At 68.9% G+C, this 57,671-nt stretch carries 44 protein-coding genes, 3 tRNA genes and 1 pseudogene (1 of these 48 running past the window's edge); 27 read left to right on the top strand and 21 right to left on the bottom strand.

Features of this window, described 5'->3' with window-relative positions; translation table 11 throughout:
- Positions 1-799 (top strand): NlpC/P60 family protein (locus K9U41_RS03245; protein WP_282639429.1); only part of this gene is annotated, 799 nt, incomplete at its 5' end.
- 99 nt (positions 800-898) lie between these two features.
- On the opposite strand, the gene K9U41_RS03250 is transcribed toward K9U41_RS03245, so the two are convergent.
- A complete protein-coding gene (locus K9U41_RS03250; protein ID WP_282639430.1) occupies positions 899-2,563 on the bottom strand; it encodes a sensor domain-containing diguanylate cyclase in 1,665 nt (554 codons plus the stop codon).
- 214 nt (positions 2,564-2,777) lie between these two features.
- On the opposite strand from K9U41_RS03250, the gene K9U41_RS03255 reads away from it, so the two are divergent.
- Entirely contained in the window at positions 2,778-3,476 is a 699-nt protein-coding gene (locus tag K9U41_RS03255; protein ID WP_282639431.1) for a YggS family pyridoxal phosphate-dependent enzyme, read from the top strand.
- A 43-nt stretch (positions 3,477-3,519) separates the two neighbouring features.
- Positions 3,520-3,595 (top strand) — tRNA-Glu (locus K9U41_RS03260).
- A 7-nt stretch (positions 3,596-3,602) separates the two neighbouring features.
- Here K9U41_RS03260 and K9U41_RS03265 read toward each other — a convergent pair.
- The 3 genes from K9U41_RS03265 to K9U41_RS03275 all read right to left on the bottom strand — a co-directional run bounded on the left by K9U41_RS03265 (position 3,603) and on the right by K9U41_RS03275 (position 7,114).
- On the bottom strand, positions 3,603-3,824 hold the full coding sequence (locus K9U41_RS03265) for a hypothetical protein (RefSeq protein WP_282639432.1): 222 nt from the start codon (positions 3,822-3,824) through the stop codon (positions 3,603-3,605).
- Between the two features lie 211 nt (positions 3,825-4,035).
- Positions 4,036-4,719: a Fe2+-dependent dioxygenase gene (locus K9U41_RS03270; protein WP_282639433.1), complete on the bottom strand. Its 684-nt coding sequence runs from the start codon at positions 4,717-4,719 to the stop codon at positions 4,036-4,038.
- Between the two features lie 82 nt (positions 4,720-4,801).
- Positions 4,802-7,114, bottom strand: a complete 2,313-nt coding sequence (locus tag K9U41_RS03275; RefSeq protein ID WP_282639434.1) for a TonB-dependent receptor — start codon at positions 7,112-7,114, stop codon at positions 4,802-4,804.
- Positions 7,115-7,715: 601 nt separating this feature from the next.
- On the opposite strand from K9U41_RS03275, the gene K9U41_RS03280 reads away from it, so the two are divergent.
- Positions 7,716-8,669, top strand: coding sequence for a tetratricopeptide repeat protein (locus K9U41_RS03280; protein ID WP_282639435.1), 954 nt, complete (start codon positions 7,716-7,718; stop codon positions 8,667-8,669).
- A gap of 246 nt (positions 8,670-8,915) precedes the next feature.
- Here K9U41_RS03280 and K9U41_RS03285 read toward each other — a convergent pair whose 3' ends face one another.
- The 4 genes from K9U41_RS03285 to K9U41_RS03300 all read right to left on the bottom strand — a co-directional run bounded on the left by K9U41_RS03285 (position 8,916) and on the right by K9U41_RS03300 (position 16,069).
- Positions 8,916-10,880 carry a MacB family efflux pump subunit gene (locus K9U41_RS03285; RefSeq protein WP_282639436.1) on the bottom strand — a complete coding sequence of 655 codons (1,965 nt, stop codon included), beginning with the start codon at positions 10,878-10,880 and terminating at the stop codon, positions 8,916-8,918.
- Positions 10,881-10,882: 2 nt separating this feature from the next.
- A complete protein-coding gene (locus K9U41_RS03290; RefSeq protein WP_282639437.1) occupies positions 10,883-12,193 on the bottom strand; it encodes an efflux RND transporter periplasmic adaptor subunit in 1,311 nt (436 codons plus the stop codon).
- A 16-nt stretch (positions 12,194-12,209) separates the two neighbouring features.
- Positions 12,210-13,769: an efflux transporter outer membrane subunit gene (locus tag K9U41_RS03295; protein WP_282639438.1), complete on the bottom strand. Its 1,560-nt coding sequence runs from the start codon at positions 13,767-13,769 to the stop codon at positions 12,210-12,212.
- 83 nt (positions 13,770-13,852) lie between these two features.
- On the bottom strand, positions 13,853-16,069 hold the full coding sequence (locus K9U41_RS03300; RefSeq protein WP_282639439.1) for a PepSY domain-containing protein: 2,217 nt from the start codon (positions 16,067-16,069) through the stop codon (positions 13,853-13,855).
- Between the two features lie 304 nt (positions 16,070-16,373).
- On the opposite strand from K9U41_RS03300, the gene K9U41_RS03305 reads away from it, so the two are divergent.
- Positions 16,374-17,093, top strand: coding sequence for a response regulator (locus K9U41_RS03305; protein WP_282639440.1), 720 nt, complete (start codon positions 16,374-16,376; stop codon positions 17,091-17,093).
- A gap of 509 nt (positions 17,094-17,602) precedes the next feature.
- Positions 17,603-18,556: pseudogene (locus K9U41_RS03310) on the top strand (ATP-binding protein); the annotation flags it as partial.
- Positions 18,557-18,715: 159 nt separating this feature from the next.
- Here the strand turns inward: K9U41_RS03310 and treS are convergent.
- The gene (treS, locus tag K9U41_RS03315) at positions 18,716-22,027 is read right to left on the bottom strand and encodes a maltose alpha-D-glucosyltransferase (RefSeq protein ID WP_282639442.1); all 3,312 of its coding nucleotides are present in this window, start codon (positions 22,025-22,027) and stop codon (positions 18,716-18,718) included.
- 544 nt (positions 22,028-22,571) lie between these two features.
- Between treS and K9U41_RS03320 the strand changes: the two genes are divergently transcribed.
- Together K9U41_RS03320 and K9U41_RS03325 are read left to right on the top strand one after the other, a co-directional pair.
- Positions 22,572-22,814: a hypothetical protein gene (locus K9U41_RS03320; RefSeq protein WP_282639443.1), complete on the top strand. Its 243-nt coding sequence runs from the start codon at positions 22,572-22,574 to the stop codon at positions 22,812-22,814.
- Between the two features lie 335 nt (positions 22,815-23,149).
- On the top strand, positions 23,150-24,388 hold the full coding sequence (locus tag K9U41_RS03325) for an MFS transporter (RefSeq protein ID WP_282639444.1): 1,239 nt from the start codon (positions 23,150-23,152) through the stop codon (positions 24,386-24,388).
- Positions 24,389-24,408: 20 nt separating this feature from the next.
- Here the strand turns inward: K9U41_RS03325 and ppk2 are convergent, their stop codons facing one another.
- The 3 genes from ppk2 to K9U41_RS03340 all read right to left on the bottom strand — a co-directional run bounded on the left by ppk2 (position 24,409) and on the right by K9U41_RS03340 (position 26,236).
- Positions 24,409-25,221: a polyphosphate kinase 2 gene (ppk2, locus tag K9U41_RS03330; protein WP_282639445.1), complete on the bottom strand. Its 813-nt coding sequence runs from the start codon at positions 25,219-25,221 to the stop codon at positions 24,409-24,411.
- Between the two features lie 49 nt (positions 25,222-25,270).
- A complete protein-coding gene (locus K9U41_RS03335; protein WP_282639446.1) occupies positions 25,271-25,762 on the bottom strand; it encodes a hypothetical protein in 492 nt (163 codons plus the stop codon).
- A 225-nt stretch (positions 25,763-25,987) separates the two neighbouring features.
- Positions 25,988-26,236: a hypothetical protein gene (locus K9U41_RS03340; RefSeq protein ID WP_282639447.1), complete on the bottom strand. Its 249-nt coding sequence runs from the start codon at positions 26,234-26,236 to the stop codon at positions 25,988-25,990.
- Between the two features lie 425 nt (positions 26,237-26,661).
- Here K9U41_RS03340 and K9U41_RS03345 point away from each other — a divergent pair, with 425 nt between their 5' ends.
- The 3 genes from K9U41_RS03345 to K9U41_RS03355 all read left to right on the top strand — a co-directional run bounded on the left by K9U41_RS03345 (position 26,662) and on the right by K9U41_RS03355 (position 32,044).
- Positions 26,662-27,927: a D-amino acid dehydrogenase gene (locus K9U41_RS03345; RefSeq protein ID WP_282639448.1), complete on the top strand. Its 1,266-nt coding sequence runs from the start codon at positions 26,662-26,664 to the stop codon at positions 27,925-27,927.
- Positions 27,928-28,280: 353 nt separating this feature from the next.
- On the top strand, positions 28,281-29,402 hold the full coding sequence (locus tag K9U41_RS03350; RefSeq protein WP_282639449.1) for a metallophosphoesterase family protein: 1,122 nt from the start codon (positions 28,281-28,283) through the stop codon (positions 29,400-29,402).
- Complete coding sequence (locus K9U41_RS03355; protein WP_282639450.1) at positions 29,402-32,044, top strand: AAA family ATPase; 2,643 nt, start codon at positions 29,402-29,404, stop codon at positions 32,042-32,044. Before K9U41_RS03350 ends, K9U41_RS03355 begins: the two co-directional genes overlap by 1 nt.
- Before the next feature lie 28 nt (positions 32,045-32,072).
- On the opposite strand, the gene K9U41_RS03360 is transcribed toward K9U41_RS03355, so the two are convergent.
- Positions 32,073-32,147 (bottom strand) — tRNA-Gly (locus tag K9U41_RS03360).
- A gap of 284 nt (positions 32,148-32,431) precedes the next feature.
- Between K9U41_RS03360 and K9U41_RS03365 the strand changes: the two genes are divergently transcribed.
- Together K9U41_RS03365 and K9U41_RS03370 are read left to right on the top strand one after the other, a co-directional pair.
- Positions 32,432-34,279, top strand: a complete 1,848-nt coding sequence (locus K9U41_RS03365) for an aminopeptidase P family protein (protein ID WP_282639451.1) — start codon at positions 32,432-32,434, stop codon at positions 34,277-34,279.
- 91 nt (positions 34,280-34,370) lie between these two features.
- Positions 34,371-34,523 (top strand): DUF3309 family protein, encoded by a 153-nt coding sequence (locus K9U41_RS03370; protein ID WP_282639452.1) that lies wholly within the window; start codon positions 34,371-34,373, stop codon positions 34,521-34,523.
- A 116-nt stretch (positions 34,524-34,639) separates the two neighbouring features.
- Here K9U41_RS03370 and K9U41_RS03375 read toward each other — a convergent pair whose 3' ends face one another.
- The gene (locus K9U41_RS03375; protein ID WP_282639453.1) at positions 34,640-36,001 is read right to left on the bottom strand and encodes an aspartate aminotransferase family protein; all 1,362 of its coding nucleotides are present in this window, start codon (positions 35,999-36,001) and stop codon (positions 34,640-34,642) included.
- A 372-nt stretch (positions 36,002-36,373) separates the two neighbouring features.
- Between K9U41_RS03375 and K9U41_RS03380 the strand changes: the two genes are divergently transcribed.
- Together K9U41_RS03380 and K9U41_RS03385 are read left to right on the top strand one after the other, a co-directional pair.
- On the top strand, positions 36,374-38,176 hold the full coding sequence (locus tag K9U41_RS03380; protein ID WP_282639454.1) for a tetratricopeptide repeat protein: 1,803 nt from the start codon (positions 36,374-36,376) through the stop codon (positions 38,174-38,176).
- 440 nt (positions 38,177-38,616) lie between these two features.
- Positions 38,617-40,005: a sigma-54-dependent transcriptional regulator gene (locus K9U41_RS03385; protein WP_282639455.1), complete on the top strand. Its 1,389-nt coding sequence runs from the start codon at positions 38,617-38,619 to the stop codon at positions 40,003-40,005.
- Positions 40,006-40,027: 22 nt separating this feature from the next.
- On the opposite strand, the gene hslU is transcribed toward K9U41_RS03385, so the two are convergent.
- From hslU to K9U41_RS03400, 3 genes are all read right to left on the bottom strand, one after another.
- On the bottom strand, positions 40,028-41,335 hold the full coding sequence (gene hslU / locus K9U41_RS03390) for an ATP-dependent protease ATPase subunit HslU (protein WP_282639456.1): 1,308 nt from the start codon (positions 41,333-41,335) through the stop codon (positions 40,028-40,030).
- 174 nt (positions 41,336-41,509) lie between these two features.
- The gene (gene hslV, locus K9U41_RS03395; RefSeq protein WP_282639457.1) at positions 41,510-42,058 is read right to left on the bottom strand and encodes an ATP-dependent protease subunit HslV; all 549 of its coding nucleotides are present in this window, start codon (positions 42,056-42,058) and stop codon (positions 41,510-41,512) included.
- Between the two features lie 87 nt (positions 42,059-42,145).
- Entirely contained in the window at positions 42,146-42,937 is a 792-nt protein-coding gene (locus tag K9U41_RS03400) for an alpha/beta fold hydrolase (protein WP_282639458.1), read from the bottom strand.
- Positions 42,938-43,079: 142 nt separating this feature from the next.
- Here K9U41_RS03400 and hisB point away from each other — a divergent pair, with 142 nt between their 5' ends.
- From hisB to coaA, 7 genes are read left to right on the top strand one after another with little or no spacing between them, the layout of a single operon-like run.
- A complete protein-coding gene (hisB, locus tag K9U41_RS03405; RefSeq protein WP_282639459.1) occupies positions 43,080-43,673 on the top strand; it encodes an imidazoleglycerol-phosphate dehydratase HisB in 594 nt (197 codons plus the stop codon).
- 12 nt (positions 43,674-43,685) lie between these two features.
- On the top strand, positions 43,686-44,180 hold the full coding sequence (locus tag K9U41_RS03410) for a DUF2628 domain-containing protein (RefSeq protein WP_282639460.1): 495 nt from the start codon (positions 43,686-43,688) through the stop codon (positions 44,178-44,180).
- A 2-nt stretch (positions 44,181-44,182) separates the two neighbouring features.
- Positions 44,183-44,830 carry an imidazole glycerol phosphate synthase subunit HisH gene (hisH, locus tag K9U41_RS03415; RefSeq protein WP_282639461.1) on the top strand — a complete coding sequence of 216 codons (648 nt, stop codon included), beginning with the start codon at positions 44,183-44,185 and terminating at the stop codon, positions 44,828-44,830.
- On the top strand, positions 44,818-45,555 hold the full coding sequence (hisA, locus tag K9U41_RS03420) for a 1-(5-phosphoribosyl)-5-[(5-phosphoribosylamino)methylideneamino]imidazole-4-carboxamide isomerase (RefSeq protein ID WP_282639462.1): 738 nt from the start codon (positions 44,818-44,820) through the stop codon (positions 45,553-45,555). The genes hisH and hisA overlap by 13 nt, the downstream gene beginning before the upstream one ends.
- 7 nt (positions 45,556-45,562) lie before the next feature.
- Positions 45,563-46,339 carry an imidazole glycerol phosphate synthase subunit HisF gene (hisF, locus tag K9U41_RS03425; protein ID WP_282639463.1) on the top strand — a complete coding sequence of 259 codons (777 nt, stop codon included), beginning with the start codon at positions 45,563-45,565 and terminating at the stop codon, positions 46,337-46,339.
- 51 nt (positions 46,340-46,390) lie between these two features.
- Complete coding sequence (locus K9U41_RS03430) at positions 46,391-46,717, top strand: phosphoribosyl-ATP diphosphatase (protein WP_282639464.1); 327 nt, start codon at positions 46,391-46,393, stop codon at positions 46,715-46,717.
- A 19-nt stretch (positions 46,718-46,736) separates the two neighbouring features.
- Positions 46,737-47,708 carry a type I pantothenate kinase gene (gene coaA / locus K9U41_RS03435; protein ID WP_282639465.1) on the top strand — a complete coding sequence of 324 codons (972 nt, stop codon included), beginning with the start codon at positions 46,737-46,739 and terminating at the stop codon, positions 47,706-47,708.
- 91 nt (positions 47,709-47,799) lie between these two features.
- Here the strand turns inward: coaA and K9U41_RS03440 are convergent, their stop codons facing one another.
- Positions 47,800-49,275, bottom strand: coding sequence for a porin (locus K9U41_RS03440; protein WP_282639466.1), 1,476 nt, complete (start codon positions 49,273-49,275; stop codon positions 47,800-47,802).
- Positions 49,276-49,695: 420 nt separating this feature from the next.
- Complete coding sequence (locus tag K9U41_RS03445) at positions 49,696-50,172, bottom strand: J domain-containing protein (RefSeq protein WP_282639467.1); 477 nt, start codon at positions 50,170-50,172, stop codon at positions 49,696-49,698.
- A 591-nt stretch (positions 50,173-50,763) separates the two neighbouring features.
- Between K9U41_RS03445 and K9U41_RS03450 the strand changes: the two genes are divergently transcribed.
- Positions 50,764-52,299 carry an ATP-binding protein gene (locus tag K9U41_RS03450; protein WP_282639468.1) on the top strand — a complete coding sequence of 512 codons (1,536 nt, stop codon included), beginning with the start codon at positions 50,764-50,766 and terminating at the stop codon, positions 52,297-52,299.
- Positions 52,300-52,490: 191 nt separating this feature from the next.
- On the opposite strand, the gene K9U41_RS03455 is transcribed toward K9U41_RS03450, so the two are convergent.
- The gene (locus K9U41_RS03455; RefSeq protein ID WP_282639469.1) at positions 52,491-52,976 is read right to left on the bottom strand and encodes a DUF1269 domain-containing protein; all 486 of its coding nucleotides are present in this window, start codon (positions 52,974-52,976) and stop codon (positions 52,491-52,493) included.
- A 305-nt stretch (positions 52,977-53,281) separates the two neighbouring features.
- Positions 53,282-53,358 (bottom strand) — tRNA-Arg (locus K9U41_RS03460).
- A 140-nt stretch (positions 53,359-53,498) separates the two neighbouring features.
- Here K9U41_RS03460 and K9U41_RS03465 point away from each other — a divergent pair.
- The 4 genes from K9U41_RS03465 to rpsA all read left to right on the top strand — a co-directional run.
- The gene (locus K9U41_RS03465; protein ID WP_282639470.1) at positions 53,499-54,500 is read left to right on the top strand and encodes a hypothetical protein; all 1,002 of its coding nucleotides are present in this window, start codon (positions 53,499-53,501) and stop codon (positions 54,498-54,500) included.
- Between the two features lie 107 nt (positions 54,501-54,607).
- On the top strand, positions 54,608-56,083 hold the full coding sequence (locus K9U41_RS03470; RefSeq protein WP_282639471.1) for a M48 family metalloprotease: 1,476 nt from the start codon (positions 54,608-54,610) through the stop codon (positions 56,081-56,083).
- A 116-nt stretch (positions 56,084-56,199) separates the two neighbouring features.
- On the top strand, positions 56,200-56,712 hold the full coding sequence (locus tag K9U41_RS03475; RefSeq protein ID WP_282639472.1) for a universal stress protein: 513 nt from the start codon (positions 56,200-56,202) through the stop codon (positions 56,710-56,712).
- A gap of 377 nt (positions 56,713-57,089) precedes the next feature.
- Positions 57,090-57,671, top strand: partial view of a 30S ribosomal protein S1 gene (rpsA, locus tag K9U41_RS03480; RefSeq protein WP_282639473.1) — the beginning only. 1,146 nt of this gene lie beyond the right edge of the window; only the first 582 of its 1,728 coding nucleotides appear in the window; its start codon is at positions 57,090-57,092; the stop codon falls past the right edge of the window.

The raw sequence follows: 57,671 nt of genomic DNA on the forward strand, positions 1-57,671 counted from the left end.
CGCCTCCGCCGCCCTGAAGGGACAGGTGGACGCCGCCCGCTACGTGGAGGGCGACGTGCGCCGCGTGGCGGTGCCGGTGGCGCCGCTGCGGCGTCGCCCCGCCAGCGACGCCCCGCTCGAAACCCAGGCCCTGTTCGGCGAGACCGTCCGCGTGTTCGAGGATGATCCCGAGGGCTGGTCCTGGGTCCAGCTCGAAGCCGACCGCTACGTGGGCTACATGCCCACGGAAGCCCTCGCCCCGCCGGGCGCCGAACCCACCCACACGGTGCGCGCGCTGCGCACCTTCCTGTTCCCCGGCCCCGACATCAAGCTGCCGCCGCGCGAGGCGCTGGTGCTGGGCAGCAAGGTGGCGGTGCGGGAGGTTCGCGGCGGCTTCGCGGTGACGCCCGACGGCTTCCTGCCCGCCGTGCATCTTGCCGAGCGCGCGGAGCGGGAGGGCGATTTCGTGACCGTCGCGGCCCGCTTCCTGGGCGTGCCCTACCTGTGGGGCGGCCGCTCCAGCCTCGGCCTCGACTGCTCCGGCCTGGTGCAGACGGCGCTCGCCGCCACCGGCGTTGCCGCCCCGCGCGACAGCGACATGCAGGAAGCGGCCCTCGGCGCTCCCCTCGCGCTCGACGCGGAACTCCGGCGCGGCGACCTCCTGTTCTGGCCGGGCCATGTGGGCATCGCCGAGGCGGCGGACACCCTGCTGCATGCCAATGCCTTCCACATGGCGGTGGCGCGCGAGCCCGTGGGCGAGGCGCTGACGCGCATCGCGGCGGCGGGACTGGCCTTGCGCAGCATCCGCCGGCTCGCCTGAGGCTACGGCGCGGCACGTCTGAACGCAGACCCGCGACCACAGGCCGGCAAAGGCCGACCCGCGGCGGCACGCCCGATCGGGCCGGACGGGCTGGGGGAACTATCTGAAGGTGCCGTTCGCCCCGGTGGCGTAGCGCTCGGCGTTGGCAACCACCCGGTCCCGCCCGGAGCGCTTGGCCTCGTAGAGGGCGGCATCGGCGGCGGCCACCAGCGTGTCGGGGCTGCCCTCCAGCGTGGGCGTGGTGCTGGCCACGCCGAAGCTGGCCGTCAGGCGGCGGCGGGGCGAGGCCGGATGGGCGATGGCCACCTCGCCCAAAAGCCGGCGGACGTCCTCCGCGAACGCCAGGCCCGCCGCCAGATCCGCCCCGGACATCAGGACGATGAATTCCTCGCCCCCGTAGCGGGCGACAAGATGGCTCGTCCCCGTCGCCGCGGCCGACAGAATGCGCGCCACGGCGCGCAGGGCCTCGTCGCCGGACAGGTGCCCGCGCGCATCGTTGAACGCCTTGAAGTGGTCCACGTCCAGCATCACCAGGGTCAAGGGGGCACCATCGCTGCGGGCGCGCACCCAGTCCTGGGAGAATTGCACGTCGAAGGTGCGGCGGTTGGCAAGGCCGGTGAGCCCATCGGTGCGGGCGAGGGAGGCGAGGCGCCCGTTCATGGTGCGCAGCTCGCTGTTGCGCTGGGACAGGCGGCGGGCCATCTCGTTGAACGCCCGCACCAGCGGGGCGAATTCGGTGACGTCGTTGTCCTTCACATGGTCGGCTTCGCCGCGGCCCACGGCGGCGACCGAGCGCGTCAGCCGCGCGATGGGCGTGATGACGATGCGCTCGGCGGCAAACCACGACACCAGCAGGAAGCAGGCCAGCGCCGCGAAATGCGCCAGCGCTGTGGTCTGGATCTTGCGGTCGATGGGCGTGAGGACCTTGGCGGCATCCATGCCCACCACCACGCGCAGGTCCAGCCCCTCGAAGCGGTTGAAGGCGAAGATCCGCTCCTTTCCATCATAGCCGACGGTGGTGACGACGCCTTCCTTGACGGCCATGATCTTGCGCGTCAGCGGATGGTCGGGGAAGCGGTGCTCCACGACATCGGCCAGGGTCGGATAGCGCACCAGCACGGCCCCGCCTTCGCCCACCACATCCACGACCGCGCCCGCCTCCACCGCACTGCCGGCGGCAATCCGCGAGAGCCACTGCAGGTCGAGGATAATGCCGGCGACCGCAAGCGGCTTCCCGCTCGGCGCGCGCTCTGTCCGCAGCAGGAAAACCGAGTTCTGGCCGCTGAAGCGCGAAAAGAACAGTTCGGTCATGAACATGTCTTCGGCGGTGAGGGCTTCCTGAAAAAACGGCTGGTCTGCGATGTTGACGCCCATGGCGAACGGCGCATGGGCACATTTCACGTCGCCGTCGGGGGTGGCGACGAAAACGCCCTGGATCCCGGCCACCTCGTTGGCGAGCCGGGTCACGAAGGGGATGCAGGCGTCCGCATCCTCCAGCAGGTCTTCCGACTGCCGTGACACCACATCGAGCACGGTGCGGGCCCGCGTCAGCCCTTCGAGCTGGGCGAGCGTGGCGCGGCGGACCAGATCGCGGACATCGTCCTCAAGGGACTGGATCTGGTCCTGACGATCCGCGAAGAGGGCCATGATGCGCTCGACGGAGAGCGGCACGGCAACGAGGCAGATCAGAAAAAGAATGCGCAGGCGCAGGCTGGAAAGCCGTCTCGAAGCGACTGGCGCCTCTTCGCCGCTACGCTCGACCATGCTCGGCCATGCCCCCTGAGGACGGAAACGCGAAACAGCCGCCCAGTGAGTTGTAAACGCTTCTTGATCGGATGGGGAGATCAGTCCATCTGCTGGCGGATGGACCGGTCTCGCGGGGGGCAGCGAGGCCCTGACTCCCGTGTTTATCGCATTTTTCTTCAAGCGTAGCGGTATCCCCGCATCAAGAATGCTCCGGTCAAGAGGTCGAGGTATCATGAACAGGCAAGCCCAGGCGCAGGACGCCGCGTCGGGTCTTCAGGCGGTGCGCACGCAGATCCTGTCCGCCTGCCATGACAGCGGGCGCGATCCAGCCGCCGTGACGCTGGTGGCCGTCTCCAAGACCTTCCCGGCCCCCGAGATCGTACCGGTCATCGCGGCTGGCCAGCGGGTGTTCGGCGAGAACCGGGTGCAGGAGGCACAAGGCAAGTGGCCCGCATTGTGCGCCGCGCATCCGGGCATCGAGCTGCATCTCATCGGGCCGCTCCAGTCCAACAAGGCGCGCGAGGCGGTGGCGCTGTTCGATGTGATCCATACGGTGGACCGGCCGAAGATCGCCATCGCGCTGGCCGAGGAGATGGCGCGCCAGGGCCGGCGCCCGCGCCTGTTCGTGCAGGTGAACACCGGGGCCGAGCCACAGAAGGCCGGCGTTCTGCCGGAAGCTGCGGACGCCTTCATCGCCGAGTGCCGGGAGCGGCACGCCCTGGAGATTTTCGGCCTGATGTGCATTCCACCGGCGACGGATGTGGTCGACCCGCATTTCGCGCTGCTGGCCAAGATCGCGGCGCGCAACGGTCTTTCCGGGCTTTCCATGGGCATGAGCGCCGACTTTCCGGCCGCCATCCGCCAGGGCGCGACGCACGTGCGTGTGGGCAGCGCCATCTTTGGCCACAGATCCTTGCCCCGGGAGGCTTGAAGTCCCCGCCGAACGCCGCTATAGAGCACCCCTCTCGCGAGATGCTCCCATCGTCTAGCGGTCTAGGACGTCGCCCTCTCACGGCGAAAACAGGGGTTCGATTCCCCTTGGGAGCGCCATTTGCGTTCAAAGCCGCCCCCCCGCCGGATGGGTGGCATGTTCAGCGAGTACGGCCTGTTCCAGCACCGTCCTTGATCCGTGGATGCGGATGACGTGGTCGTCGACCTCCACGGCGTCGATCAGGGATCGCAGATAGGCCTTGCGGAACGGCAGCGCACCTTCGGTGATGTTGGTGCGCATGAGCTGGCCGAACCGGGTGATCCGGTCCGGACCAGCGCTCCGCGGCATTGGGGCAACGGTCCGAAGCCGGAGCAATATTCGGGTCTGACGCAGGTTTGGTGGAGACGATTTAAGGGGCACCTATGAGGCGCGCCGGAAGGAGATCGAGCTTTCCCCTCCCGTACATCCGGTGCTTGAGGAGTTTAAGCTTGGCGATCTGCCCTTCGGCCCGTTTTTTCCACCAATTGCCACCTTGAATGTCATGTCCGCCCGTACGGCGTCACATGTCCGCCCATTGCCGGAGCAGGTTGTGATAGACGTTGGTGAGGGCGAGAACCGCGGGATCGTCGTCCGGCAGCTTCGTGCGGATCGCGATGATGGCGAGGTCGAGATCGTAGAGCAGCCCGCGCCGCTCGCTTTCCTTGATCATCGACTGGGACCAGAAAAACGCCCCCCAGCGGCTGCCGCGGGTAATCTCGTTGACACGGTGCAGGCTGCTCGAGGGATAGACCACGGCGTGGCCCGCCGGCAGCTTCACCTCCTGCGTGCCGTAGGTGTCCTCGATCACCAGTTCGCCGCCGTCATAGTCGGCGGGGTCGCTCAGGAAGAGCGTGGTGGAGACATCGGTGCGCAGCCGTCGGCCGGCGCCGGGAATGGCGCGGATGGCGCCGTCCACGTGCGCGCCGAACTTCATACCCACGTCGTAGCGGTTGAACATGGGCGGAAGCACGTGGAGCGGCATGGCCGCCGAGTTGAAGACGGGGTTGCGGCCGAGCGCGCGGAGAATGATGTCGCCGAGTTCCAGCGCCTGCGGCGACTCCACCGGGATCTGGAGGTTGAATTTCGATTTCGCGGCCTGCTGGCCCGCCGTCACCCGCCCATCGACCCAAGGGGACGATTCCAGCACGCGGCGGCAATGAACGACTTCCGCTTCGGTCAGCAGATTCGGGATTTCGACGAGCATGCGGGATCCGTTGACAAGCAAAGACCGGGGCGGCGCGGGCGGAGAAGCCTCCGTCCGCGCCGCCCGCCTGGACACGCGAGGTTCAGAAGGTGGCGCCGACCGTCAGCGTGAAGGTGCGGCCGGACGCGGGGATGGCACGGTTGCCGAAGCCGCTGGAATAGTTCAGCTCGTTCGTCAGGTTGTATCCGTTGAGCGCGACGCGGTACTTGTCGTGCCTGTAGGACACCAGAGCATCGAGCGAGAATGTTTCCGGAATGATCGCCGTGTTGGCGCTGTTGGTGAAATAGTCATCCGCATAGGTGATGCCGCCACCGACGAGGAGCTGTCCGGGCAGAGTCTTGATCAAGCCGCCCTTGATCAGATCATAGGTGGTCCAGAGCGTGAAGTTGTTCGGCGAGACGAAAGGGACCTCGTTGCCGACATTTGCGGCCGTGGCCACGGGCGAGGTGAGGATCGAGCTGTCGTAATAGGCATAGCCCGCCTGGATGCTCCAGGCGTCCGTGATGTTGCCCGTCACACCAAGCTCGATGCCCTGCACGCGCTGGGTCTCGCCGCTCTCCACCGAATCCCCGGTCACCGGATCGGTGTAGAAGACGTTGCTTTTGTTGACGCGGAAGATCGCCGCCGTGAGGCCGAGCTTGCCGTCCAGCACCGAGATCTTGGCGCCGGCCTCCCAGGTTTCATTGTCTTCCGGCGCAAGGTCCCGCTGCGTGGGATTGACCACCGTGGCATCATTGGTGGGGAAGGCGCCCTGGGGCGTGAAGGACTTGGCGTAGGAGACATAATAGGTCTGGGTCTTGGTCGGCTCCCAGATCAGCGAGACCTTGGGGCTCCAGAACTGCGTGTCGGAGTCCGCGTTCACCCAGGTGCCGGGGCTGGCCGGACAGGTGACCGCCGTGTCGACGCACCAATAGCTGTAGTCGGTCGAATAACTGTCCCAGCGGGTTCCTGCCAGGATGGAGATCTGATCGGTGAACCAGATGCGGTCGCTGGCGAAGACGCCGAAATCGGAGGTGTCGCTGATCTTCTGTCCGTTGTTGCCCAGCGGGTTGGAGTAAAGGTAATAGCCCGTTATATTCTGGTAGATCGGGTTCCAGATGGTCGAGGTACCCTTGCTGCCGTTGACGGAGATCAGGGTGCGCTCGTCATTCACCGTGTAGTAGTCGATGCCGGTTACCAGCTCATGGCGCAGCCATCCGGTCTTGAACTTGGCGTTCAAGGTGGCGACGTTCTGCGCCGCCCAGCTCGTCTGGTCGAAGCCCGGATTGCCGCCGCCGAACGTGACGGCGGGATCCTTGCCGTCGAAGAACTGACCAGTACAGCTCGCCTCGTATTTCGCCTCCGTGATCGGCGACGTCCCCTGGCTGCAGCCCGGCACCGTCGTAGCGAAGTTGCGGGTATAGTATCCGATGCGACTGTCGTTGGTGAAGGTCAGCCAGTCGTTGATCTCGTTCTTGTAATTGGAGGTGAACATGTTGGTGTCGGTGATGTCGCGGTCGGTCACCTTGCCGTAGAAGGTGTTGCGCGGCACGCCCCATTCGGTCACCGGCTGGCCGAGCGCACCGAATTTCTGGACGTCACTGTACAGGGGCGTAACGATCGGAACGCCATAGTCGGGCGTGCGGTCGCCGTGCTGATAGAGATAGTTGAGATACAGCGTCTGGTTGGTGCCGAGGCCGAAGCCCAGCGATCCCATCAGGCCCCAGCGGTCGGCCTCGACGTGGTCGCGATCGACGATGTCCTGCTGATTGACCATGCCGACGATGCGCACGGCCGTGGTGTCGTTCAGCTGCTGGTTGACGTCGAAGACACCGCGATAGAGCGGGCCCGAGCCGAACTGGCCCTCGATGTCATACACGTTGCCGCGATGGGCCTGCTTGAGTTCCGAGTTGATGGCGCCGCCGGTGGTTCCGGAACCGAAGCTCTCGGAGCTTGGCCCCTTGAAGACCTCCACGTTCTGATAGGCGAAGCTGTCGCGCACATAGACGCCGAAGTCCCGCAGGCCGTTGATGTAGATGTCGCCCTTGGCCTGGAAGCCACGGATGCGGAACTGGTCGCCGTTCATGCCGCCGCCGCCCTCGCCGATGGCGACGGTGACGCCGGGCACGTTGCGCAGCGCCTGTTCGAGCGTGGTCACGCCCTGCTGCTGCATCGTCTCCTGCGAAATGACGGTGACGACCTGCGGCGTATCCTGGATGGTGCCCGGCAGGCGGGAGAGGCCCGTGCTCGCTTCGAGCGCGTTGGCCGGCTCACCCTCGCTGGCCACGACGATGGTGGGCAGTTCCAGAGCGGACGATTCCAGGTTCGAATTTTGCGCCTGCTGCGCGAATGCATCCAGCATGGGCACCGCAGACATGGTCATCGCGAGACCGGCAGTGACCGTGGAATGCTTCATCGCCGGCCGAAGTGTCCTCAACGCCACCATACCAATTTCTCCTGTTCGATAACCCGCTCTCGAACGAAAACCATTTCGACTTGAATCAAGAAAAAACGTTCTGAAAGTTTTTATTATGCAATAATGCAATTCGTAATTTTGTTGATTTTGTTTGTCAAAATACATCAAATCGGATTTTATTATTGTTATAATAAACTTCTAGTATGCTATAGATCAGTCATGCATGGTCCACGCTCGACGCATGGGATCCATGTGTCGAGTTTTGTCCGCCAGATCAAAATCCTGCGGTCTCATCTTGTCCCGACGCTCGGGCGCCGCTGTCGCTATCGCCTCACTGGAACGACTTCGATGAGCCGATCCGGGCGGAAACTTCCAGCAACGATCGAGATATAATGATCGATCATGCTGCGACGCAACTATTATGTTTTTTATTAGATCTAAGTTAGGCCGAAGTCTGAAAGACTGAGACATGGTGCGATTTTTTGATACAGAAATGTACACTATTTGGAATAATTAAAATTAAGATCTTCGCGCCTTCTGCCACAGGGGTATTGACACGGATGCGCATCTCCGGGGTCTCTAGGCCCTCTCTCAATACGGCGTGGAGCACGCGGTCATCCAACGGCCGTGCAGGTCCACGGTGGCAGTCCGCAGTGCAGGGTCCCAGATGGTCGACGAACGGATTTCCTACAAGGCTCTCAAGGAGATCCATCCAGATGTCCTGCGTGCCCGGATGGGGGAGGCGCCGCAGGAGGCGGCCCGCTGGGTCCGCGCGGCCGCGCTGAACGGAATAAAGAGCGCGCAGGTCGCCTGGGGCCAGATGCTGCTCGACGGCCAGGGCGTCGAGCGCGATCCAGAGGCGGCGCTCAGGTGGTTTGCGATCGCCGCCGAGGCCGGCAGTCTCGACGGCGTCAATATGGTGGGCCGGTGCCACGAGTTCGGCTGGGGCTGCGCGCCCGACATGGCCGAGGCCGCCCGCCATTATCTTTCGGCGGCGGAGCGCGGCCACGCCTGGGCGCAGTTCAATCTCGCCACGCTCCTGCTTCACGCCGACGAATTTGCCGCCGATCCGTCCCCGGTCCTCGCATGGTACGTGCGCTCCGCGCGCCTCGGAAATGCGAAGGCCATGACCATGATCGGGCGCTTTCTCGAGCGCGGATGGGGGCGACGCGCGCGCCCCGCGGCCGCGCGCCGCTGGTATCGAATGGCGGCCCTCGGCGGCGACTATCGCGGACAGTTCGACTACGCCCGCACCCTGTTCGAGGACGGCTTCATCGCGGAGGCCATCAGCTGGTTCTCCCGTTCGATCGAGGCCGCCGTCCCGGATTTCTGCCGGCTGGCCGAGCCGGGACTGCGGAAGGCGGCGCATCCCGCCCTCGACGCCCTGGCGGACCGGGCGCTGGACCGCGTGCGGGAGGCCGAGGCCCGCGCGACCGCGCTGGTGCGCGCAGAGCTGGTACGCGCGGAGGCGACCCGCAAGGCGAAGCCCCGCCGCCGGCCGGCGTTGTCGTGGCTGCGCTATCGTCGCGCGCGGCGTGAAAAGATGACTCCGTAAGGCGTATCAGCCGCCCGCACCGGCTCCGATGCGCCGATGGGCTGCTTAAGACGGGGCGCGCCGACTGGAGCGCGTATGGCACCCTGGACCAGCCCGGATGGGTCCGGGCACGACCCCGATCCATGCCGCAGGCCGCTGGGCATGACGCCACGTCCTGCGGCGCGGCCGGTTGGCCGGATTGAGCGCAAGCCTCCCGCCACCGCGCGAAGGCTGGGGCCGCTGGGGCGGGAAGCCCCGGGCGTCGCCTCAATCGCGCGCCAGGGCCATCACCGGATCGAGCCGCGAGGCATTGCGCGCCGGCAGGTAGCCGAAGCCGACGCCGATGAGGCTCGAACAGAGCACCGCCGCGACGATGGAGGTCGCGGAATAGATGAGGGTGAAGTTCGATCCCATATGGGCGAAAACCACGCCGAACCCGAGCGCGAGGCCGATGCCGGCCACCCCGCCCACAAGGCACACCAGCACCGCCTCGATGAGGAACTGGTTGAGGATGTCGCTGCGCCGCGCCCCCACCGCCATGCGCACGCCGATCTCCCCCACCCGCTCGGACACCGACACCAGCATGATGTTCATCACCCCGATCCCGCCCACGATGAGCGAGATGATGGCGATGGAGGCGATCAGCACCGTCATGGTCTCGGTGGTGGCGGTGATGGTATTGCGGATGTCATCGGTGTTGATGATGAAGAAGTCCTTCATGCCGTGGCGCTGGGTGAGGAAGCGCGTCACCTGCTGCTCGGCCACGTCCATGGGCGCATCGTCCGCCACCTTCACGGTGATGGAGCGCAGCGAGCTTGAGCCCACGAAGCGCGTCTGCACCGTGGTGAATGGCAGATAGATGGACAGGTTCTGGCTGGAGCCGAAGCCGCCCTGCTGTGGCGCCACCACCCCGACGACCCGCACGAACACGTCGCCGACCAGGACCACTTGGCCGAGGGGGCTTTCGGGAAAATCCTTGAACAGGGTGCGGCGTGTATTCTCGTCGATGACGGCGTCGAGGGCACGCTCGCGCACGCCTTCGGCGTCGAAGAAGCGGCCCTGGGCGAGCCTTGCCCCCTTGGCCTCGAAATACCCCTCGCCGACACCGTTGACGAGGGCGCTCGCCTCGATGGCGCCGAAGCGCACCGTGCTTGATTTCGACACCGTTGGCGTCACTGCGGCCACATAGTGCTGCCGCGCGAGGGCATCCGCGTCGGCCACCACCAGCGTGGTGATGCGGCCCGAACGGGTGTCGCCGAAGCTGCGGCCGGCGAAGATCTCCAGCGTGTTGGTGCCCAGGTTCGAGATGTTGGCGAGCACCTTTTGCCGCGAGCCCTCGCCCAGCGCCACCACGCACACCACCGAGGCGATGCCGATGATGATGCCCAGCATGGTCAGGAAGGTGCGCAGCCGGTGGGCGTTCATGGCGAGCAGCGCCATTACGAACGCCTCGCCGAGCCGGTCGATATAGGCACGCCACCCGGCGAGCCGGCCCGTCGCCGTCCGCGGGCCGGGCGCGGCGCCGGACAGGGGCGCCGGCGCGGCGCCGCCGGGACGGTCGGCGACGATCTCGCCGTCGCGGATCTCGATGATCCGCCGGGCGCGTTCGGCCACCTTCATGTCGTGGGTGACGATGATGATGGTACGCCCTTCGGCGTTGAGTTCGTCGAGGATGCGCAGCACCTCCGCCCCGCTCTTGCTGTCCAGCGCGCCGGTGGGCTCGTCTGCGAGGATCACGTCGGCGCCATTCATCAAGGCACGGGCGATGGAGACGCGCTGCTGCTGGCCACCGGAAAGCTGGCCCGGCCGGTGCTCCGCACGGTCGGCCATGCCGAGCCGGGCCAGGATCGCCTCCGCGCGCGTCCGGCGGGCCTGCGCGCTCGCCCCCGCATAGACGGCGGGGATCTCCACATTGCCGAGCGCCGTCAGCTCGCCCAACAGGTGATAGCGCTGGAAGATGAAGCCGAAATGCTCGCGGCGCAGCGCCGCCAGTTCGTCGGGTTCGAGGGCGGACGTTTCCTTGCCGCCGACGCGATAGCTGCCGGAGGTGGGCCGGTCGAGGCAGCCCAATATGTTCATGAGCGTCGACTTGCCCGAGCCGGATGCGCCCACGATGGCCACGATCTCGCCGCGCTCGATTTCAAGGTCGATGCCCTTGAGCGCCGCGATGGTGCCCTCGCCGGAGGGGTATTCGCGCCACACCTGCTTCAGCTGGAGGAGGGGCGCGTCCATGCTCACAGCCCCCCCATGGGAGATGGCGGCCCACCCGGCCGGCGTTGTTGCTGCTGCTGACCGCCGCCGGCCGCCCCCGGCACGGCCTCGCCCGTCACCACCTTCTCGCCCTCCACCAGGCCCGAGCGGATCTCCGCGGTGATCTTGTCGTTGAGGCCCACCTCGACGCGGCGGCGCTCCACCGTCCCGTCGGGCTGGAGGACGCGGACATGATAACCTCGACCCGCGCGCACCAGTGCGGTCGAAGGCACGGTGAGCACACCCGCCGCGCGGCCGAGCACGATGTGCACCTCCGCCGTCATGTAGGTCCGCAGCCGGCCCTTGGGGTTCGGCACGTCGAACACGCCGATGTAATAGATGGCCGAGGTGGTGGAGCCCGAGGACGACGAGGACGAGCTTGTCGAGGTTGCGAAGCTGCTGTCGCTCTTGATGGATTCGGACGCCGGCTCGATGAATTCGAGCTTGCCCTCGTGCCGCTCCTCCGGCGCGCCGACCACGGTGAACCAGAGCGGCATGCCCGGCGCGACCTTCACGATATCGGCCTCCGAGATGTCGGCGCGCACGGTCATCACGTCAAGCTGGCCGAGGATGACGATGCTGGGCGCCGACTGGGAGGCATTCACCGTCTGGCCCTCCTGGGCCACGATGGCGAGCACGGTGCCGTCGATGGGCGCCGTGATGCGGGTGTAGCCGAGGTTGGCCCGGGCGGTGTCCACCGCGATCTGTGCCCCCACGATCTGGGCCTCCAGGGCGGCGAGCTGGGCGCGGGTCACCTTCACGGTCGCGTCGGCAACCTCGAAATCCGCCTGCGAGACCGCCTTCTGCGCCACCATGGTCCGCTGGCGCGTGAGCGTCTGTTCGTTGAGCACGAGGGTCGCCTCCTTCTCCGCCCTCTGGGCGCGCATGTTGGCGAGGGAGGCTTCCGCCGTGCGCAGCGCATTCTCCTGGGTGACCGCGTCGATCTGCGCGATCAGCTCGCCCTTTTCAACCTTCTGCCCCAGCTTGACCTTGAGCGAGAGGATGCGCCCCGACGCCTGCGAGCCCACGGCCACCAGGCGTGACGGCTTGAGCGTGCCGCTCGCCAGCACGGTTTCCTCCACGGTGCCGGAGGTCACCGGCGCGGTCATGATGCCGGTGCCGGGCGCCGGGGTGGTGTAGCGGGTGTAGCCATAGGCACCCGCACCGAGGAGGACCGCCAGCAGTCCCCATTGCCACAGCCGCCGGCGCGGCCGCGAACCGGCGGCGCCGGGCTTGGGCTTGGTCGCATCTTGCGGGGTGATGCCGGTCTCGTCGAAGGGAGGCAGGGCGTTCATGGTTGGGCGCGTCCTGTCATTGGCTCGCCGACAGCTTGAGACGGGCGAAATGCGGGCCGGTGTATCCGTCCACCACCTCCCGCGCGGAGGTGTCGACCATCCCGTCCCAGCCGCCGCCGAGCGCCTTGTTGAGGGCGATGTAAGATTTGGCCGTCGCGACCCGGCTCTGGATGAGCTGGGTCTCGGCCGAATAGAGCGAGCGCTCCGCCGTGAGCACGTCGAGGAAGCTCGAAGCCCCGTTCTCGTAGAGGGAGCGGGAGAGCCGCGCCGCCTCGCGGTAGGAGGCGGAGGAGGACGAGAGCTTGCCCGTCCTGATGCGTTGCTGGGCGAGGGAGACGGACGCGTTCTCCACCTCTTCCAGGGCGGTCAGCACCGATGCCTTGTAGGCGATGAAGGATTGGTCGCGCCCGGCCTCGGCCAGGTCCACCGCCGCCTTCAATTGCCCGCCGGTGAAGATCGGCACGGTGAGGGAAGGCCCGAAGGCCCAGCTGATGGAGGAGGCGCGCCCGAGGTCGCCGAGCTGGGTGCCGGTGGCGTTGATGTTGCCGGTGAGGCTGATGGCGGGATAGCGGTTCGCCTCGGCCTGGCCGATGAGGGCGGTGGACTGGCCGAGCCGGCGCTCGGCGGCACGCACGTCCGGCCGGCTGGCCAGCACGTCGGCGGGAATGCCGCGCGGCACCGGCAGGCGCGGCGAGGGCACCGCGCGCACGACCGCCATGCGTCGGGCGAGCGTGGCCGGCGGCTGTCCGATGAGGACGGAGAGGCGGTGGACGCTCGCAGCCAGCGCCGCCTCGATCTCGGGAATGTTGGCCTCGGTGCTCGCCACCTGGCCGGAGGCGTTGGCCACGTCCAAGGCCGAGACGGCGCCGGCATCGAGCCGGCGGCGGGTGAGCGCTTCCGTCTCCCGTTGCGAGGCGGCGGTGCGGCGGGCGAGGGCGATCTGCGCCTGGTAGCCGCGCGCGTCCGCATAATTGGATGCGACATCGCCAACCAGGGTCAGCAAGGCGGCGTCAAGATCGTCCACGGACGCATCGACGCCGAAGACCGCCGCCTCCACGCCGCGGCGGTTGGCGCCGAACAGGTCGATTTCCCAGCTGGCGTCGAGCCCGGCCTGGTATTGGCCGTAGCCGCTGTCGACGGTGACGTCGCCGCCGGAGCCGACCCGCCCGCCATTGGCGCCGCGCGTGCCGGAGGCGTTGCCCGTGACCTGCGGGAACAGCGCGCCCACCTGCTGGCGATAGCTGGCGCGCGCCGCCCGCACGTTGGCCTTGGCGGTGGCAACATCAAGGTTGCCGGCGACCGCCTCGTCCATCAGGGCGTCGAGCACGGGATCTCCCATCCGCCGCCACCACGCCTTGAGATTGGGCGCCGCCTCGGCATGGGTAGGCTCGACTTGGGTGCGCGGTACCGCCCCCCAATGACCGGGCAGGGGCAGCGCGGGGGTCTCGTATTCCGGCCCGACGGCGCATGCCGCGAGGCCAAGAGCAAGCAGGCTCCCGAGCACGCCCCTGGGTATGCCGGCTCCGGGCCGTCCCTTGCCGGCGGGGGCGGAGACCGGCGCATCGCGGCCCGGCATCGGGGCCGCACGGGGACGCACGAGCGTCCTGCCGCCCCGGCCCGGATCGGGGCGGGGCGGGACTGCCTCATGAGGGTGTGGCATCAGTCGAACGTGTCCATGCGGACGCGTCCCTCGGCCAGCCACCGGCCGACCTCGTCCCGCGCGGCTTCGGGCTTCAACCCGCCCTCGGCGACGAGGATATGGGCGATGGCGTCCTCGACCGCACGCGCCATGGCGCGCCGGCCGCAGATATAGACGACGGCCTTCTTCTCCACGAGCCAGTCGAACACCGCCGCGGCATTCTCCATAAGCCGCGCCTGGACGCGGGCACCGTCCCCGGGATCACGGGAGAAGGCGGTGTCCATGCGGGTGAGCGTGCCGTCGCGCAGGGCGGCCTCGAACAGCTCGCGCCACAGGAAGTCGCCGTCGCGGTGCCGGTTGCCGAAGATGAGCCAGGCGGGTCCCGCCCGTCCGGACGCGCGGCGCTCGGTGATGAAGCCGGGAAAGGGCGCGATGCCGGAGCCCGCGCCGATCATGAGGATCGGCCATGCGGGGTCCGACGGCGGATTGAAGCCGGGGTGCGGATCGAGCCGCGCCTCGATGGTCGCGCCGTCGAGGGCCTCGCGCACCAGATAGCCGGAGACGCGGCCCATGTGGGGCGTCCCATCCCCATCGCTCCAGGAATGGAGCCGAACGGTAAGGTCGATGCGGCCGGGATCGACCCGGCTCGAACTGCCCACGGAATAGGAGCGAGGCACCTCCCCTTCGCCGGGGGACAGGCGCACAAGGTCGCCCGGGCGGAAGACGAGGTCGGTGCCACCCTTGAGCATGATGCGCCAGGTCTCCAACGTATCCCCGCGCGCCGGATCGTCCAGGCGCTGGCGGGCGGCGACCGTGAGCGCGACCGGCGCGCTGACGGGTGGGAGCTGGGCGACGGCGCACGTCAGCCCCAGCTCGGCGCGCAGCGTATCGACCCAGGAGACCCATGTCGCCGACGGGTCCCCGTCCGCCTCCCACATGGGAACGGCTTCTGCCGCACCGGCGGAGAGCAGCGCCGAGCGCAGCCTCTGCCCGCCGCCGCAGAAATGGGTGTAGGTGCGCTCGCCCAGGGCCAGCACCGCGAACCGGACCCCCTTGAGGCTCCCTGGCTTCAGAGCCTTCGCGACGGCCCGTGCACCGTCCGGGATCTCGCCCTCGCCGGTGGTGGAGGCGATGAGCAGGACGAGGCGGAAGCGGGCGAGATCCTTGGGCTTCACCGCGCCGATGGGGGCGATGGCGGCCTTCTCGCCTGCGGCTGTGAGGCCGTCATAGGTGGCTGTCGCGAGGCGCGCGGCCCTCCCGGTCTGGCTCGCATGGGCGACCAGGATTTCGGCGCCGGCCGCGAGCGGTTTGGCCCGGTTGCGCCGCCAGCGGCGGAACCAGGACACGAAGCCGGTCACGGTGAGGCCCAGAAGGGCGAGGGAAATGATGAAGTTGAGGCTGCCGGACCAGGCTCCGCCCCAGGTTCCCTCATGAATCTGCTTGACGAGGTTCGGGCCGCCGGTCATCGGCGTCACCCCGGAATCGGTGACGACGAAGCTGCCGGCCCTCGGTCCCTCGCCGCCTCCGGCGATCTGGACCATCACCGCGCCGCCCCGGAGCCGGCGCATCGCGGCAAGCCGCGTCATATCCAGATCGCGGGAGGCGATGGTGACGGCTTCGCTGAGGGCCACCGGCCGCTTCGGGCGCGGCAGCTCAGGACGCGGGCCCACACCGATGCCGAGCGTCAGCATCACCGCGGTGACCGGCGAGGTCAGGGTCAGCGGCAGGAGGCACCAGCCCACGGCCGCGTGCCAGCCCATGAGCGTGTTGCGCAATCGCAGCCAGGCCATGAACGGCCCGACCACCATGATCGCCAGCATGAGATAGGTCGCAATCTCCACCACGATGCCGAGGCCCAGCAGCAGCGTCTGGTGCAGGCCCTGCGCGGTGCGGAAGATGTCGATGCCGCCTGCCGGCGCGGGCGTGTGCTGGCCGGTGGCGATCTCCCAGCTGCCACTCACCTTCGGGTCCTGGGACATGACGGCGATGGCGCGGCCGCCGTCGATGACGCTGGCCCCCCCGAACTGGCCGCGGGACTCCACGGTGCCAAGGAGCGTCTTGAGGGCGGCCACGTCGATGCCGGCACCGGCGAGCCCGCTCGACTGGCTCGCATTGATGATCGGCCGGAATGACAGAACCGCGCCGGTGAGAATGATCACCAGGAAGATCGGGGCGAGGATCAGGCCGACCCAGCGATGAAGGACGATCAGCACGGACCGGACGGGGGCGAACGACATGACAAACTCCGATGGGCGAAACGGCACATGCGGGGCTGGACGGCACTCGGCCTGTCTGGCGGCAGGTTCCTTCGAGCCCCCTTATGAACCGTCGGAGTCCCGGGAGTTTGTCGCAGCGCAGCAGGTTGGTAATCGTTCGTGCCTCTTCTGCGGAGATGACACAATTCGATACAATTTCGTGGTAGCAAGCGCCGGTTCACTCCGCTCAAGTCGCCCCGGGGCATGCGGCGCATCCGGGTTTCCCGGCAGCGCGGGCATCGGTCAAATGGCGCAGCGCGGCGAAGCTGGTTGATATCTGGAACGCATGGAACGCACGCCGCACATCCTCGTTGTCGACGATCACCGCGAGATCCGCGAATTGCTCGCGAAATACCTGACCCGAAACGGGTTCAGGGTCAGCGTCGCGAGCGGGGGCGCGGACATGCGCCAGCAGATGCGCACCGGCACGTTCGACCTCGTGGTGCTCGATATCATGATGCCCGGGGACGACGGGCTCACCCTGTGCCGCCAGTTACGGCAGTCGAGCGACATTCCCGTCGTCCTGCTCACGGCGGCGGCGGAGGAGACCGACCGGATCGTCGGCATCGAATTGGGTGCCGACGATTATGTCACCAAGCCCTTCAATCCGCGGGAACTCCTCGCCCGCATCCGCGCCATCCTGCGCCGCGCGCAGGGTCCTGCGCTCGCGCAGCAAGGCGGGCCGCGCCGCTATCGCTTCGACCGGTGGCAGCTCGATCCCGACCGCCGCGTGCTGCTCGACGAGACCGGAAGCGAGGTCCGCCTCGGCAGTGCCGAATTCCGCCTTCTGGCTGCCCTGGTCACCCGCCCTTCCGTCGTGCTCACCCGCGACCAGCTTCTCGACATCACGGCGGGTCGGCCGGCGCAGGTTTTCGATCGCAGCATCGACAATCTGGTCAGCCGGCTCCGGCGCCGGATTGAACGCGACCCCCAGCATCCGGAGCTTATCAAGACTGTGTGGGGCGATGGCTACGTCTTCGCCGCACCGGTCGAGGTGGACCCGTGAACCGCCTGGCGCGCATGGTCTGGCCGCGCAGCCTGGCCGGCCGGCTTGTGCTTCTCCTCGTGGCGACGCTCGCCATCGCGCAACTGCTGCTGATCACGGTGCTGCAGACCCAGAATGACAGCGTCATCGTCGGCATTGTCCGCGGCCAGGCGCTCAGCCAGACGGTGACGCTGGTCCGGCTGATCGAGACCATGGAACCGGAGGATGTGAACCGGCTCACCAACGCCTTCGAATCACGGGGATTCTGCGCGTGGGTCTCCTCAAGGCCACCCGACCCCCGCAGTATGACGCGGGCCGAGGAAAGCCTTGCGAACCTGCTTGCACGGCGTCTCCACGGCGTCGCGCGCGATCGTCCCGAAGTGCACATCGACACCGACGGCACCTTTGACCGCAACTGCCCCGAGCGGCCCGCTGACGATACCCCCTGGCTCCGGCGCGAGGCCGGCAGCGGCTCGGCCACGGCCACGACCCAGGGGACGCCCCAAGGGCAACGGCCGGGCTTCGGCGCCGTGGCCCTGAGTGTGCCGCTGTCGGATCAGCGCTGGCTGCACCTGAAGGCGCTGGTGAGCCTGCCCGGCATCTGGAATCGCGCCACCCTGCTCTCGTTCCTGATCTCCTCGCTGGCGGTTTCCTGCGTGACCATCGCCTGCGTGCGGTTGCAGACCCGCTCGCTCCGCTCCCTCGCGGACGCCTCCGAGCGGCTGGGCCGAGGGGAGACGGTGACCGCCCTGGACCTGCGCGGGCCGGCGGAGGTGGCGGCGGCGACCCTCGCCTTCAATACCATGCAGCAACGGCTCAGCCAGTTCATGCACGACCGCATGCGGCTGCTGGCGGCCATCAGCCACGATCTGCGGACGCCCCTGACCACGCTTCGTCTCAAGGCCGAATTCGTGGACGACCAGGAGGTGCGCGCCGACATCGTCGCCACCATCGACGAACTCGTGGCCATCTGCGAGGCGACCCTCGCCTTCACCCGCGCCGAGGCCATCAGCGAGGATACGCAGACCGTGGACCTCGATGCCCTGTGCGCGGATGTGGTGGAGGAATTCGCCAGCGTCGGTGCCGATGCGCAGATGACCGCAGGCTCCCCTTGCCTCCTTCCCTGCCGCCCGGTCGCCCTGCGACGCGCCCTGCGCAATCTCCTGGACAATGCGGTCCGTTATGGCCGGAGCGCACGGGTCTCCGTCCTGCGGCCGGGGCCGGGCACCGTCACGATCAGGGTGGAGGATGCCGGGCCGGGACTGGCGGAGGATCTGATCGAGGAAGCCTTCAAGCCGTTCGTGCGTCTGGAGCCGTCGCGCAGCAACGAGACCGGCGGCATGGGACTGGGCCTCGCCATCGCGCGCAGCATTGTCAAGGCGCACGGTGGCGAGTTGACCCTGGCGAACCGTCCCGGTGGAGGCCTGAAAGCCGAGATCGTCCTGCCCACCGCAGGATCGACGCCGGGATCGCCACAAGCATAAAACGCCCGCGTCAGCCAAAACCGCGCCCAAATGCAGAATATAATTTTCTGTATCTTAGATTGGCATAATCTCAACAGCATGGATGATTGTCGTTTCATCCATTTTGGTGCCCTGTTTCTGGTATGCTTTAATTATCCATGATCTTTATGTCATAACCCTTCATGGCAGCGAATTAAGGGAGACGCCGCGGGCGAGCGTGGCTCCCTCCTCCGCGTCGGCGGCCTTCAGGAGGCGCGCCGTCTGGCGGTAGAGACCGGTGACGAGGGCATGGGTGCCCCGGGGCGGCGCCCGCTCGCCGGCCACCGTCCGCGCCAGGGCCTCCAGGATGAAGGCGTCGGCCAGGGGGCGCGAGGCAGTCGCCGCCGTCGGCGCCCGCTCCAGATAGGCGCCCAGCACCGCCCGTTCCGCGCGGACGAGGAAGGCCGCGATCAGTTCGCTCCTGAGTTCCGGGGCATCGCATGCCGCACCCGCTTCGCCTCCGGCAATGCGGGCGGCGATCCGCTCCAGCGCCGCCAGCAGCGCGGCCACATCGCGCCACGGGCTCTGTGGTGCCCGCTCCCCTTCCGGCACGCCATCAAGGCCGCCGAGGGCGCCCACGATCAGCACGTCGCCGCCCGCCACCAGCATGTGGTCGAGGTCGCATCGGCCATGGATGCGGATCAAGGGCAGCGCCGTGCCGGAATAGAGCGCGCCAAGCCGCTCCCTGAGCGCGGCACGCGCGCCCTCCAGCTCGGCGAGGCGGGCCGGCCGTGCCCCGTCCGGCGCGGGTCGGCGCGCGATGGTGTCGAGGGCGGCGGAGAAGGTCGCCTCCGCCCGCGTGCGCCACAGGACCCGCATGTCTCCGCTCGCCTCCCTTGGGGCAAAACCGGCGGCGTCCGAAGGCGCCGAGAGGGCCGCGTGCAGCTCGCCGAGGCGCCGGCCCATGTTGCGCAACAGCGCCACCATGCCGGCGATCTCGTCCTCGAAGCGCTGGCGCGCGCCGTCCACCGTGGAGGCGGCGGTGTCGAGGGCGCGCTGGAGCTGGGTCATGGTCCAGTCCGCCGCATTGCCCTGGTGCTGCACGCGCCCGTAGACGAGGGCCAGCGGCGCCCGGGCGCCCGCCGGATCGGTGCGGGTGACCGCGCCGAGCAGGGGCGGCACCTGCGGCAGGCCGAGGGCCGTGAGATGGCGCGCCATCTCCTCTTCCGCCGTGTGGCCGAACTGCATGTGGCGGAACAGCTTCACCGCCACATGATCGGTGATCACGAGGTTGGCCGCCGGCTCGTCGGCATCGATCAGCTCCGCCGGAGCGCCGCGCTCCACAGCAATGCCATCGAGGTGGCTGGTGCGCGAGAAGGCGATGGCGCCGCCATCGGGCAACGCCACGGGAGCCTCCTCCCGAAGCGCCCGCACCACGCCGGCCGCGAGCCCGTCGAGCACCGCCGCATCGGTCAGGAAGCCCACACGGCGGCCCTGCCGGACGCGGGTCAGCGCCAGTTGCTCGGCAATGGCCGGGGGATGCTGGTCCTCCCAGGCGATGCACAGGGGCATGAGGTAGCGCTCGGTGGCACCGGCGATCTCGGCCTCCACCTCGGCCAGCACCACGTCGCGCTCGGTGCCGGGCAGGCGCATGGCCCAGCCGAGGCGCGTCGCCCCGATATCTTCAGCGCGCCCCGCGAACCAGCGGCGGCGGGCGAGATAGCCCGGCAGCGCCTCCTGCTCGATCACGGCGCGATGGGGCTCGGAGAGCGCCCCCATGAGCCCGTCGCGCACCACCAGGGTGGCGAACTCAGGCAGCGCCTCCGGCGCCGGATCGCGCCAGGACGGCTCCGCCGCCGTCTGCGACAGGCTGAAGGCATAGAAGCCGTAGGGCGGCAAGGTGAGGACGAACGGCGCGCGGCCGAGCGCGGCCAGGGGCGTGCCGCTGACGAGGTCCACCGGCACCCGCCGCTCGAACTCCGCAAGATCCAGCTCCACCGCCTGCAGCGTGTGGGCGAGGTTGGCGACGCACAGCACTGCTTCCCCGTCCTGCTCGCGCAGATAGGCGAGGATGCGCCGGTTGCGCGGGAACAGCAGGCGGAAGGTGCCGCGCCCGAAGGCCGCATGCTGCCGGCGCACGGCGAGGAAGCGCCGGGTCCAGTTCAGCAGCGAGTGGGCATCGCGCGACTGCGCCTCCACATTCACCGCGCCGTAGCCGTAGAGCGGGTCCTGGATCACCGGCAGCACCAGCCGCTCGGGATCGGCCTTCGAGAAGCCGCCGTTGCGGTCCGGCGACCATTGCATGGGGGTGCGCACGCCGTCGCGGTCGCCGAGATGGATGTTGTCGCCCATGCCGATCTCGTCGCCGTAATAGATCACCGGCGTTCCGGGCAAAGTGAGCAGCAGCGAGTTCATCAGCTCCATGCGCCGCCGGTCGCGCTCCAGCAGGGGCGCGAGGCGGCGGCGGATGCCGAGATTGATGCGCGCCCGCCGGTCTGCCGCATAGACGCTCCAGAGGTAGTCGCGCTCGGAATCGGTCACCGTCTCCAGCGTCAGCTCGTCGTGGTTGCGCAGGAAGATGGCCCACTGGCAGGTGGGCGGGATTTCGGGCGTCTGCCGCAGGATGTCGGTGATGGGGAAGCGGTCTTCCCTGGCGATGGCCATGTACATGCGCGGCATGATGGGGAAATGGAACGCCATGTGGCATTCGTCCGCGTCCGCGCCGAAATATTGCTGGGTGTCCTCCGGCCACAGATTGGCCTCGGCCAGCAGCATGCGGCCGGTATAATGCGCGTCGAGGTGGGCGCGGATCTGCTTCAGGATGGCGTGGGTCTCCGGCAGGTTGCCGCAGTCCGTGCCTTCCCGCTCCACCAGATAGGGAACGGCGTCGAGCCGCAGCCCGTCCACGCCCAGGTCCAGCCAGAAGCGCATGATGGAGAGCACGTGCTCGAGCACCTCCGGATTGTCGAAGTTGAGATCCGGCTGGTGGGAATAGAAACGGTGCCAGTAGAACTGGCCGGCGACCTCGTCAAAGGTCCAGTTCGACTTTTCCACGTCGCAGAACACGATGGGCACGCCGGGATAGCCCTTGTCGTCGTCCGCCCACACATAGAAATTGCGCTCGGGACTGCCCCTGGGCGCCCGCCGCGCGGCCTGGAACCAGGGATGCTGGTCGGACGTGTGGTTGATCACCAGCTCGGTGATGACGCGCAGGCCCCGCGCATGGGCCTCGGCGATGAAGCGGCGCGCCTCGTCCATGGTGCCGTAGTCCGGCGACACGCCTTCATACAGCGAGATGTCGTAGCCGTCGTCGCGCCGCGGCGAGGGATAGAACGGCAAAAGCCACACGGCGGTGGCGCCCAGATCGGCGATATAGTCGAGCTTGGAGATGAGGCCCCGGAAGTCGCCGATGCCGTCGTCATTGGCATCGAAGAAGGACTTCACGTGGAGCTGGTAGATGATCGCATCCTTGTACCAGAGCGGATCATCGCCGGCGGTGACGGGCTCAGGCATGAAGCGACCTCCCTTGAGGGAGAGGGGGCGAGAGGCGAGTGCGGAAGATCTGGAAGAAGGGCACGGCAATCCTTGAACCGTCGCGTTTCGGTCTGGCCGTGAGGGCCATGCTTCAGCAACTCTGCTGAAGCTTGGCGGTTCCGCTGCCGATGCGATGGTGGAGCCGAAGGAGAACCCAGAAATGGGGCAGCCGGACGGCATGCGGGGGAATGCCGTCCGGCTGGCGCGCTTTGCCGAGCCGGCATCGTGCACGCCGTTGGTTCTAAACCGCCCTGCGCGCCTCACATCCCGAATTTGGAGGATACGGCGAAATTCCCGCAGCGATACGGCACAAAAAATCTGGAACAGCCGGGAACCGAAGGGGCGTTCCCGCGTTTTGACGGACGAGCGGGCTCCGGGAGCCTCCGTGCCCGCTCTTCGGCCATGCTTGAAACCTCGGGTTCCAATCCTGGGCGCCCTTCCCCCGAATGCGGGAAGCGCAAAGCGGCGCTGGCCGACACAAGAGCCGTTGCCAACGCGCTGCAACCCCTACGGAGGACCGTCCATGTTCGAAGCCGCCCGTCGCCCGTTGAAGATCTGTGTTGATGGCTCCTGCATCGTCCTGCACTCGCTCGACGAGGCGATCGGCTTTGTCCGCTCGCACCCCGTGCGCGAGCATGCCGAGATGCTGCTGGACCAGATGGAAGCCGCCCGCCTGCCCGAACTCCAGCGTCGGGCCTGGGTGGCCTTCGAGACTTTCGCCGATGCGATGAAGCTCGTCCCGGATGTTCCGCGCCGGCTGATGTGATTTGCAAAACCTCGGCGCCCGCGCCGCGCGACGCCCCGCCCGTGGCACGCCACCATGGGCGGGTTTTTCATGGAGCATATCGGGTGGATCCACATTCGCCGGATATGCTCCATCTCGTTGTTTTTACGTAATTCCCGACGCCGAACCCCTGCACATTTTTACGGGAATCGCTCTGGCGCCTTGAGAATGCGCCCCGCGCGGACAGGCCATGCATGAGGCGGGCACCCCTCCAGCCTTAAATGCATTTGGTGATTTTGCTGCGCTGCGGCATAAATTGACGTTCATCATCCGGCGCCCTGCGCCCGAACCGGCTTCCGCCCCATCCGGTGATCGTCATGGCCGCACAGCCTTCCGCCCCGTCGCCCGCTCCGGCGCGCGGCAATCCCCGCATGCCCCTGCTGGCGCTCGCTGCCGCCGCCTTCGGCATCGGCACCACCGAATTCGTCATCATGGGCCTGTTGCCCCAGGTGGCCGGCGACCTTCACGTCACCATTCCTCAAGCCGGGCTGCTGGTGACGGGCTATGCCCTGTCCGTCACCTTCGGCTCGCCCTTCCTTGCGGTGGCGACGGCGCGCATGGACCGGCGGCGCGCGCTCCTGGCGCTGATGGGCGTCTTCATCCTCGGCAATCTCATGTGCGCGCTGGCGCCCTCCTACTGGCTGCTCATGGGCGCGCGGGTGCTCACCGCCCTGTGCCATGGCGCCTTCTTCGGCCTCGGCGCGGTGGTGGCGTCCGCCCTCGTGCTGCCGGGCCGCAAGGCGCAGGCCATCGCCATGATGTTCGCCGGGCTGACCCTCGCCAACGTGCTCGGCGTGCCGGCAGGGACGGCGCTGGGCGAGGCCATGGGCTGGCGCAGCCCCTTCTTCGTGGTGGTCGCCATCGGCATCGCCGCCGCGCTGGCGCTGGCCGCCTTCCTGCCGCGCACCATCGAGGTGCCGCCCATGAACCTGCGGCGCGAGGCCAAATCCATCGGCAGCCCGCAGGTCATGTTCGCCATGGCCATAAGCATCGTCGCGTCGGCGAGCCTGTTCAGCGTGTTCACCTACATCGCGCCGATCCTCCAGACCGTCACCGGCCTCAGCACCCACGGGGTGACGCTGATGCTGCTTCTGTTCGGCATCGGCCTCACCTGCGGCAATTTCCTCGGCGGCTGGCTGGCGGACTGGCGACTGATGCCCTCGGTGATCGGCATCATCGCCGTGATCGTCCCGCTGCTGGCATCCTTCGCCCTCACCAGCCACACGGTGGTGCCGGCGGCGCTGACGCTGTTCGTCTGGGGCGTGCTGGCCTTCGCCCTCGTCGCGCCGCTGCAGATGCGGGTGGTGAGCGAGGCGGCGAAAGCGCCCAACCTCGCCTCCACCCTCAACCAGGGGGCGTTCAACTTCGGCAACGCCATGGGCGCCTGGGCCGGTGGGCTCGCGCTCACCGCCGGCCTGCCCTATGGGGACCTGCCCTTCATGGGCGCCGGCATTGCGGTGGCGGGGCTTGCCCTCGCCATCGCCTCATATACCCTCGACCTGAAGGCGCAGCGCCAAGCTGTGGCGGACCCCGCGCCGGTCGCCGGCCGGCCCTGACAGCCGCCGCCGGGCAAAGCTCAGAACCGGGCCGGAACCCGGTGGCGGGCGTAGTCCGCCTCCACATAATCGTGGGATTTCTGACGCTTGGGCAGCTTGATCTTCTCCCGCGGCACGTCCTCGTAGGGGATGCGCGACAGCAGGTGCGAGATGATGTTGAGCCGCGCCCGCTTCTTGTCGTCCGAATGGGCGACGAACCAGGGCGCCCACTGGGTGTCGGTCGCCTCGAACATCTCATCCCGCGCGCGTGAATAATCATACCAGCGCGAATAGGATTCGAGGTCCATGGGCGAGAGCTTCCAGACCTTGCGCGGATCGTCGATGCGGCTCTCCATGCGCCGCGTCTGCTCCTCCTCGGAGACTTCGAGCCAGTATTTGAGGAGGAGGACACCGGACTCGACGATGGCCTTTTCCACAAAGGGCGTGGTGGCAAGGAACTTCTTCGCCTGTTCCTCGGAGCAGAAGCCCATGACGCGCTCGACCCCGGCGCGGTTGTACCAGGACCGGTCGAAGATCACGATCTCCCCCGCTGCAGGCAACAGCGGCAGGTAGCGCTGGATGAACATCTGCGACTTCTCGCGCTCCGTGGGCGGCGGCAGCGCCATCACCCGGAAGATGCGCGGGCTCACCCGCTCGGTCATGGCCTTGATGACGCCGCCCTTGCCGGCGCCATCGCGCCCTTCGAAGATCACGCAGACCTTGGCGCCCACGTGCCTGGCCCAGAGCTGGACCTTCACCAGCTCGCCGTGAAGCGCCTTCAGCTCACCCTCGTATTCCTTGCGCTTCAGGGGTTCTTGCTTGTCACCCTTTTTTCCGTCTTCCGAACCGCCCATGGCGTCCTCCTGTTCTTGTTATTCTGCCTGCTGTGGCGCCGGCCCGGCCTCAGGCCCAGCTGAGGAAGAAGCCGATGTCGCCGGGCATGCCGTTCGGCCAGTCGATGACCATGGCCTTCAGCTTGTAGTGGCCGGCGCGCAGGTGGTCGCGCCACAGCTCGTAGGCCTGGCGGGGACGGCCGGTGAGGCTGTCGGGCCAGCCTTCCTCCGCATTGTTGATGGCGCGTCCCTTGTCCGAACACAGGGTGTTGGGGAAGCGCATCACCATGATCTCGGTCTCGCCCCTCTGGGCGGCGAGGCGCATCTTGGTCTGCAGGTTGGTGGTGATCTCGTGCAGCATCTCGGGGGTGAGGTCGACCGGCTGCGACAGGGTCTTCACCAGCTCCTCGCGCGCCTTGTCGGCGCGGTCCATGGCGGCAAGTTCCTTCGACAGCTTCGACTGCTCGACCTCCTGCATGTAGGCCTTGAGGTCATCGGCCGTCATGAAGGTCTCGTCGCCCAGCTTGGTGTGCGATGCGTTCGGCGCGGCGGTTTCCGACATGTCTCTCTCCCTCTCGTCCTTGGCCATGGGCGGGACTGTGCCAGTTTTGGCAGACGCCCCATTTCGTCATTGTCCGATATCAACACCTTCCTGAAACCGGAGCCAAGATGCAGTGCAGGAGCGCCACCTGCGGGAGGTTCCATCGTAAGGTTCAGGCCCGACAAAAAAACCGGCGCGGCCAAGGCCGGCGCCGGTCTGTTCAAAGCAGCTGGGAAGGTCGCGCGATCAGATCGCCGCGAACACCTCGGCGGGAATGCGGAAGAAGCCGCGACCGTTGGACAGGGTGCGGTAATAAGGAGTAGCGCCCAGGAAGAGCCGATCGAACCAGGCCTTGGGGGCCACGCTCTCGGGCAGGCGGTCGATGGTGAGCACTTCGGCGCTGGGGCTGAAGCGGACGTGGATCAGCACGTCATCGACCTTCTGGACGGGAGCTTCTTCAACCGGCAGCTCAATGCGCTTGGCAAGGGCACTCATCACATCGTCTCCTCTGGAAGAGATCAAGAAATCCGCAACGGAGCCTTTTGGAATGCGGCCGCGCTCCCTTGAAAACACTGAGAAACGCGCGCCCTGCGGCCTCCTGCGAGCTTCTGCCGGCCGAGCGCGGAACCGTGCACTCCACCGGGCACGCCCGAAGACCCCGTCAGCCTCTCAAGGTTAGGAGACGGCGAAAGATCGTTCTTTGATCATGATCAATCCTTGGGCGATGGCCGCCAAATACCCGCGCGACAGGCGGTCGCAGGGCCGCAGGGCGTCCACAGCGATCCCGCCCGCGCGAGAAATCGTGATCGACGACAAGGCGCGAAAATTGCTTGAGTCAGCCCGAATGGCGCTGGCTTCGGCGCTGAATGTCGCCTCGCCGCCCCCACCCGGGGCCGGCGAGGCGGAAGGGGATCTTCGCCATGCGCATTCTGATTCTCGGCAGCGGTGTCGTGGGAACGGCCTCCGCCTATTACCTGGCGCAGGCCGGGCACGAGGTGACGGTGCTCGACCGCCAGAAGGCAGCGGGCATGGAGACCTCCTTCGCCAATGCGGGCCAGGTCTCGCCCGGCTATTCGGCGCCCTGGGCCGGGCCGGGCGTTCCGGTGAAGGCCATCAAATGGCTGCTCATGCACCACCGTCCGCTGGTGCTGTGGCCGAGCCTCGACCCCAAGCTCTACCTGTGGCTCGCCCAGCTGCTGGCCAACTGCACCGAGGCCGCCTATCGCCGCAACAAGGCGCGCATGGTTGCGCTTGCCGAGTACAGCCGCGACGCCCTCGACGCGCTGAGGTCCGAGACCGGCATCGCCTATGACGAGCGCACGCTGGGCACGCTCCAGCTGTTCCGCACCCAGAAGCAGCTCGACCACGTGCATTCCGACACCGAGGTGCTCGACGCGCATAACGTCCGCTACGAATTGCTCGACCCGTCGGGCTGCATCCGCGCCGAGCCGGCGCTCGCCCGGGTGCGGGACAAGTTCGTCGGCGGCCTGCGCCTGCCGGGGGACGAGACCGGCGACGCCCACATCTTCACCCAGCGCCTCGCGGAGATCTGCGCGCGGCAGGGCGTCACCTTCCGCTATGGCACCACCGTGGAGGGGCTGCGGCACGAGGGGGGGCGCATCACCGGCGCGATGCTGGCCGGCGGCGAGGTGGTCACCGCCGACATCTATGTGGCCGCCATGGGCAGCTATACCCCGGCGCTGCTCGCGCCTTTGGGCATAAGGCTGCCGGTCTACCCGGTGAAGGGCTATTCCCTCACCCTGCCCATCGTGGACCCGGATGCCGCGCCCCGCTCCACCGTGATGGACGAGACCTACAAGGTGGCCATCACCCGCCTCGGGGATCGCATCCGGGTGGGCGGAACGGCGGAACTGACCGGCTTCGACCTGAGCCTGCGGGAGCCGCGCCGGGCCACCCTCGCCTTCTCGGTGGGCGACCTCTTCCCCGCCGGCGGCGACATCGCCAGGGCTTCGTTCTGGACCGGGCTGCGGCCCATGACGCCGGACGGCACGCCCATCATCGGCCCGACGAAGCTCGACAACCTCTTCACCAACACCGGCCACGGCACGCTGGGCTGGACCATGGCCTGCGGATCGGGCCGGGTGCTCGCCGACCTGATCGGCGGGCGCGCGCCGGACATCGACACCGCCGACCTCTCCGTCGCCCGCTACGCCGAGGCGGCCTGAGGGGCGGACGGCATCGATGATGGCGTGTCTCAGTTTGAAAAGAAACGCCGTCGGCCCCCTCCCCCGCCCGAACTCGGCTGTTGCCGAGTTCGGCTCCCATGAGCCGAAGCCGGAAACATCCGGCTTCGGAGCGGGAGAGGGTTCCATGGTGCCTGGTCGAAGCAGCAGAACTTCAAACTGAGACAACACCGTGATTCGCCTCGCCCGCCCCTGCCGCGCCGCGAAGCCGGGGGACCCGACCCGCCGCCCTTTCGCGCAACCGCACGTCCTGCCGGCGGTTTTCCGCGACCCTGCGCAGCAGCCTTGCCTTGCCGGCGCCGGCGGCGTCTAAGCTCCCGGCCCGGGAGGGCCGCATGCGTTTCATCCACACCTCGGACTGGCAGTTGGGCAAGCCGTTCGGGCGCGCCCCGGAAGAGGCCCGCGCGGCCTTGCAGGAAGCCCGCCTCGGTGCCATCGACAGCCTCGCCCGCGCCGCGCAGGCCCACGACGCGCCGCTGGTGCTGGTGGCCGGCGACGTGTTCGATAGCGCCGAGCCCGGCGACCGGGTCTACCGGCAGGCGCTGTCGCGCATGCGGCAGGCGGCGAACGTCACCTTCGTCCTGCTGCCCGGCAACCACGATCCCCTGCGCGCCGACGGCCTGTGGACCCGGCTCAAGGCCGAGACCCCGCCCAACGTGATCGCTGCCATCGCCGCCGAGCCCATCTCCCTCGGCGAAAACGCCGTGCTGCTGCCGGCCCCGCTCACCCACAAGCGCAGCCTGTCCGATCCCACGGCCTGGTTCGACACGGCGCAGACGGCGCCCGGCGCGCTGCGCATCGGGCTGGCCCACGGCTCGGTGCAGGCATTCGGCTCCGACCCCGACACCAATCTCCTCGCCCCCGATCGCGCCCGCCGCGCCGGCCTGTCCTATCTGGCGCTCGGCGACTGGCACGGCCGGCTCCGGATCGACGAGCGCACCCATTACAGCGGCACACCGGAACCGGATGATTTCGGCCGCGAGGCCACCGGCCTCGCCCTGCTGGTGGATCTGGCCGGCCCCGGCGCGCCGCCGCAGGTCACCGACCTTCCCATCGGTCGCCACCACTGGATCGAGGCCGACTGGACCCTCGCCGCCGCCGCCGATCTCGACGCCCTCCTGGCGGGCCTGGCTCCCGGATGGGCGCGGCAGGACGTGGTGGCGCGGCTGCACCTTGCCGGCCTCGTCTCCCTCGGCGACAAGGTGGCGGCGCGCCGCCGGCTGGAGGATGCCCTCGCCCACGAGTTGCGCTGGCTCGACCTCGACCTTGCCGGCCTCGTCACCCGCCCCACCGACACCGACCTTGCCGAGATCGACGCCTTCGGCGATCTGCGCGCCGCCGCCGAGCGCCTCAACGCCATGGCAGCCGAAGGCGGCGCCGAGGGGCGCCTCGCCGGTGCCGCGCTGGAGCGGCTTTACGTGGAGCACCATCGGGCCCAGCGGCCGGGAGAGGCCTGATGCGCATCCGCCGCCTGACCATCGAGAATTTCCGCAAGTTCCGCGCCCCCGTGGTGCTGGAGGGCTTTGCCGACGGGCTCAACCTCGTCTGCGAGCCCAACGAGACCGGCAAGTCCACGGTGCTCGACGCCTTGCGCGCCGCCTTGTTCGAGCGCCACAGCGCCAAGAGCGACCGCATCCGCTCCTTCCGCCCCCAGGGCGACGAGGTGGCGCCGACGGTGGATCTCGCCTTCGACGTGGGCGGCGGGGAATGGCGCCTGTCCAAGCGCTTCTGGGCTGCGCCGCAGGTGACGCTGGAGGGCCCCGACGGGCGCTTCTCCTCGGACGCGGCGGAGGAAAAGCTCCAGTCGCTGCTCGGCTTCAACCGCGCCGGCAATCGCGGCGCCGACGATGAAAGCCGCGGCGCCCTCGGCCTGTTGTGGGTGGAACAGGGCCTGTCCTTCCAGCTCGGCGCCCCCGCCGAGACCGCCCGGCGCTCGCTGGAGGAAGCCCTGGCCGGCGAGGTCGGCGCGGTGACCGGCGGGCGGCGGGCGAAGGCCGTGGTCCTGCAGGTGGAAAAGAGCCTCGCCGACTTCTACACCGCCACCGGCCGCCCCACCGGCCGCCTGAAGCAGGCGCAGGAGGCGGCCGACGCCGCCCGCCTCAAGGCCGACGACGCCCGGCGCGAACTCACCCAGTTCGAGGGCCTGCTGGAGCGGCTGGAAGCCAAGCGCAACGACCAGCGCCGCCTCGTCCGCGACATGGAAGACCCGGAGATCGACGCCGACCTGAAGCGGCTCGGCGACGACATCGACCGCGCCAAGCAGGCAGGCCAGGCGCTGCGCATCGCCGACCTCGCCCTGCAGAAGGCGTCCGGCGAGCGCATCGCGCTGGAAGCGCGCACGACCGCACGCGCCCAGATGCGCGACGCCCTCGCCAGGGCCGAGACGGCGGCACGCAAGGCCGCCGCCGATGTCGCCACCCATTCCGAGGCCATGGCCCGCGCCCGGGGCGCCGAGCAGGAGGCCGCCGCCGCCCTGGAGCGCGCCCGCGCCGACCTGCGCGCCGCCGAGGACGCGCGCGACAGCGCCCGCACCGAGCGCGATGCCGCCGAGCGCCGCCGCACCCTTGCCGCCGCCTTCGCCCGGCTGGAGCGGGCCGAGGCGCTTGCCGCCGATATCCGCATCCGCGACGCCCGCATCGCCGCCGAGCGCATGGACGAGGCGGCGGTGAACTGCCTGCGCCAGCTGGAGGACGCCGCCGGCGCCGCCCGCGCCGCCGTGGAGGCGGGCGCAGCCACCTTGCAGGTGGCGCTGGAGCCCGGCGCGCCGGGCATCCTCCTGGACGGCGCGCTCCTTGCCGACGGCACGACGGTGCGCCTCACCCGCCCAATGGTGATCACTGTTCCCGGCGTCGGCAGCTTCACCCTCACCCCGCCGGCCAGCGGCGCCCCCGCGGTCGCCGGTCTCGAAAACGCCCAGCGCAAACTTGGCGACTTCCTCGCCGAGCACGGCCACCCCACGCCGGCGGCGGCGCGCGCGGCGGCGCGGGCGCGGGCCATCGACGAGGCGGAGCTTCTGGGGCTGCGCACCCGGCTGAAGGCCGAATGCCCGGCCGATGCCGCCCTCGGCATCCCGGCGGGTCTCGACCCGCTGCGCGGGGCGCTGGCCGGCCTCACCCCTCCGGCTCCGGAGGCAAAGGAAGCCCCGGCCGGCCTTGCCGACCTCGAAACGCGCACCCGCGCCCTGCGCACCGCCGAGACCGAGGCGGGGGCCCGGCGCGAGGCCATGCTGGAGGGGCTGAAGGCGGCACAACAGCAGGAAATGGCCCTTGCCACTGCGCGGGAGCGCGCCGAGGGCGACCGGCGCCGTCTCGCCGATGACCTCGCCGCCGAGACGAGTGGCCTCGCCGACGCCGACCTCGCCTCCGCCCGCGCCGCGGCGCAGACCGCCGAGGGCCGCGCCCTGATGGATCGCGATGCGGCCCAGCGTGCCGCCGAAGTGCTGGACGAAGCCACCCTCGTGCGCAAGCGCGACGCGCTGAAGAAGCGCCGCGAGACCCTGCAGGGCCAGTTGCCGGCCCTCGCCGGCGAGGTGGCGCGGCTGGAGGAGCAGGCCAAGACCCTGGGCGGCGAAGGCCCCGCGAGCCGCGCCGACGCCGCAACCGAAGAGGCGGACGCCGCCGAGGCCGCGCACCAGCGCCTGAAGCAGGAGGCGGACACGCTGGCGCTGCTCCTCAAGGTGCTGCGGGAGACCCAGCAGGAGGCGGCGCGGCGCTATCTGGAGCCGGTCACCCGCCGCATCGAGCCCTATGTGCGCCGGCTTCTGCCCAATGCGAGCCTGGCCTTCGGCGAGACCCTGCGGCCCGAGGCACTCAGCCGCGGCGGGCGGGAGGAGGCGGCGGACCTGCTCAGCAAGGGCACGCAGGAGCAGATCGCCATCCTCACCCGCATCGCCTTCGCCGACCTGCTGATCGCCAAGGGCAAGCCGGCCTCCCTCGTGCTCGACGATGCTCTCGTCTTCGCCGATGACGACCGCTTCGAGACCATGATGGAGATTCTCACCGAAGCGGCGACACGCATGCAGGTGGTGATCCTGAGCTGCCGCGCCTCCGCCTATCGCGGCGTGGCGGCGACGCGCCTTGCCATCCGCGAGGGGCGGTAGGCCATCGAAGCGCGGAAAAGAAGGGCGATGGAGCGGGCGATGGGAATCGAACCCACGACATACAGCTTGGGAAGCTGTCGTTCTACCACTGAACTACGCCCGCGCGCCGGGCGACCATAATCGCAGGCGCCCTCCCCCATCAAGGGCGTTGCGCGAAATACCCACCGTCTGGAGCGAGCCCCCGGTCCGCCGCGTAACCATGCCCGATGCACGCCCAGGGGCACGTCCAGGGGCACGTCCCGATCCGCCTGCGATGCGGGCCGATCGGGCACGCCGTTCGCTTTCCCGGAGTGGGAAGGCGGATTTGCCGCCCGGATGATTCCACCGGAGCCGATCCGGCTCTATGGTTGGCGAAATATCCCCTTTCCAGCTCCGGCCGCCCCGCCCATGACCGCGCACCACAAGACCCCCCATGCCTTCAAGGCCGTGTTCCAGACCTTCGACGACCTCGCCGACGGCGCGGCGGGGCCGGCGCGGCTCGCCGCGCTCCGGGCCGAGCTGGCGCGGCTGAACGTCGACGGCTATGTGGTGCCGCGCGCCGACGCGCACCAGAACGAATATGTGCCGCCCTGCGAGGAGCGCCTCGCCTTCCTCACCGGCTTCACCGGCTCGGCCGGCACGGGGATCGTGCTTCAGGACACCGCCGCCCTGTTCGTGGACGGGCGCTATACCCTCCAGGCCCCGGCGCAGGTGGATACGGGTGCCTTCACGGTGGTGCCGCTGTCCCAGACGCGGCCCGATGCGTGGGTGGAAGCGAACCTGCCCCGAGGCGCGCGGCTGGCCTACGATCCCTGGCGCACCACCATCGACGGCCGCGACCGGCTGGCCAAGGCGGTGGGGGCGGCCGGCGGCATCCTCGTGCCGCTGGAGGCCGACCCCTTCACCGCCATCTGGCCGGACCGGCCGGAGCCGCCCCGCGCGCCGGTGCGGCTGCTCGACCTGTCGGTGGCCGGCGAGGACACGGCGGCCAAGCTCCGGCGCGTGCAGGAGAAGCTTGCCGCCGACAAGCTCGACGGGGCGCTGATCTCCGATCCCCACGGCGCGGCCTGGCTGTTCAACATGCGTGGCGGCGACGTGGCCCACACGCCGCTGCCGCTGGCCTGGTGCATCGTGCCGCGCGAGGGGCTGCCGGACCTCTTCCTCGAACCGCTGAAGCTCTCCCACGAGGTGCGCGCGGCGCTGGCCGGCCATGCGCGCCTGCACGGCACCGGCGACCTCGACACCGTGCTCGCCAGCTTCGCCAAGGGCCGCAAGATCCGGCTGGATCAGGCCACGGCGCCGGTGCGTCTGGCCGGCCTCATCGAGGCGGCGGAGGGCACGGTGGACAAGGGCACCGATCCCATCGCCCTGCTGAAAGCCTCCAAGAACCCGGCCGAGATCGCCGGCATGCGCGCCGCCCACGCGCGCGATGGCCTCGCCCTCGCGCGGTTCCTCGCGTGGTTCGATGCCGAGGCGCCGAAGGGCCATCTCACCGAGATCGAGGCGGTGGAGGCGCTGGAAACCTTCCGCCGTGGCACCGGCACCCTCACCGACGTGTCCTTCCCCACCATCGCGGGGGCGGGAGAGAACGGCGCCATCGTGCATTATCGCGTCACCCGCAAGACCAACCGGGCGATCCATCCGGGCGAACTGTTCCTGCTGGATTCCGGCGCACAATATCCGGACGGCACCACCGACATCACCCGCACCCTCGCCGTGGGCACGCCGACGGCCGAGATGCGCCGCCACTACACGCTGGTGCTGAAGGGCCATCTGGCCCTGAGCCGGGCGGTGTTTCCGGAGGGCATCACCGGCGCCCAGCTCGATCCGCTGGCGCGGCAGTATCTGTGGGCGGCGGGGCTGGATTTCGACCACGGCACCGGCCATGGCGTGGGCGCCGGCCTTTCGGTGCATGAAGGCCCGGCGCGCATCTCCCAGCTCGGGCACCTGGCGCTGGCACAGGGCATGATCCTCTCCAACGAGCCGGGCTATTACCGCACCGGCGCCTACGGCATCCGCATCGAGAACCTCATCCTGGTGGAGCGCCGGGACCTCGCGGGTGCGGAGAAGCCGTGCCTCGGCTTCTCGACCCTGACGCTGGTGCCTTACGACCGGCGGCTCATCGACCTCAGCCTGCTGGATGGCGCGGAGCGGGAGCAGGTGGACGCCTATCATGGCCTGGTGGCCGAGGCGCTGGCCGGCGATCTCGACGAGGCGGAGCGGAACTGGCTGGCGCAGGCCACCGCGCCGCTTTGAACGGAACCAAGCGGGAACTCTACGGTCAGGCTGGCGTTATCATCGGCGAGAGGTGAGACGAAGCTCCGCCGATCGATAAGGGAGGCCGTCCATGTCCACTATTCTGATTATCGTCCTCGTGCTGCTGCTCATCGGGGCGCTGCCGCGGTGGGGCTACAACTCGGGCTGGGGCTATGGGCCCGGCGGCATTGTCGGCGTGCTGCTGATCATCGTCATCGTGCTCGCCCTGACGGGACGACTCTGACCCTCCGCAGGGTCCGCGCGGGCGGCATCCGCTGCCCAAGCCCCCGCTGAACACGTCATGCCCCGGCTGGACCGGGGCATGACTGTTTTTCAAGACACCGGCGCGCCGGACCGGGCTCACGCCACCTTTTCGATGACCCGGCCCAGCTTCTCCACCAGCTCGCCCACCTGATCCTTGGAGATGATGAGCGGCGGCGTCACCACCAGCGTGTCGCCGGCGATGCGCATCATCAGCCCTTCCTCGTGGAAGGCCCGCTCCAGCGCCTCGTAGCCCTTCAGGCCCGGCGCGCCGTCCTTCGGGGCGAGGTCCACGGCGCCGGTGATGCCCACGGTGCGGATGTCGAGGACGCCGGGCTTGTCCTTCAGGCTCATGATCGCGTCGGCGAAGAAGGGCTCCAGCGCGCGGGCATGGGTGAAGGTGTGCTCTTTCGCGTAGAGATCGAGGGTGGCAAGGCCCGCCGCGCAGGCCAGCGGGTGCGCCGAATAGGTGTAGCCGTGGAACAACTCCACCACGTGCTCCGGCCCCTTCATGAAGGCATCGTGGATGCCCTTGCGCACCAGCACGCCGCCCATGGGCACGGCGCCCGCGGTGATGCCCTTGGCGAAGGTGATCATGTCCGGCACCACGCCGTAGCGCTCGGCGGCGAAGGCGTGGCCGAGACGGCCGAAGCCGGTGATGACCTCGTCGAAGATCAGCAGGATGCGATGCTTGTCGCAGATCTCGCGCAGCCGCTTGAGATAGCCCTTGGGCGCCGGCAGCACGCCGGTGGAGCCGCCCATGGGCTCCACGATCACCGACGCGATGGTGGAGGCGTCGTGCAGGGCGACGATGCGCTCCAGCTCGTCGGCGAAATGCGCGCCGTAGTCCGGCTCGCCCTTGGTGAAGGCCTGGTTCTCGCGGTCATAGGTGGAGCGCAGGTGATCGACGCCGGTGAGCATGGTGCCGAAGGTGCGGCGGTTCGACACGATGCCGCCCACCGAGATGCCGCCGAAGCCGACCCCGTGGTAGCCGCGCTCGCGGCCGATGAGGCGGGTGCGGGTGCCGGCGCCCGTGGTCTGGTGGTAGGCCAGCGCGATCTTCAGCGCGGTGTCCACCGCCTCCGAGCCGGAATTGCAGAAGAAGACGTGGTCGAGATCCCCCGGCGCCAGTTCGGCGATGCGGCTCGCGAGGCGGAAGGCCTGCGGGTGGCCGTACTGGAAGGTGGGGGCGAAATCCACCTCGGTGGCGGCCTGACGAATGGCCTCCACGATGGGCTCGCGGTTATGGCCGGGATTGACGCACCACAGTCCGGCGCAGCCATCGAGAATGGCGCGGCCTTCCGGGGTGTAATAATGCATGTCCTTGGCCCGGGACACGAGCCGCGGTCGCTTCTTGAACGAACGGTTGGAGGTGAACGGCATCCAGAAGGCGTCGAGATCGTTGGGGATCGCGTCCGCCCGCACGCCCGCGCCTTCGGTGACCAGATCGTCCAGAGCCATGATGTAACCTCTCCCACGCGCCGGCAGCGTCAGGCGAGATCTGGGCCTGCCGGCTGCCATTCTTCGGCCGCGTCGGTGCGGAAGCTAGCAGCGCGCGGGGCCGCTGGAAACACCGGAGCCGGATACGTCTTGACACACCTGCCGCGCCCTTGGCGTCGCAGGGTGAACCCATCTGGGCTCAAGGGATTAGCGGACGATTCACCGTCTTGCCGGAAACGGCGGCGTTTCCAGTCCGGACCGATCGCGCCCAAGGGGAACGGTGGGCTGGCCCCCTTGCACGCACCTGGGTTCTGACCCACAAAGATTGTGACCGTGCGTAAGGATGGTATATTGGTAGAGCAAACACCAGAGGCTGGTGACCCGGACGCCGTCATGGACCTTGACGCCCCGGCACCCGCGGAGGCCGCGCCGCCGGGAGGCAACCAGGCGATCCTCGTGCGCGCCGCCCTGGAACGCGTGCTCGCGGCCCCTGACTTTATCGCGTCACCCCGCCTCGCGGCCTTCCTGCGTTTCGTCGTGGAGGCGACCCTTGAGGGGCGCGCCGACGAGATCAAGGGCTACACCATCGCCGTGGAGGCCCTGGGCCGCCCGCCCTCCTTCGATCCCCAGTCCGATCCCATCGTGCGCGTGGAAGCGACCCGGCTGCGGCGGGCGCTGGAGCGCTATTACACCACGGTGGGCGCCGAGGACCCTCTGGTCATCGACATTCCAAAGGGGGGCTATGTCCCCCTGTTCCAGCCTCGCGCCGAAGCACCCGCCGGGCCGGAGCCGCAACCCGCGCCCGCGGCGCCGGATGCGACGGATGCGCCGCGCCCCACGCCGGTCTGGCAGCGCACCGGGATGCGGTTGGCCGCCGCGGCGGCTGGCGTGGTGCTGTTGGCCGGGCTGGCGCTGCTGGCCGTGCAGATCAATCCGTTCGGATCCGACCGCGGCACCGCCCTGGCGGACCGCATCCGCCTGCCGGTGGTGGAGGTTCGCCCGTTCGAGGCCGCTGGCCCCGGCGCGCCGGCGGAGGCCGAACTGCGCGCCATCGAGGAGCAGATGCGCGACGCCTTCGCCCGCTTCGACTTCGTGGAGGTGAAGGCGGCGGGCGCCACCCCCCACGAAACCGGGGTGCCGGAGATCTGTTCCGGCCCGCAATCGCGCTCGGTCTTCGCCCTCGCCGGTCTCGCCGAAGGCCGTGCCGACGGCACCTTCTCCCTGGTCACAAGGGTCACCGACCGCTGCGACGGTTCTATCATCTGGTCGGCCTCCCTCGATGGCCTGGCGCAGGGGTCCGCGCTGGCGGACAGCGAGCGGCGCGCCGTTCGCGACGTCGCCACCGCGATCATGGAAAGCTATGGCGTCATCCCGGTCCGGGCGCGGGCACAGGCCCTGGCCAAGGCCCCCGATTCCGGCTTCGGCTGCATCGCCGCCGCCGTCGCCTACGTTCGCGGCGATCCCCAGGGCCAGCGCGGCAACGGGACCGCATGCCTTGTCCAGCTGACCCGGCGCGAACGGGATTTCGCCCTTGGCTACGCGGTGCGGGCGACGGCGCAGCTCTACGCCACCTTGCACGACGACACGCCCAATCCCACCGCCGAGGAAATGGAGGAGTTCCTCGACGCGGCGGAACGGGCGGCCGAGCTGGCCCCGGCGAGCGCCTACGCGGCCCGCACCCTCGCGCTGGTCCAGCTCTTCGCCGGCGAGCCGGACGACGCCGTCGCCACCGCCGAGAAGGCGCTGAAGCTCAATCCGCTCGATTTCGACGTGGCGGCGACGGTGGCCACGGTGTTCATCGGCGCCGGCCGCGTCGAGGAAGGCGAGGCCCTGCTCTTGCGCGCGCGGCGCGAAGGCGCGGTCCGCACCAACCATCAGGATACGTTCCTCGGCATGGCCGCCTTCATGCGGAACGATGTCCTCGCCGCGCAGGCCATGGTGCCGCAGCTCACGCTTCATTCCGCCATTGAGAGCAAGCTCGCGCTCGCGCTGTGTCTCCACACGCTCGGCCGCGCGAGCAGCGAGCGGGAGGTGGTCGGGGCGCTGCTCCACCGCATGCCGGACGGGGCGGAAGGTGTGCGCCGTCTCGTCCACCGCCTGCTGCCGGCCCCGGCGCTGGCCGACAAGGCCCTTGCCGCGCTGGAGACCGCCGGCCTCTCCCGCGAGGCCGTGGCTGGAAAGCCACCGCGGGGATAGACCCTGTCTCACGCGAATCAGAAGTCGGCGCGCACCGGAACGGGGGCGCGCTGCGGCGCCCGTGGTCCCGGAAAATGCGCGAGGGTTCGACCGGCCCGGATTGAACAAATCCGCGCCGTGGATGCGCTGACCGATCTCGCGGAAGCCCGCGCCTTTTCAGGTTTCTCAGGGCCGAAAGCCCTTGCGGCGCCTGCGAGAGGGATGAATCCGTCCCCGATGCGGCGCGCCATGGGATGGCGCTTGCGGCATATGATACCCACGACTGCCCATAGGTTGGGCACGGATTCACCTAAAGCACTGCATGTTCTTGTTTCCAAGGCTTTTCACCATGCAGTATCTGTAACCATGCCTGCCTGGACCGCTCCAGAGACCGGATCGATCACTTTGTCTCGTTTGACGATCAGGTCCTCTTACCGTAGCCTTTTACCCGAATACGCGCCATGATTGTGAACCCTTCGGCCCCCCAGACCGACCGGCGCACCTGCGTTCTGGTCTGCGACCCGGACTCGGACGTGCGCACCATGATGCGTGCCGCGTTCGCCCGGCGCGATGCCTTGCACGTGCTGGAAGCGGAGGATCTCGCCGCGGGCGTGCCCCTGGCGCCGCGCTGCGCGGCCATCCTGCTGGCGGCTGACCATCCGGAAGAAGCGACCCGGCGGCTGCGGGCGGCCGGTTTTGCGGGAACGCTGGTGGTGGCGCTGGCGCGTGGGGCTTCGGTGGCGGACGCCGTGGCTGCCATGCGCGCCGGCGCCGACGACGTGGTGATCAAGCCCATCGGGCCCGAGGACGTGGTGGACCGCCTTTTGGCGTCAACGCCGGCCCGTCGTCCGGAACGGCGGCGGCGCGATCGTCCCCAGCTGCCGCGCAATGGCGACTTCTGCGGCTTCCTCGGCCGCTCGCCGGCCATGCAGGCGGTCTATGAGCAGATCGAGCGCCTGGCGGCGTCCCGCGCGCCGGTCTTCGTGACCGGGGAAAGCGGAACCGGCAAGGGTCTGGCCGCCGCCGCCCTGCACGCGGCCTCGACACGGCAGGACGGCCCCTTCAATGCCCTCAACTGTTCCGCCATCCCCGCGAGCTACATGGAACAGGCCGTCTTCGGCCTGACCGGCCCCGGCGCCATCGAACGCGCCCACGGCGGCACGCTGCTGCTCGACGAGGTGGCGGAGCTGGACAACGCCACCCAAAGCAAGCTGCTTCATTTCCTGGAGAAAGGCCGCTTCCGCCGGGCCGGCGAGACGGACGAGCGTACCAGCGACGTGCGCCTCGTCTGCGCCACCGCGCGCGATCCGCTGGAGGACGTGCGCGCGGGCCGCCTGCGCGAAGACCTGTTCTACCGGCTGGACGTTCTCACCCTGGCCCTGCCGCCCCTGCGCGAGCGCGGCGACGATGTGGTTGTCCTTGCGGAAGCTTTCCTGGCCCGCTTCGCCGGCGAGGAAGGACGGCCCATTTCGCGGCTCGGCCCCGGCGCGGCCGAGGTGCTGCGGGCCCGCCCCTTCCCCGGCAATGTCCGGGAACTTCAGAACCTGATGCGGCGCGCTGTGCTTCTCGGCGACGGCGGCTTGCTGGGACCCGACCTGTTCGAGGAGACCGAGCCGGCGCACCAGGCCGAAGCGCCCCACGCCCAGGCCATCGCCAAGCTGATCGATGCGGCGCATGGAGGCACGTTCGGCCGGGTCGAGCCCTTCGCCATCGTGGAGCGGCGGGTGATCGAGGCGGCCATCGCCGCGTTCGACGGCAACATCCCGCTGGCGGCAGCCGCCCTCGACCTCAGCCCCTCCACCCTCTACCGCAAGAAGCTCGCCTGGCAGGATCGGCGCCGCCTCTCCTGAGAGACCCGGCGCCCCGGCTCGGTCAGAGGATGAAGCGGCTCAGGTCGGCGTTGCGCGCCAGGTCGGCGACGCGCGAGCGCACATACTCCGCATCCACCACCACGCTCTCGCCGGAGCGGTCGGGTGCGGAGAAGGACAGGTCGTCCAGCACCCGCTCGATGACGGTCTGGAGCCGCCGGGCGCCGATATTCTCCACGTTGGAATTCACCTCCACCGCCGCGTCGGCGATGGCCTCCACCGCGTCGGCGGTGATGGTGAGCGTCACCCCCTCGGTGCCCATGAGCGCCACCGACTGCTTGACGAGGCTCGCCTCAGTCTCGGTGAGGATGCGCACGAAATCAGCCCGCGTCAGCGCCTCCAGCTCCACCCGGATGGGCAGGCGGCCCTGCAGCTCGGGCAACAGGTCCGACGGCTTGGAGACGTGGAAGGCGCCGGAGGCGATGAACAGGATGTGGTCGGTCTTCACCGGCCCGTGCTTGGTGGAGACCGTGGTGCCCTCGATGAGGGGCAGCAGGTCCCGCTGCACGCCCTCGCGGGAGACATCCGCGCCCGAGCGGCCCTCGCGGCCGGCGATCTTGTCGATCTCGTCGAGGAAGACGATGCCGTTGTTCTCCACCTGGTGGATGGCATCCTGGACGATGGCGTCCTGGTCGATGAGCTTGTCCGCCTCCTCCGCGAGGAGCAGCGGATGGGCCTCCTTCACGTTGACGCGGCGCGGCTTGGAGCGGCCGCCGAAGGCCTTGCCCAGCATGTCGCCCAGATTGACGGCGCCCATCTGCGTCCCCGGCATGCCGGGGATCTCGAACATGGGCATGCCCTGGCCGCCGGCCTGGATCTCGATCTCCACTTCCTTGTCGTCCAGCTCGCCCGCGCGCAGGCGCTTGCGGAAGGCGTCGCGGGTGGCGGGGGAGGCGGTGGCGCCCACGAGCGCGTCGAGCACCCGGTTCTCGGCGGCGAGATGGGCTTTCGCCTGCACATCCTTGCGCCGCGCCTCGCGCACCAGGCCGATGCCCACCTCCACGAGGTCGCGCACGATCTGCTCCACGTCGCGGCCCACATAGCCCACTTCCGTGAACTTGGTGGCCTCCACCTTGAGGAAGGGCGCGCCGGCAAGGCGGGCGAGGCGGCGGGAAATCTCGGTCTTGCCGACGCCGGTGGGGCCGATCATCAGGATGTTCTTGGGCAGCACCTCCTCGCGCAGCTTGTCGTCCAGCTGCTGGCGCCGCCAGCGGTTGCGCAGGGCGATGGCCACCGCCCTCTTCGCATTGGCCTGGCCGACGATGTGGCGGTCCAGCTCGGAGACGATCTCGCGGGGGGAAAAGTCGCTCATGAAGGGTCGCTCATGGAATCTGGTGGCGTTCGGGTCGCGGTCCGGCGCGCCGTGAAGGCGCGAGCAGGGCCTTATACCATCGGCCTCGGTCTTCGACCGACGCCAAGTGGGTACGCTCAGGCGCCGCGCGGGCTTGGCCGGTGGCCCATGAGTCAAACTCACGGGCCATCGGTATTAGGCGCCGATGGTTTCCACCACGATGTTGCGGTTGGTGTAGACGCAGATGTCGGAGGCGATCTCCAGCGAGCGGCGCACGATGGCCTCGGGATCCTCCTCGCGGTCGAGCAGGGCCCGCGCGGCAGCCAGCGCGAACATGCCGCCAGAGCCGATGCCGGCCACCCCCACCTCCGGCTCCAGCACGTCGCCGGTGCCGGTGAGCACGAGGGAGATGGAGGCATCCGCCACGATCATCATGGCTTCCAGCCGGCGCAGGTAGCGGTCGGTGCGCCAGTCCTTGGCGAGTTCCACGGCGGCGCGCTGGAGCTGCCCGGGATATTGCTCCAGCTTGGCTTCCAGCCGCTCGAACAACGTGAAGGCATCCGCCGTGGCGCCGGCGAAGCCGCCGATCACATCCCCCCGGCCGAGCCGGCGCACCTTGCGCGCGTTGGATTTCAGAACGGTCTGGCCAAGCGTCACCTGCCCGTCGCCCGCTATGGCAACGCGGTTGCCCTTGCGGACGGTGACGATGGTGGTGCCGTAAATGGTATCCGGGGAATGCTGCATGAAAAGCTCCGCTCGGGGCCTTACTTAGGGCGTTCCGGCGCGGACGCAACCGAGCGGCGGCAATCTCTCCCCCTCAGCTGCCTTGCCTCAGCTGCCTTGCAGGAAGGCGCGGACGGTGGTGGCGAAATTCGCCGGGGCCTCCACCATGGGGCAGTGCCCGCTGTCGAGGATTTCATCCAGCGCCGCGCCGTTGATGCCGTCCGCGATCTCCCGCACCATGTGGGGCGAGAACAGGCGGTCGTCGTCGCAATAAATGGCCAGCGTCGGGGCCGAGATGCGGCCGAGCCGCGCGATGGTGTCCACCTTGGCGCACACGTCGAGCTGGCGCAGGAAGGCGTCCTTCTCCTGGTAGAGCCCGGCATCCAGGGATTGCTGCACCGCAGCAAAGAGCGGGATCGTCTTCAGCGTCTTCATGCCCAGCACGAAGCTGGTGAGCGCCGCGCCGAAGGTCAGCTCGTTGTCGAGCTGGAGCCTCAGCTCCTTGAGCAGGCGCATGATCTCGGTGGTGTAGAGGTCGTTGCGGGCGATGGTGTTGGAGAGCACCAGCCGGTCCACGCGCTGCGGCGCCATGAGGGCCAGCTCCTGGGCGATCATGCCGCCCATGGAATGGCCGATGACGTGCGCCTTCGGGATTCCCGCCGCGTCGAGCACGGCAAGGGCGTCGCGCGCCATGTCCGCTGCGGTATAGGGTCCCGTGGCGCGCGCGCTCTTGCCGATATCGCGGTTGTCGAACTCGATGAGGGTGAAGCCCGCGAGCAGCGGTCGCGTCAGCGCCCAGAACGAGCGCTCCGCGGACAGGCCGGAAATGATGAGGACCGGCGGCCCCTCCCCGCTCACCTGATAGGCAAGTTCGAGCCCGTCGTTCTGCGTCGTCGGCATCGGCATCCCCCAAGCGCTGGCGCTGGTGCTATGCCACATCCGCCACGGCGAGGGGAGGATCGGATGCCGGAAAACGTCATCTCTTCGCCATATGGCAATGCAGCGACGTTACTGATAGAACCCGCGGCCTTGGAGGAGTTCCATGCGCAAGGCCGACATCGTCCGCGAAACCAAGGAGACCCGCGTCGCCCTCACCGTCGATCTCGACGGCACGGGCCGCTCTGCCATCTCCACGGGGATCGGCTTCCTGGACCATATGCTGGACCTTCTGGCCCGGCACGCCCGCTTCGACCTTGAGATCAAGGCCGTGGGCGACCTCCATGTGGATTTCCACCACACCACCGAGGATGTGGGCATCGTGCTCGGCCAGGCGCTGAAGAAGGCGCTCGGCGACATGCGCGGCATCACCCGCTATGCCGACGTGCTGCTGCCCATGGACGAGACCCTGACCCGCGTCGCCCTCGACATTTCGGGCCGGCCGTTCCTGGTGTTCCGCACCGAATTCGCGGTGCCCAAGATCGGCGAGTTCGACACCGAGCTGGTGCGCGAGTTCTTCCAGGCCTTCGCCTCCAGCGCCGGGGTGACCCTGCATGTGGAGACGCTGTACGGCGTGAACGCCCACCACATCGCGGAAAGCTGCTTCAAGGGCCTCGCCCGGGTGCTGCGGGCGGCGGTGGCGGTGGACCCGGCGGCGGCGGGGGAGATCCCCTCCACCAAGGGCGCTCTGGGAACCTGAGGGAGCCGGACGATGGCCATCTGGACGGTCCTGAGCAGGACGGAACCCGGCGACACCGCCGAGGCGGTCGCCGGCCGCACCGTGTTCGTGCGCGAGAAGTTCTCGTGGGCGACCCTGTTTTTCGCGCCGTTCGTGCTGGCGCGCTTCCGGCTCTGGCTGCCGCTTGCCGCCTATGTGGCGGTGGTGGTGGTGCTGCAGCTCGCCGAGCACTTCGCCGGCCTGGCCCAGGCGGTGACCGACGTGGTGATGGCGGGCTTCCACCTGCTGCTGGCCTTCGAGCTGCCGGCCCTGCGCCTGCGCAAGCTGGCCCGGCAGGGCTATGAGGAAGCCGCCGTGGTGATCGCCCGCGACCGGGACGAGGCGGAGCAGCGTTTCTTCGCGGACTGGGTCGGGGCCCGTCCCGCTCCGCCGGTGCGTGCCGATCTCCCGGCCATCCGCCCCATGGTGCCCCCCGCCGCCTTCGCGGGCGGCCAGGCCGGCGTCATCGGCGCCTTTCCGGGAGCCTGAGGATGAGCGTCGCGATCATCGACTATAATTCCGGCAACCTGCACTCCGCCGCCAAGGCCATGGAGCGCGCCGCCCTCGATGTGGGCGCGGAACGGGTGGTGGTCACCAGCGATCCCGACGTGGTGCGCACCGCCGACCGGGTGGTGCTGCCGGGCGTCGGCGCCTTCGCCGACTGCCGCGCCGGCCTCGACGCCGTGCCCGGCATGGTGGAGGCCATGACCGAGGCGGTGAAGGCGCGCGGCCGCCCCTTCCTCGGCATCTGCGTCGGCCTCCAGCTGCTCGCCGAGCGCGGGCTGGAGCACGGGGTGACCGAAGGCCTCGGCTGGATTCGCGGCGAGGTGGAGCGCATCACCCCCGCCGACCCCGAGCTGAAGATCCCGCACATGGGCTGGAACACGCTCCAGACCGCGCGCGAACACCCGCTGCTGGCCGGTATTCCCACCGGCGAAGGCGGGCTGCACGCCTATTTCGTGCATTCCTACCACCTGAAGCCGGCCGACGGCATCGACCTCGTCGCCACCACGGACTATGGCAGCACCATCACCGCCATGGTCGCGCGCGACAACGTGGCCGGCACCCAGTTTCATCCCGAGAAGAGCCAGAGGCTCGGCCTTGCGCTCCTCGCGAATTTCCTGAAGTGGCACCCGTGATCCTTTTTCCGGCCATCGACCTCAAGGACGGCCTCGCCGTGCGCCTCGAACAGGGCGACATGGCGCGGGCCACCGTGTTCAACCGCGATCCCGCCGCCCAGGCGGCGGAGTTCGAGACCCTCGGCTTTCGCTACCTCCATCTCGTGGACCTCGACGGCGCCTTCGCCGGCAAGCCGGTCAACGCGGCGGCGGTGGAGCGCATCCTGGAGACCGTCTCCATCCCGGTGCAGCTCGGCGGCGGCATCCGCGACCTGAAGACCGTCGAGGCATGGCTGGGCAAGGGGGTGACCCGCGTCATCCTCGGCACCGCCGCGGTGCGCGACCCGGACTTCGTGAAGGCTGCGGCGAAAGCCCATCCCGGCCGCATCGTGGTGGGCCTCGACGCCCGCGACGGCCGCGTCGCCGTGGAGGGCTGGGCCGAGACCTCGGACATCGCCGCCGTGGACATCGCCAGGAGGTTCGAGGATGCGGGCGTCGCCGCCATCATCTACACCGATATCGCCCGCGACGGCCTGCTCAAGGGCCTGAACCTCGACGCCACCGTGGCGCTGGCGGAAGCGGTGAACCTGCCGGTGATCGCCTCCGGCGGCCTTGCCTCGCTGGCGGACATCGAGGCGCTGCTCACCCCGCGCGCGAAGCGGCTTCAGGGCGCCATCACCGGCCGCGCCCTGTACGATGGCCGGCTCGATGCCCGCGAGGCGCTGGCGCTGGTGGCGGGACGATAGGTGTGCCATGCTGAAAGTCCGCGTCATCCCCTGCCTCGACGTGAAGGACGGCCGCGTGGTGAAGGGTGTCCAGTTCGTGGACCTGCGCGACGCCGGTGATCCGGTGGAGGCGGCTCGGGCCTATGACCTCGCCGGCGCGGACGAGCTGACCTTCCTCGACATCACCGCCAGCCACGAGAACCGCGGCACCATCCTCGACGTGGTGCGCCGCACCGCCGAGCAGTGCTTCATGCCGCTCACCGTGGGCGGCGGCGTGCGCACCGTGGACGACGTGCGCACCCTGCTGCATGCCGGCGCCGACAAGGTCTCCATCAACACCGCCGCCGTGAACCGCCGCGCCTTCGTGGGCGAGGCGGCGGAGAAGTTCGGCGAGCAGTGCATCGTGGTGGCCATCGATGCCAAGAAGGTGAGCAAAGAGGGCGAGGAGAACCGCTGGGAGATCTTCACCCACGGCGGGCGCACCCCCACCGGCATCGACGCCATCGCGTTCGCCCGCGAGGTGGTGGACCTCGGTGCCGGCGAGATCCTGCTCACCTCCATGGACCGGGACGGCACCGGCCAGGGCTTCGACTGCGCCCTCACCCGCGCGGTGGCGGACGCGGTGCACGTGCCGGTGATCGCCTCCGGCGGCGTCGGCACCCTCGACCATCTGGTGGACGGCATCCGCGACGGTGGCGCCTCGGCGGTGCTGGCCGCCTCCATCTTCCATTTCGGCACCTTCACCATCCGCGAGGCCAAGGAACGCCTTGCGGAAGCGGGGCTGCCGGTCCGCCTCGACGTTTAGGCCGCGCGCCTGGACGCCCCCTTCCCCGCCCTCCGTCTCCCGGCCACCGTCATGAGCGACAGCTTCACCCTCGCCGACCTCGAAGCCATCGTCGCGGCGCGCGCCTCGGCGGATGCGGGGGCGTCCTATACCCGCTCGCTGCTCGACAAGGGCGTCGAGAAATGCGCCCAGAAGCTGGGCGAGGAGGCGGTGGAGACGGTGATCGCCGCCGTCGCCGGCGATGAGAAGGCGCTCGTCGCGGAAACCAGCGATCTCATCTACCATCTCCTCGTGCTGCTGAAGGCGCGCGGGGTGCCGCTGGCCGATGTCCATGCGGAGCTTGCGCGACGCACCGGCCAGTCCGGCCTTGCCGAAAAAGCCGCCCGGCAGCACGGCTGAGGAAAGCACGAGGCACCCCATGGATCGACGGCTCGACCCAGGCCTCTCGCCCTATCGCACCTTTTCGCGCGCCGAATGGGCCGCGCTGAGACGCGACACGCCCATGACCCTGCGGCCGGATGAAATCACCCGGCTGGAGGGCCTCGGCGTCCATCTCTCCATGCAGGAGGTGGAGGAAATCTACCTCCCGCTGTCCCGCCTGCTGTCGCTTTACGTTGCGGCAACGCAAAAGCTCTTCCGCGCCATGAGCCACTTCCTCGACCACCGCGACAGCGAGGCGAACGGCGATGGCAAGATGCCCTACATCATCGGGGTGGCCGGATCGGTGGCGGTGGGCAAGTCCACCACTGCCCGCGTGCTCCAGGCGCTGCTGGCGCGCTGGACCAACACGCCCAAGGTGGACCTCGTCACCACCGACGGGTTCCTCCTGCCCAACGCCATCCTCGAGCGCGAGGGGCTGATGGAGAAGAAGGGCTTCCCCGAAAGCTACGACCTGCCGCTGCTGCTGCGCTTCCTCACCGACATCAAGGCCGGCCGGCGGCCGGTGCGCGCGCCGCTCTATTCCCACTTCTTCTACGACGTGATGCCCGACCAGTATGTGGAAATCGACCGGCCGGACATCCTGATCGTCGAAGGCCTCAACGTGCTGCAGACCACCCGCCCGCCGAAGGATGGCAAGGCCATTCCCTTCGTCTCCGACTTCTTCGACTTCTCGGTCTATATCGATGGCGACGAGGACGTGATCGAGCGCTGGTACGTGGAGCGCTTCATGCGGCTGCGGGCCACCGCCTTCAAGGACCCTTTGTCCTACTTCCACCGCTACTCGCAGCTCACCGAAGAGCAGGCCCGCGCCACCGCCCTGTCCATCTGGCGCGGCATCAACCTGCCCAACCTCGTGGACAATGTGCTGCCCACCCGCCAGCGCGCCGACCTCATCCTGCGCAAGACCGGCGAGCACGAGGTGGCGGAGGTGAGCCTGCGCCGCCTGTAATGCCAACAGCCCGCGCGACGCTTGGGTGGACCCGCTCGGCCCCGGTCAACGACCGAGGCCGATGGTATAACGGCGGCGCGGCCGATAGCCCTCAGAAGCTGCGCTGGATTCGCACCGCGCCGGAAACGGCGTTGGCGGAGCCACCTACCAGCGTGGGAATGACGCCCCCGCTGGCGGAAACGGCGCTGGCGATGCCCAGCGGCCGGCTGCCGTCGACGGCGGTGTAGACCACCTCCGCGCCGATATCGAGATCGCGCACCGGCGACCAGAAGGTGTTCACGCCCGCCTGCCACATGGCGAAGCTCGCCGCCCCCACCACATTGGTCGGCACATCCACGCTGACATAGCCGCCGAACACGGCGGAGCGCACCGCGGGCACCCAGAAATGCCGGAACTGGCCCTGGATCGCCCACGCGCCGACCATCTCGTAGGATCCGTCCGGACCCATCACCGCGTCGGCGAGGGGATAATAGGCGCCGCTCATGAGGCCGACGCTGTTGAGCGGGATATAGCCGATGGCCTGCAGCCGGTTCTGGTTGCCGGCGGCAAGACCGGCATAATTGAGGGCGCCTTGGGAATAGTTGGCCTGAAGGTAAAGGCTGTCGCCCGCGCCGATGAACGGCAGCCGGATCTCGGTATAGGCGCCGAGGGCATAGCCCCATTGGCTGGTGCTGGAACTGCCGATGAAAGCCGCGCCGAGATAGGCGGGGGCCATGGCCCCCACCTGGTGCAGCGCACCGGCCAGTTGCACCAGTCCCCACGCCCCCTCGGCCCGCAGGTTCGCGACCACATCCGGTGTCTGCTGGCCGGCCTGGTAGTTCGCATAGAGCAAGGGGGTGCCGGTGCCGCCGCTCACGAACGGAAAGTCGGACGGCGAGGTCACGCCGGTGATGCTCACGCCCGTGGCCTGGACGCCGGTGGTGCGGTTGGCCGCATCCTCAATGGCGAACGAGGCGGAAAAGCCGTTGCCGAATTCGGCCGTGTAGGCCGCCGTGGTGTTCCAGGTGTCCGAGCCCGCGAACAGGGTGGCGATGGAATAGCCGATGCCGGTGTCGAAGAACGACTGGGTATAGCCGAACGTCAGCCCCCCGAACTGGATGAAAGCGCGTTCGATATAGAGGCCAGGCCCGGGCCCGTTGCCGGGCCCGATCTGGGAATCCCATTCGGCGCCGCCACGGAAATAGGAGCGCAAGGTGCCGTAGTCGGTCTGCGTCCGCGCATCGATCTCCGCGACGCCGCGCCCCTGGGTGAAGTAATCGGCGTCGTGCTTATCCCGGAACGGAAAGGCGAACGGCGAGTATCCCGGCCCGCCGAACGCCGAGCCCTGCGAGAAGATCGCCGCGACATTCATGTAGGTGTCAAAGCGGGCCCACCCGCCGACCCTCAGGCAGGTGTCCGTGCCCGGAATGTAGTAAAATCCGGGGCCATAGGCCGCGCAGACCTTCACATTCTCCGTGGCCTGGGCCTTGACCGGCAGGTCGGCCGCCTGGGCCATGCCCGGCGCAAACAGCGTCGTCAGGCACACAAGGCTGATGGCGCCGTGCGGCGCCCAGGAACGTCCGTTCATTTTCCCCCCCGCCCGGACTTCCCCCGAACGCGTCGCCGGGGTGAAGCCGCTCTTCCTTCCATCCGGGCCGGGCTAAGGTAACCGAGGGCTGATGCAGCCGGCGGGGATGGCAGAGGCGGCCAATGTAGGCGAACGCGCCGCGGCGCGCCTAGTGCAGGAACAGCTCATGCTGAACCAAACGCAGTGGAAATCCGCTTCTAACCTTGAGTCAGGTGCGCAAAGCAGCCTTTGACGGTATCAAGATGCAATTTCGTCGGAAGATTGGGGGGCATGCGCGGGAATCACTCGTGGCCAACGCGACCGCCGGGCGGAAGGCGCCGCGCCGGCAGGGCCGAAACGGCCCATCCGTCCACATCCCAGTGGAGCGGTCCATTGAAGGGAAAGCGTGCCCCTCGCCCTGACTATCTTTGCCCAGAATGCCTATGAGGCGCCGGCGAACTGGTCGAGCAGCGCGTCCCGGGCTTCCGCGATGCGGCGATACCGTTCGTCGCTGCCGCCGGCGTCCGGATGCGCGCTCTTGGCCAGGCGCCGGAAGGCGGCATTGATCTCCGACGGCTTGAGCACGCCCTCCATGGGCAGGTCGAGGGCCTCGCGGTGCTCCTTGTCGTCCTCGTCGAAATTCAACCGGGACAGGAAGGCCTGGCGCTTCTTCCGCGCCTCGATGCGCAGTTCCACCTGATCCTGCTGCCACCTCGCCCGCGACATGACGAGGCATTCGCCGAAGGCGATCCGGCCCTTGGTTTCAAGCTCGTCCAGGCTGAACGGCCCCACGACCCCATAGGGCGGCGCGAGACAGGCGCTCCGCCCGCCCTCGCCCTGTTCGATCTGGCCAATCGTCACCGTGTCGAGGACCCCCAGGGAGCCGTTCCAGACGACCCATTGCTCTTTGTCCGTCATGCCACGTGCTTCCATGCATGAGCCGGCGCCGCGCCCCCTTTTGTCCGAAAGGGTTCGCGACCGCTGGACCATCGGTGCCTGCATGCAGGTTTGAAGCCAAGGCGCACCCGGCGCGCCGTCCCGAGGGATGCGGCTTCCGGTCCGGTGTCCGCAGGCGCGGACAGCCGGGGCAGGCACCGGCGTGCAAACCTCCCGGGCTCGATGCTGCCGGCGTCGATGCTGCCGGCGTCAGGCAAGACCAAAGGCCGTCGAGCTTGACTCGCCGGCCTTTGGTCAAGCCCCTGGCGCCTGGTCGATGCCCTCTCGGCCTCGGCCGCAGACCGAGGCCCATGGTATAATGATGTACATGCGCACGCGCATGGCCGCTCTGATCTGGCATCGGGCACGCCCGCGCTGCGGCCGGATCGCGTCGCAACCCAGCCCACCGCATTCATCCCGCGCGTGTTTTGAGACCTCTGCGCGGACCGGGACGGGGCAACAAGGCCGGCACCGGCTCCAGCCTCTCCCGCACCGTGCGGTTGAACCCGCGGCGCGAATTGATATGAGTGCCCCCATGATTTCTTGCGCCCTCCCCGCAGGGCGGTCGCCGCGATGACGGCGCCCGCCAAGGTGTCCATCGACCTCGGCACCCGCGCGGGCGGGGACACGGCCGTGCTGGACCTGGAGGAACTGCTGGCCACGCGCCTGCTGGTGCAGGGCAATTCCGGCTCCGGCAAGTCGCACCTGCTGCGCCGCCTGCTGGAACAGAGCGCGCCGTGGGTGCAGCAGGCCATCATCGATCCGGAGGGCGATTTCGTCACCTTGGCGGACCGCTACGGCCATGTGGTGGTGGATGCCCAGCGCGGCGAGGCGGACCTCCAGCGCATCGCCGCCCGGGTCCGCCAGCACCGGGTCTCGGTGGTGCTCAACCTGGAAGGGCTCGACGCCGAGCAGCAGATGCGCGCCGCCGCCGCCTTCCTGGGCGGCCTGTTCGATGCCGACCGCGATGTCTGGTATCCGGTTCTGGTGGTGGTGGACGAGGCGCAATTGTTCGCCCCCACCGCCGCGGGCGAGGTATCGGACGAGGCCCGCAAGGTGTCCCTCGGCGCCATGACCAATCTCATGTCCCGCGGCCGCAAGCGCGGCCTTGCCGGGGTCATCGCCACCCAGCGCCTCGCCAAGCTCGCCAAGAATGTGGCGGCGGAAGCCTCCAACTTCCTCATGGGCCGCACCTTCCTCGACATCGACATGGCCCGCGCCGCCGACCTGCTGGGCATGGAGCGGCGCCAGGCCGAAATGTTCCGCGACCTGCAGAGCGGCCATTTCATCGCGCTGGGTCCCGCTCTGGCGCGCCGGCCGCTGCCGATCCACATCGGCCCGGTGGAGACCGCCGCGCGCTCCACCAGCCCCAAGCTGGTGCCGCTGCCGGAGCCCGCCGCCGCCGAGGACGCCCACGACCTCATCTTCACCCCCGGCGCCGACGAGGTCCGCCCGCTGGTGCCGCGCCGTCCGCCGGCCGTGGCGCCCACGGCGGACGTGCTGGCCCAACTCGCGCGCAGCGGGTCCCCGGCGCCGCCGCAGGCCGCCGCGCCGCAGGTGCCAAGCCTCTCGCCCGAACAGCGTCAGGCCGCCATCGATGCGGCGCTGCGCGAGATCCTGAGCGAGCGCGACGCCGGCTTCCGCACCATCTCCGTGCTCTATCAGGATTTCCTGGTGCGCTGCCGCATCCACAGGATCGGCGGGGACGCCCTGAGCCTGTCGGCGTTCCGCCGCCGGCTGGCGGTGGCCCATGCGGGCATCGATGCCGCCGAGGCGGAAGCGGAGGATTCCCCCTGGGCCGAGGTGCTGGCCATGGCCGGCACCCTGCCGGAGGACATGCAGGGCGTGTTCCTTTCGCTGGCCCGCGCCGCATTCGACCGCCGCACCTGCCCCTCCGATGCCGACGTGGCCCGGGCCTATGGCAGCCGCTCGCCGGGCCGGGCGCGGCGCCTTCTGGCCTATATGGAGGAGCGTCAGGTGATCGTCTGCCGGCTCGACAGCCAGGGCCGGCGCATCGTGGCCATCCCCGGCCTCGCCTGGGAAACCGAGCCCGGCGATCCCAACGCCGCCGCCAGCGCCAGCACGCCCGAGGCGACCGCCGCCGACTGAAGCGCGCAGACCGCCCCGCGGCCCGATGATCCCGGCAGACGCGGTCTGCGGCCGCCGGACCCAGATGGCCACCCCCACGACGTCGCGGGGCGCGACGTCAAGCCTGGGATCATTGAGCGCGGCGCTCGCAAAGGCGAACGGCCGAGCCGCCACACGACCCCGGTGCGGCAGCCCAGCTATCGCGCGAGACGCTATGCGCCCTTGAGGGCGGCCTGGAGCTTTTCTTCCTGCTCGGTGGAGAGGCTGGTCTGGAGCACGGTGCCGCCGAACTGGGCCATGTCGGCCACCACCTTGTCCGCAGTCACCTTGCCGACGAGAACGCACAGCGCAGCCTGATTCGGACCAAGCGCCGAGCTGGCCTGCTTGATGAAGTCATCATTGATGCCCACGTCGGTGAACTTTCCCGCGAGGGCGCCCGCGCCGGCACCGATGGCCATGCCCAGGAGCGGGTTCAGGAAGAGGAGCCCGACGAGGCCGCCCCAAAGGCCGCCCGACGCCGCGCCCGCGAGGGTCGTGTTCACCAGCTGGTGCAGCTTGATCGAGCCGTCCTCCTGCCGGACGGCGATCACGGCGTCGCCCAGCTCGATCAGATATTCCTTCTGGAGCTTCAGAAGCTCCTGCCGGGCGGCCTCTGCTTTGGCCTCAGATTCATAGGCAATGATAACGAGGTCAGCCATGTCACTCTCCAAGGCAGTGCGTTCGGGTTCGCATCGGACCCGCCGCACGTCATACAGAGCATGTGCGTAAGATACGCAACCCCGGCCGACCGCAGAACAAAACGGGCGCGCCTTTCAGCAATGGAGAACCCGCCCATCGCGCTCAGGCAGGCTCCCGGCACCCCGCCGGCACCTGTGGCAACCCCATTGCCGAGGGATCTTCACCGGCTTGTTCTGCTCTGGAAAACAGGGCTCTCAAGGCCCCCGTCGCCATCCGGCCGGGGACGGCCTCGCCGAGGCGAAGAACGCGCAAGGCATGGACGCGCTGGTGTCCCGGAAGGGATTCGAACCCCTGACCTGCGGTTTAGGAAACCGCTGCTCTATCCTGCTGAGCTACCGGGACACAGCCTCCTTCTAGAACGAGCCGCAGCGGGAGGAAAGAGCGGCGGGCGGACAGTGGAAAGCGGGGAGTGGAAAGAGGGTGTAAGCAGAGTTGATCGGGGGCGCCTTCATGCGCACGCCGCCATCGGCTATCGTCCGGCCATGCAGTTGCGCACCCACCACACCCGCTTCGCCCGCAGCCGCGCGCAGGTACCGGAAGCGAAGCGGGAATGGGGCGTGCGCCGCCCACGGACGGCGCTCCTCGCCAGCGCCACGACCACCATCGCCTCAACCGCGATCGCCCTCGCGGCCGCCGCCGGACCGCAGACGGCCCGGGCAGACGCCGCCTGTGTGCCGGCAGATCAGGCCAGCCCGGACGAGGGCTCCCAGGCCAGCCTCGATACCCATCTTGGCACCAGCCTTGGCACCAATCTCGCCGCCACCTGGTCCGATGCGGGCGCCCTCATCCTCTCCGACGGGCGACGGTTCGTGCCGGAGGGCATCGCCCTGCCCTCGCGGCTCGCGAGCGATGCGGCACTGCCCCGGGCGGCCGAACGCGCGGTGCAGACGGCGCTTCAATCCTGCCTTGTGCGGCCCGGCGCGGGGCGCATGGACCGGCACGGCCGTTGGTCAGCGGCCGGATGGCTGAGCTGCCCGGCGCGACACGACCTTGCAGAAGAAGACCTCGCCACGGCACTGCTGCGGGCGGGCGCCGGCTATGCCCAGCCCACGGCACAGGATGGCAGTTGCCTCCCCCAGCGGCTCGCGGCGGAGACGCAAACCCGGGCGGCCCGGCGCGGCATCTGGGCCGAGCCGTCGGCGGTGGCGCCGGCCGCCGACGAGCAGGCCATGGCCATCCACGCGGGCCTGTTCACCGTAGCAGAGGGACGGGTGCTTGCGGCCGGCGGGACACAGGATCGGATTTTTCTCAATTTCGGGTCAAGCTGGCGGCAAGATTTCACTGCGATGATGGAAAGGGAGGATTTCGCCACAATCATGGGCGATAGCCTTGAACCAGCCATGTTGCGCGGCACCCTGGTGCGGGTGCGCGGCGTGGTGCGCGCGGAAGGGGGGCCTGCCATGATGCTGCGGCAGCCGGGCGAGATCGCCCTTCTGGCGGGCACCGAGGCGCGGGCAGTGCGCGCAAAGCGCGGCGGCGAGTGAAACGGTTGCATGAGGTTTCGGTGCGGGACGTGAGGCAGCAACGGCCGGACGGCAGGACGGAGCGGGCGACGCAGCCCGCGGCCGGGCGCGTCGCATGCCGTTGGGGCATGGTCCGTTGGACCATCTTGGCCCGCGCGCTGCCGCTGCTGTTCCCGCTGTGGCTGTCGGCCTGCACCGGCCTCGATCTCGACCAGGCGAGCGTGCCTTTGACCTCGCCCGCCTCGGCGTCCGAATACGCCGACATGTCGCCCAACCAGCGCCGCGAGCATGAGCGCCTGGTGGCGAGCTATGGCGGCGCCTACAACGATCCCGAGTTGAAGGCGCTGATCCAGCAGGTGGTGGAGCGGCTTGTGGCCGCCTCCGAGCGGCCCGACCTGAAGTATCGCGTCACGGTGCTGAACTCGCCGGCCATCAACGCCTTCGCCCTGCCGGACGGCTCCCTCTACGTCACCCGCGGCCTGCTGTCCCTCGCCAACGACACGTCCGAGCTGTCCTCCGTGCTGGCCCACGAGATGGCGCACGTCATCGCCCGCCACGCCACCATCCGCGAGGACCAGGTGAAGCAGGCGGTGCTGGTGAGCCGCGTCATCTCCGACGTGGTCAACGATCCCGACCTCGGGGCGCTGGCCATGCAGAAGAGCCGGCGCACGCTCGCCTCATTCTCCCGCGGGCAGGAACTGGAGGCCGACGCCATCGGGGTCGGCATCGCCGCGCGCGCGGGCTTCGATCCCTACGGCGCCTCGCGCTTCCTCACCGACATGGGCCGGTTCGGCGACCTGAAGAGCGCGGCCTTCTCAAGCTCCTCTTCCACCACGCCGGACATGGACTTCCTGTCCTCCCATCCGGCGACGCCGGAGCGCATCTCCATCGCCATCGCCAACGCCCGCCAATATGCCAATGGCGCCCCCCAGGGCGACGGCGAGCGCGACCGCAACGCCTATTTCTCCGCCATCGACGGCATGGTCTATGGCGACGATCCCAAGGAAGGCTTCGTGCGCGGGCGCAGGTTCTTCCATCCCAAGCTCGGCTTCACCTTCACCGCGCCCGAGGGCTTCTCGCTGGAGAACACCTCCCAGGCGGTGCTGGGCGCCACCCAGACCGGGCGGGAGGCGCTGCGCCTCGACGCGGTGCGGGTCGCCCCCGACCAGTCGCTGGCGCAGTATCTGTCCTCCGGCTGGGTCGAGGGGGTGGAGATCAATACGGTGGAAAGCCTCACCGTGAACGGATTTACCGCCTCAACCGCCATCGCCCGCGGCGACCAGTGGTCGTTCCGCATGTTCGCCATCCGCTTCGGATCGGACGTCTACCGCCTCATCTTCGCGGCACGGGAGCTGACCCCGGAGCTGGACAAGCAGTTCCGCACCGCCGCCGACACCTTCCGCCGCGTCTCCTCCGGCGAGGCGGAGACGGTGAAGCCGCTGCGGGTGCGCGTCGTCACCGCGGGGCTCGGCGACAATGTGGAGAAGATGGCCGCCCGCATGCAGGTGCCGGACCGGCCCATGGAACGCTTCCTGATCCTCAACGGGCTCGATGCCGCCGCCAAGCTCAAGTACGGCGAGAAGGTGAAGATCATCTCCGAGTGAGGCGGGGCGCCCGAATGCACGTCAAAGCGCGCCCGCTCCCGCCGAGTTGATCACGCTCAAGCCGCAGCCCGCTCGACCTTTGCTATCATTCCCTCTCCCGAAAGGGGGAGGAGACGATGTACAAGAACATCCTCGTCGCAACCGACGGCTCGGCCCTTTCCGATCTCGCCGTCACCCAGGCTATCGATCTGGCCGCAGCACTCCACGCCCGCCTGGTCCTTGTCACCGCCAGCGAGCCGTTCCACCTGCTCACCACCGAGGCGGAGCAGATCGCCGACACGGAAGACATCTATCGCCGCACCATGCAGCATCGCGCCGACCGCATCCTCGGCGCGGCGGCGGAGAAGGCCGCGGCCAGCGGCGTGGAGGCCGCGACGGTGCATGTGGAGAACGACCACCCGCACGAGGCCATCATCGCCACCGCCGAGCGCCAGCGATGCGACCTCATCGTCATGGCCTCCCACGGCCGGCGGGGCTTCTCCGCGCTGGTGCTCGGCAGCCAGACCACCAAGGTGCTCACCCATTCCACCATCCCCGTGCTGGTGGTCCGGGCCGAAGCGGCACCGGCCGAGCACGTGGCGGCCGGACACGCCTTTCCCGGCGCGACTCTTTCCGCGCGCCGGGACTGACCGGGGCGGATCCGGCGTTTCGAGACCGCGTTACCGCCGCGGCCGCCTCGCCTGAGGGGAGGCCGGCGCCAGCCCTTGCGTTGAAGGGGCTTTTGGACTATCTCAGCGCCGGTCCGAGGCTGCGCTCCTTCAAAAGCAGGAAGCCGCCCGGGCGGGCAGGGGTACGCGGGATACGCGGCCCTGATCGTCGGAGGCAGCCCGCCCTGGCTTTCGCTGAGCGCACATCGCGACACCCAATTCATCGTCCGTACCGCCCGGCTCATGCGCCGGCCCGCCGCTTTGCCGGCGGCCGTTCGTCCTTCCCCATGGAAAGACGGACACCCGAGCGGTTCGGACCTCGCAACGCGAGATGCCGGCGCAAGAAGTCTGGAGCGTGAATGTCCGCCGTAGAAACCACCCGTGAAGATTTCGCCGCCCTGCTCGACGAGAGCTTCGGCCGCGCCGACATGCAGGAAGGTGCCGTCGTCAAGGGCATCGTGGTCGCCATCGAGAAGGATCTGGCGATCATCGACATCGGTCTGAAGACCGAAGGCCGCGTGGCGCTGCGCGAATTCGCCGGCCCCGGCCGCGAGAACCCCATCCAGGTGGGCGACGAGGTCGAGGTCTATCTCGAGCGCGTCGAGAACGCCATGGGCGAAGCCGTCCTCTCGCGCGACAAGGCGCGCCGCGAGGAAAGCTGGATCAAGCTCGAGAAGGCGTTCACCGCCAACGAGAAGGTCTTCGGCGTGATCTTCAACCAGGTGAAGGGCGGCTTCACCGTCGATCTCGACGGCGCCGTGGCCTTCCTGCCGCGCTCCCAGGTGGACATCCGCCCGATCCGCGACGTCGGCCCGCTGATGCACAACCAGCAGCCGTTCCAGATCCTCAAGATGGACCGCCGCCGCGGCAACATCGTGGTCTCCCGCCGCACCGTGCTGGAAGAGACCCGCGCCGAGCAGCGCCACGAGCTGGTCCAGAAC

The organism is Xanthobacter autotrophicus (assembly GCF_029991245.1).
Taxonomy (GTDB): Bacteria; Pseudomonadota; Alphaproteobacteria; order Rhizobiales; family Xanthobacteraceae; genus Xanthobacter; species Xanthobacter autotrophicus_C.

Bases quoted from the DNA above. Each gene is read 5' to 3' on its own strand.
- K9U41_RS03250 (WP_282639430.1), bottom strand. From the start codon at position 2,563: ATGGTCGAGCGTAGCGGCGAAGAGGCGCCAGTCGCTTCGAGACGGCTT.
- K9U41_RS03255 (WP_282639431.1), top strand. From the start codon at position 2,778: ATGAACAGGCAAGCCCAGGCGCAGGACGCCGCGTCGGGTCTTCAGGCG.
- K9U41_RS03265 (WP_282639432.1), bottom strand. From the start codon at position 3,824: ATGCCGCGGAGCGCTGGTCCGGACCGGATCACCCGGTTCGGCCAGCTC.
- K9U41_RS03270 (WP_282639433.1), bottom strand. From the start codon at position 4,719: ATGCTCGTCGAAATCCCGAATCTGCTGACCGAAGCGGAAGTCGTTCAT.
- K9U41_RS03275 (WP_282639434.1), bottom strand. From the start codon at position 7,114: ATGAAGCATTCCACGGTCACTGCCGGTCTCGCGATGACCATGTCTGCG.
- K9U41_RS03285 (WP_282639436.1), bottom strand. From the start codon at position 10,880: ATGGACGCGCCCCTCCTCCAGCTGAAGCAGGTGTGGCGCGAATACCCC.
- K9U41_RS03290 (WP_282639437.1), bottom strand. From the start codon at position 12,193: ATGAACGCCCTGCCTCCCTTCGACGAGACCGGCATCACCCCGCAAGAT.
- K9U41_RS03295 (WP_282639438.1), bottom strand. From the start codon at position 13,769: ATGCCGGGCCGCGATGCGCCGGTCTCCGCCCCCGCCGGCAAGGGACGG.
- K9U41_RS03300 (WP_282639439.1), bottom strand. From the start codon at position 16,069: ATGTCGTTCGCCCCCGTCCGGTCCGTGCTGATCGTCCTTCATCGCTGG.
- K9U41_RS03305 (WP_282639440.1), top strand. From the start codon at position 16,374: ATGGAACGCACGCCGCACATCCTCGTTGTCGACGATCACCGCGAGATC.
- treS (WP_282639442.1), bottom strand. From the start codon at position 22,027: ATGCCTGAGCCCGTCACCGCCGGCGATGATCCGCTCTGGTACAAGGAT.
- K9U41_RS03320 (WP_282639443.1), top strand. From the start codon at position 22,572: ATGTTCGAAGCCGCCCGTCGCCCGTTGAAGATCTGTGTTGATGGCTCC.
- K9U41_RS03325 (WP_282639444.1), top strand. From the start codon at position 23,150: ATGGCCGCACAGCCTTCCGCCCCGTCGCCCGCTCCGGCGCGCGGCAAT.
- ppk2 (WP_282639445.1), bottom strand. From the start codon at position 25,221: ATGGGCGGTTCGGAAGACGGAAAAAAGGGTGACAAGCAAGAACCCCTG.
- K9U41_RS03335 (WP_282639446.1), bottom strand. From the start codon at position 25,762: ATGTCGGAAACCGCCGCGCCGAACGCATCGCACACCAAGCTGGGCGAC.
- K9U41_RS03340 (WP_282639447.1), bottom strand. From the start codon at position 26,236: ATGAGTGCCCTTGCCAAGCGCATTGAGCTGCCGGTTGAAGAAGCTCCC.
- K9U41_RS03345 (WP_282639448.1), top strand. From the start codon at position 26,662: ATGCGCATTCTGATTCTCGGCAGCGGTGTCGTGGGAACGGCCTCCGCC.
- K9U41_RS03350 (WP_282639449.1), top strand. From the start codon at position 28,281: ATGCGTTTCATCCACACCTCGGACTGGCAGTTGGGCAAGCCGTTCGGG.
- K9U41_RS03355 (WP_282639450.1), top strand. From the start codon at position 29,402: ATGCGCATCCGCCGCCTGACCATCGAGAATTTCCGCAAGTTCCGCGCC.
- K9U41_RS03365 (WP_282639451.1), top strand. From the start codon at position 32,432: ATGACCGCGCACCACAAGACCCCCCATGCCTTCAAGGCCGTGTTCCAG.
- K9U41_RS03370 (WP_282639452.1), top strand. From the start codon at position 34,371: ATGTCCACTATTCTGATTATCGTCCTCGTGCTGCTGCTCATCGGGGCG.
- K9U41_RS03375 (WP_282639453.1), bottom strand. From the start codon at position 36,001: ATGGCTCTGGACGATCTGGTCACCGAAGGCGCGGGCGTGCGGGCGGAC.
- K9U41_RS03380 (WP_282639454.1), top strand. From the start codon at position 36,374: ATGGACCTTGACGCCCCGGCACCCGCGGAGGCCGCGCCGCCGGGAGGC.
- K9U41_RS03385 (WP_282639455.1), top strand. From the start codon at position 38,617: ATGATTGTGAACCCTTCGGCCCCCCAGACCGACCGGCGCACCTGCGTT.
- hslU (WP_282639456.1), bottom strand. From the start codon at position 41,335: ATGAGCGACTTTTCCCCCCGCGAGATCGTCTCCGAGCTGGACCGCCAC.
- hslV (WP_282639457.1), bottom strand. From the start codon at position 42,058: ATGCAGCATTCCCCGGATACCATTTACGGCACCACCATCGTCACCGTC.
- K9U41_RS03400 (WP_282639458.1), bottom strand. From the start codon at position 42,937: ATGCCGACGACGCAGAACGACGGGCTCGAACTTGCCTATCAGGTGAGC.
- hisB (WP_282639459.1), top strand. From the start codon at position 43,080: ATGCGCAAGGCCGACATCGTCCGCGAAACCAAGGAGACCCGCGTCGCC.
- K9U41_RS03410 (WP_282639460.1), top strand. From the start codon at position 43,686: ATGGCCATCTGGACGGTCCTGAGCAGGACGGAACCCGGCGACACCGCC.
- hisH (WP_282639461.1), top strand. From the start codon at position 44,183: ATGAGCGTCGCGATCATCGACTATAATTCCGGCAACCTGCACTCCGCC.
- hisF (WP_282639463.1), top strand. From the start codon at position 45,563: ATGCTGAAAGTCCGCGTCATCCCCTGCCTCGACGTGAAGGACGGCCGC.
- K9U41_RS03430 (WP_282639464.1), top strand. From the start codon at position 46,391: ATGAGCGACAGCTTCACCCTCGCCGACCTCGAAGCCATCGTCGCGGCG.
- coaA (WP_282639465.1), top strand. From the start codon at position 46,737: ATGGATCGACGGCTCGACCCAGGCCTCTCGCCCTATCGCACCTTTTCG.
- K9U41_RS03440 (WP_282639466.1), bottom strand. From the start codon at position 49,275: ATGAACGGACGTTCCTGGGCGCCGCACGGCGCCATCAGCCTTGTGTGC.
- K9U41_RS03445 (WP_282639467.1), bottom strand. From the start codon at position 50,172: ATGACGGACAAAGAGCAATGGGTCGTCTGGAACGGCTCCCTGGGGGTC.
- K9U41_RS03450 (WP_282639468.1), top strand. From the start codon at position 50,764: ATGACGGCGCCCGCCAAGGTGTCCATCGACCTCGGCACCCGCGCGGGC.
- K9U41_RS03455 (WP_282639469.1), bottom strand. From the start codon at position 52,976: ATGGCTGACCTCGTTATCATTGCCTATGAATCTGAGGCCAAAGCAGAG.
- K9U41_RS03465 (WP_282639470.1), top strand. From the start codon at position 53,499: ATGCAGTTGCGCACCCACCACACCCGCTTCGCCCGCAGCCGCGCGCAG.
- K9U41_RS03470 (WP_282639471.1), top strand. From the start codon at position 54,608: ATGGTCCGTTGGACCATCTTGGCCCGCGCGCTGCCGCTGCTGTTCCCG.
- K9U41_RS03475 (WP_282639472.1), top strand. From the start codon at position 56,200: ATGTACAAGAACATCCTCGTCGCAACCGACGGCTCGGCCCTTTCCGAT.